At 66.4% G+C, this 46627-nt stretch carries 47 protein-coding genes and 1 pseudogene; 9 read left to right on the plus strand and 39 right to left on the minus strand.

Annotated elements, in window-relative coordinates:
• The first annotated feature begins 388 nt into the window (after positions 1 to 388).
• A complete protein-coding gene (locus ACTQ49_RS12300) occupies positions 389 to 2821 on the plus strand; it encodes an N-acetylmuramoyl-L-alanine amidase (RefSeq protein ID WP_441828174.1) in 2433 nt (810 codons plus the stop codon).
• On the opposite strand, the gene ACTQ49_RS12305 is transcribed toward ACTQ49_RS12300, so the two are convergent.
• The 8 genes from ACTQ49_RS12305 to rplS form a co-directional block, all read right to left on the minus strand.
• Positions 2822 to 3352: a hypothetical protein gene (locus ACTQ49_RS12305; RefSeq protein ID WP_441828134.1), complete on the minus strand. Its 531-nt coding sequence runs from the start codon at positions 3350 to 3352 to the stop codon at positions 2822 to 2824.
• Positions 3353 to 3536: 184 nt separating this feature from the next.
• Positions 3537 to 4694 carry a DNA-processing protein DprA gene (gene dprA, locus ACTQ49_RS12310; protein WP_441828135.1) on the minus strand — a complete coding sequence of 386 codons (1158 nt, stop codon included), beginning with the start codon at positions 4692 to 4694 and terminating at the stop codon, positions 3537 to 3539.
• Positions 4691 to 6217, minus strand: a complete 1527-nt coding sequence (locus tag ACTQ49_RS12315) for a YifB family Mg chelatase-like AAA ATPase (protein WP_441828136.1) — start codon at positions 6215 to 6217, stop codon at positions 4691 to 4693. Before ACTQ49_RS12315 ends, dprA begins: the two co-directional genes overlap by 4 nt.
• Positions 6214 to 6627, minus strand: a complete 414-nt coding sequence (locus ACTQ49_RS12320; protein WP_441828137.1) for a YraN family protein — start codon at positions 6625 to 6627, stop codon at positions 6214 to 6216. Before ACTQ49_RS12320 ends, ACTQ49_RS12315 begins: the two co-directional genes overlap by 4 nt.
• Before the next feature lie 111 nt (positions 6628 to 6738).
• Positions 6739 to 7053, minus strand: coding sequence for a DUF2469 domain-containing protein (locus ACTQ49_RS12325; protein WP_342091180.1), 315 nt, complete (start codon positions 7051 to 7053; stop codon positions 6739 to 6741).
• On the minus strand, positions 7050 to 7691 hold the full coding sequence (locus ACTQ49_RS12330; RefSeq protein WP_441828175.1) for a ribonuclease HII: 642 nt from the start codon (positions 7689 to 7691) through the stop codon (positions 7050 to 7052). Before ACTQ49_RS12330 ends, ACTQ49_RS12325 begins: the two co-directional genes overlap by 4 nt.
• 32 nt (positions 7692 to 7723) lie before the next feature.
• A complete protein-coding gene (lepB, locus tag ACTQ49_RS12335) occupies positions 7724 to 8521 on the minus strand; it encodes a signal peptidase I (RefSeq protein WP_441828138.1) in 798 nt (265 codons plus the stop codon).
• Between the two features lie 227 nt (positions 8522 to 8748).
• Positions 8749 to 9096 (minus strand): 50S ribosomal protein L19, encoded by a 348-nt coding sequence (gene rplS / locus ACTQ49_RS12340; RefSeq protein ID WP_441828139.1) that lies wholly within the window; start codon positions 9094 to 9096, stop codon positions 8749 to 8751.
• Between the two features lie 221 nt (positions 9097 to 9317).
• On the opposite strand from rplS, the gene ACTQ49_RS12345 reads away from it, so the two are divergent.
• Both ACTQ49_RS12345 and ACTQ49_RS12350 read left to right on the plus strand, forming a co-directional pair.
• Positions 9318 to 9806, plus strand: coding sequence for a SigE family RNA polymerase sigma factor (locus tag ACTQ49_RS12345; RefSeq protein WP_441828140.1), 489 nt, complete (start codon positions 9318 to 9320; stop codon positions 9804 to 9806).
• A gap of 130 nt (positions 9807 to 9936) precedes the next feature.
• Positions 9937 to 10899 (plus strand): hypothetical protein, encoded by a 963-nt coding sequence (locus ACTQ49_RS12350; protein ID WP_441828141.1) that lies wholly within the window; start codon positions 9937 to 9939, stop codon positions 10897 to 10899.
• Positions 10900 to 10987: 88 nt separating this feature from the next.
• On the opposite strand, the gene ACTQ49_RS12355 is transcribed toward ACTQ49_RS12350, so the two are convergent.
• From ACTQ49_RS12355 to ACTQ49_RS12425, 15 genes are all read right to left on the minus strand, one after another.
• Entirely contained in the window at positions 10988 to 11737 is a 750-nt protein-coding gene (locus ACTQ49_RS12355) for a succinate dehydrogenase/fumarate reductase iron-sulfur subunit (RefSeq protein WP_441828142.1), read from the minus strand.
• Complete coding sequence (locus ACTQ49_RS12360; RefSeq protein ID WP_441828143.1) at positions 11734 to 13746, minus strand: fumarate reductase/succinate dehydrogenase flavoprotein subunit; 2013 nt, start codon at positions 13744 to 13746, stop codon at positions 11734 to 11736. The genes ACTQ49_RS12355 and ACTQ49_RS12360 overlap by 4 nt, the downstream gene beginning before the upstream one ends.
• On the minus strand, positions 13746 to 14396 hold the full coding sequence (locus tag ACTQ49_RS12365) for a succinate dehydrogenase cytochrome b subunit (protein ID WP_441828176.1): 651 nt from the start codon (positions 14394 to 14396) through the stop codon (positions 13746 to 13748). The genes ACTQ49_RS12360 and ACTQ49_RS12365 overlap by 1 nt, the downstream gene beginning before the upstream one ends.
• Before the next feature lie 208 nt (positions 14397 to 14604).
• The gene (gene trmD, locus ACTQ49_RS12370; protein WP_441828144.1) at positions 14605 to 15300 is read right to left on the minus strand and encodes a tRNA (guanosine(37)-N1)-methyltransferase TrmD; all 696 of its coding nucleotides are present in this window, start codon (positions 15298 to 15300) and stop codon (positions 14605 to 14607) included.
• Positions 15297 to 15848, minus strand: a complete 552-nt coding sequence (gene rimM / locus ACTQ49_RS12375) for a ribosome maturation factor RimM (protein ID WP_441828145.1) — start codon at positions 15846 to 15848, stop codon at positions 15297 to 15299. The genes trmD and rimM overlap by 4 nt, the downstream gene beginning before the upstream one ends.
• 143 nt (positions 15849 to 15991) lie before the next feature.
• Positions 15992 to 16255, minus strand: coding sequence for an RNA-binding protein (locus ACTQ49_RS12380; RefSeq protein ID WP_441828146.1), 264 nt, complete (start codon positions 16253 to 16255; stop codon positions 15992 to 15994).
• A 2-nt stretch (positions 16256 to 16257) separates the two neighbouring features.
• Positions 16258 to 16758 (minus strand): 30S ribosomal protein S16, encoded by a 501-nt coding sequence (rpsP, locus tag ACTQ49_RS12385; RefSeq protein ID WP_441828147.1) that lies wholly within the window; start codon positions 16756 to 16758, stop codon positions 16258 to 16260.
• Between the two features lie 209 nt (positions 16759 to 16967).
• Complete coding sequence (locus tag ACTQ49_RS12390; protein WP_441828148.1) at positions 16968 to 18155, minus strand: amidohydrolase family protein; 1188 nt, start codon at positions 18153 to 18155, stop codon at positions 16968 to 16970.
• A gap of 81 nt (positions 18156 to 18236) precedes the next feature.
• Positions 18237 to 19841 carry a signal recognition particle protein gene (gene ffh, locus ACTQ49_RS12395; protein ID WP_441828149.1) on the minus strand — a complete coding sequence of 535 codons (1605 nt, stop codon included), beginning with the start codon at positions 19839 to 19841 and terminating at the stop codon, positions 18237 to 18239.
• A gap of 130 nt (positions 19842 to 19971) precedes the next feature.
• Complete coding sequence (gene ftsY, locus ACTQ49_RS12400; RefSeq protein ID WP_441828150.1) at positions 19972 to 21075, minus strand: signal recognition particle-docking protein FtsY; 1104 nt, start codon at positions 21073 to 21075, stop codon at positions 19972 to 19974.
• 86 nt (positions 21076 to 21161) lie between these two features.
• Entirely contained in the window at positions 21162 to 21575 is a 414-nt protein-coding gene (locus tag ACTQ49_RS12405; protein ID WP_441828151.1) for a hypothetical protein, read from the minus strand.
• A gap of 150 nt (positions 21576 to 21725) precedes the next feature.
• Positions 21726 to 25280: a chromosome segregation protein SMC gene (gene smc / locus ACTQ49_RS12410; RefSeq protein WP_441828152.1), complete on the minus strand. Its 3555-nt coding sequence runs from the start codon at positions 25278 to 25280 to the stop codon at positions 21726 to 21728.
• Between the two features lie 3 nt (positions 25281 to 25283).
• Positions 25284 to 25991, minus strand: a complete 708-nt coding sequence (locus ACTQ49_RS12415; RefSeq protein ID WP_441828153.1) for a GtrA family protein — start codon at positions 25989 to 25991, stop codon at positions 25284 to 25286.
• A gap of 2 nt (positions 25992 to 25993) precedes the next feature.
• Positions 25994 to 26155 (minus strand): zinc finger domain-containing protein, encoded by a 162-nt coding sequence (locus ACTQ49_RS12420; RefSeq protein ID WP_441828177.1) that lies wholly within the window; start codon positions 26153 to 26155, stop codon positions 25994 to 25996.
• Positions 26156 to 26264: 109 nt separating this feature from the next.
• Positions 26265 to 26621: an ArsR/SmtB family transcription factor gene (locus ACTQ49_RS12425; protein ID WP_441828154.1), complete on the minus strand. Its 357-nt coding sequence runs from the start codon at positions 26619 to 26621 to the stop codon at positions 26265 to 26267.
• An 18-nt stretch (positions 26622 to 26639) separates the two neighbouring features.
• Here ACTQ49_RS12425 and arsB point away from each other — a divergent pair, with 18 nt between their 5' ends.
• The gene (arsB, locus tag ACTQ49_RS12430; protein ID WP_441828155.1) at positions 26640 to 27713 is read left to right on the plus strand and encodes an ACR3 family arsenite efflux transporter; all 1074 of its coding nucleotides are present in this window, start codon (positions 26640 to 26642) and stop codon (positions 27711 to 27713) included.
• A 21-nt stretch (positions 27714 to 27734) separates the two neighbouring features.
• Here the strand turns inward: arsB and ACTQ49_RS12435 are convergent.
• The 8 genes and pseudogenes from ACTQ49_RS12435 to ACTQ49_RS12470 form a co-directional block, all read right to left on the minus strand.
• Positions 27735 to 27872, minus strand: a pseudogene (locus tag ACTQ49_RS12435) (zinc finger domain-containing protein); the annotation flags it as partial.
• A gap of 430 nt (positions 27873 to 28302) precedes the next feature.
• On the minus strand, positions 28303 to 28563 hold the full coding sequence (locus tag ACTQ49_RS12440; RefSeq protein ID WP_441828178.1) for a hypothetical protein: 261 nt from the start codon (positions 28561 to 28563) through the stop codon (positions 28303 to 28305).
• A gap of 49 nt (positions 28564 to 28612) precedes the next feature.
• Positions 28613 to 28945: a HepT-like ribonuclease domain-containing protein gene (locus tag ACTQ49_RS12445; protein ID WP_441828156.1), complete on the minus strand. Its 333-nt coding sequence runs from the start codon at positions 28943 to 28945 to the stop codon at positions 28613 to 28615.
• Positions 28942 to 29271 (minus strand): nucleotidyltransferase family protein, encoded by a 330-nt coding sequence (locus tag ACTQ49_RS12450; RefSeq protein WP_441828157.1) that lies wholly within the window; start codon positions 29269 to 29271, stop codon positions 28942 to 28944. Before ACTQ49_RS12450 ends, ACTQ49_RS12445 begins: the two co-directional genes overlap by 4 nt.
• Positions 29268 to 30143 (minus strand): bifunctional DNA-formamidopyrimidine glycosylase/DNA-(apurinic or apyrimidinic site) lyase, encoded by an 876-nt coding sequence (mutM, locus tag ACTQ49_RS12455; RefSeq protein WP_441828158.1) that lies wholly within the window; start codon positions 30141 to 30143, stop codon positions 29268 to 29270. Before mutM ends, ACTQ49_RS12450 begins: the two co-directional genes overlap by 4 nt.
• A complete protein-coding gene (rnc, locus tag ACTQ49_RS12460) occupies positions 30136 to 30909 on the minus strand; it encodes a ribonuclease III (protein WP_441828159.1) in 774 nt (257 codons plus the stop codon). Before rnc ends, mutM begins: the two co-directional genes overlap by 8 nt.
• 1 nt (position 30910) lies before the next feature.
• Complete coding sequence (gene rpmF / locus ACTQ49_RS12465; protein WP_441828160.1) at positions 30911 to 31102, minus strand: 50S ribosomal protein L32; 192 nt, start codon at positions 31100 to 31102, stop codon at positions 30911 to 30913.
• Positions 31103 to 31175: 73 nt separating this feature from the next.
• Entirely contained in the window at positions 31176 to 31736 is a 561-nt protein-coding gene (locus ACTQ49_RS12470; protein ID WP_441828161.1) for a YceD family protein, read from the minus strand.
• A gap of 196 nt (positions 31737 to 31932) precedes the next feature.
• Here ACTQ49_RS12470 and ACTQ49_RS12475 point away from each other — a divergent pair, with 196 nt between their 5' ends.
• On the plus strand, positions 31933 to 32556 hold the full coding sequence (locus ACTQ49_RS12475) for an IMPACT family protein (protein ID WP_441828162.1): 624 nt from the start codon (positions 31933 to 31935) through the stop codon (positions 32554 to 32556).
• Between the two features lie 4 nt (positions 32557 to 32560).
• Here the strand turns inward: ACTQ49_RS12475 and coaD are convergent, their stop codons facing one another.
• From coaD to ACTQ49_RS12490, 3 genes are read right to left on the minus strand one after another with little or no spacing between them, the layout of a single operon-like run.
• Positions 32561 to 33070 (minus strand): pantetheine-phosphate adenylyltransferase, encoded by a 510-nt coding sequence (coaD, locus tag ACTQ49_RS12480; RefSeq protein WP_441828163.1) that lies wholly within the window; start codon positions 33068 to 33070, stop codon positions 32561 to 32563.
• Positions 33060 to 33644: an RsmD family RNA methyltransferase gene (locus ACTQ49_RS12485; RefSeq protein WP_441828164.1), complete on the minus strand. Its 585-nt coding sequence runs from the start codon at positions 33642 to 33644 to the stop codon at positions 33060 to 33062. Before ACTQ49_RS12485 ends, coaD begins: the two co-directional genes overlap by 11 nt.
• 11 nt (positions 33645 to 33655) lie before the next feature.
• Complete coding sequence (locus ACTQ49_RS12490) at positions 33656 to 34453, minus strand: trimeric intracellular cation channel family protein (RefSeq protein WP_441828165.1); 798 nt, start codon at positions 34451 to 34453, stop codon at positions 33656 to 33658.
• Between the two features lie 209 nt (positions 34454 to 34662).
• On the opposite strand from ACTQ49_RS12490, the gene ACTQ49_RS12495 reads away from it, so the two are divergent.
• Positions 34663 to 35079, plus strand: a complete 417-nt coding sequence (locus ACTQ49_RS12495; protein ID WP_441828166.1) for a pyridoxamine 5'-phosphate oxidase family protein — start codon at positions 34663 to 34665, stop codon at positions 35077 to 35079.
• Between the two features lie 146 nt (positions 35080 to 35225).
• Here the strand turns inward: ACTQ49_RS12495 and ACTQ49_RS12500 are convergent, their stop codons facing one another.
• The 3 genes from ACTQ49_RS12500 to ACTQ49_RS12510 all read right to left on the minus strand — a co-directional run bounded on the left by ACTQ49_RS12500 (position 35226) and on the right by ACTQ49_RS12510 (position 39676).
• Entirely contained in the window at positions 35226 to 37445 is a 2220-nt protein-coding gene (locus ACTQ49_RS12500; protein ID WP_441828167.1) for an ATP-dependent DNA helicase RecG, read from the minus strand.
• A gap of 173 nt (positions 37446 to 37618) precedes the next feature.
• Entirely contained in the window at positions 37619 to 37807 is a 189-nt protein-coding gene (gene rpmB, locus ACTQ49_RS12505; protein ID WP_420175613.1) for a 50S ribosomal protein L28, read from the minus strand.
• A gap of 183 nt (positions 37808 to 37990) precedes the next feature.
• On the minus strand, positions 37991 to 39676 hold the full coding sequence (locus ACTQ49_RS12510; protein ID WP_441828168.1) for a ribonuclease J: 1686 nt from the start codon (positions 39674 to 39676) through the stop codon (positions 37991 to 37993).
• 380 nt (positions 39677 to 40056) lie between these two features.
• Between ACTQ49_RS12510 and ACTQ49_RS12515 the strand changes: the two genes are divergently transcribed.
• The gene (locus tag ACTQ49_RS12515; protein WP_441828169.1) at positions 40057 to 40692 is read left to right on the plus strand and encodes a GNAT family N-acetyltransferase; all 636 of its coding nucleotides are present in this window, start codon (positions 40057 to 40059) and stop codon (positions 40690 to 40692) included.
• Positions 40693 to 40844: 152 nt separating this feature from the next.
• Here ACTQ49_RS12515 and dapB read toward each other — a convergent pair whose 3' ends face one another.
• Positions 40845 to 41585 carry a 4-hydroxy-tetrahydrodipicolinate reductase gene (gene dapB / locus ACTQ49_RS12520; protein ID WP_441828170.1) on the minus strand — a complete coding sequence of 247 codons (741 nt, stop codon included), beginning with the start codon at positions 41583 to 41585 and terminating at the stop codon, positions 40845 to 40847.
• A gap of 174 nt (positions 41586 to 41759) precedes the next feature.
• Between dapB and pulA the strand changes: the two genes are divergently transcribed.
• Both pulA and ACTQ49_RS12530 read left to right on the plus strand, forming a co-directional pair.
• Positions 41760 to 44492 (plus strand): pullulanase-type alpha-1,6-glucosidase, encoded by a 2733-nt coding sequence (gene pulA / locus ACTQ49_RS12525; protein WP_441828171.1) that lies wholly within the window; start codon positions 41760 to 41762, stop codon positions 44490 to 44492.
• Positions 44489 to 45058 carry a 4'-phosphopantetheinyl transferase family protein gene (locus tag ACTQ49_RS12530; RefSeq protein WP_441828172.1) on the plus strand — a complete coding sequence of 190 codons (570 nt, stop codon included), beginning with the start codon at positions 44489 to 44491 and terminating at the stop codon, positions 45056 to 45058. Before pulA ends, ACTQ49_RS12530 begins: the two co-directional genes overlap by 4 nt.
• Before the next feature lie 33 nt (positions 45059 to 45091).
• On the opposite strand, the gene ACTQ49_RS12535 is transcribed toward ACTQ49_RS12530, so the two are convergent.
• Positions 45092 to 46474, minus strand: a complete 1383-nt coding sequence (locus ACTQ49_RS12535) for a M1 family metallopeptidase (RefSeq protein ID WP_441828173.1) — start codon at positions 46472 to 46474, stop codon at positions 45092 to 45094.
• Positions 46475 to 46627 lie beyond the last annotated feature (153 nt).

The raw sequence follows: 46627 nt of genomic DNA on the forward strand, positions 1-46627 counted from the left end.
CGTCCTGTTCGCCATGCTCAAGAACCGGGAGCCCTACCGAGCACCCGCCCCGACGCCAGAACCCTCACCCATACCCCTCGCCGCTTGACGAGCAACATAGGGACACCCCCCTGTTCCTGGGCGAGCACATCTCCCCACTCAAGGTCGTCGAGCTGCATGGAGATCCTCATTTCCTGTGACGCTGGGGAAGCAGAGTCCAGCCTGCCACGGAACCGAACCTGCCCGGCCCTGCGGTGACAGCCAAAGCTCAGGTGGGGGTCAAGACACAATTTGGTTCGTCGGGTCCGAGCACTGTTCACTGGATTCTGCTCGGGGATGGTCGACGATACGGGGGTACTCGTCAGCCGACACCAGTCGTCAACCTTCGGAGAGATCCCCCGTGAAGCGCATGTCCACTCGGCTGCTCGGTCTTGGTCTGGCCACCACGGCCCTGCTGTGCGGCCAGCTGCCCGCCCCAGCCACTGCCCATCTACCGGCCGCTCCCGTCCCGATGCCCGCCGCCCCGGCGCCGCAGGACCCCGATGCCGGCCTCTTCCCCCTCACCCCCGATATCGAGACGGTCACCGTCGACGGGCAGCCGCGCCGGGTACTGGCCGCGCTCTCCCCCACCACCGTTCCCCTCACCATGGTCGGCCTGACCTGGACAGGGCTGCAGGGCAACGCGCTCCTGCAGCTGCGCGTCAGGACCGATGCTGGCTGGCAGGCGTGGGAGACACACGACCTCGAGGCCCTGCCCGGGGAGACCACCGGACGCAAGGGCAGTGACCCGATCTTCACGGGAGCCGCGCTGGCCGTCGAGGCGCGCGTTCTGACCTCCCCCACCGCCCCCGCCACGATCAATGACCCGCAGCTGGCGGTGATCGACTCCCGTGAGGTGAGCGCCGACGAAAACCTGCAGGCAACGCAGCCGCGAGTCTCGAGCGCGGCTGCCAGCGCCACCGCACCCCAACCCGCGATCGTCACCCGCGCCGGATGGGGAGCAGATGAGTCCCTGCTGACGCCGAGCTGTGTCAAGCCGAATGTCGCCACCACCATCAAGGCGGCCATCGTCCACCACACGGCCGGTTCCAACAGCTACACCGCCGCCCAGTCCGCCTCCCAGGTTCGCGGCATCTACGCCTACCACGTGAAGACCCTCGGGTGGTGCGACATCGGCTACAACTTCCTGGTCGACAAGTACGGCACCATCTTCGAAGGCCGCCACGGCGGGATGGACGCTCCGATTCGAGGAGCCCACGCCACCAGCTGGAATACCGACACCGTCGGCATCAGCGTGATGATGAACTCCCAGACCGCACGCCAGAGCGATGCCTCCATGGCATCTGTCAGCAAGGTGCTCGCCTGGAAGCTGGCGGGCAACTACCGCGACCCGAACAGCAAGCTCACCCTGGCCGGGAAATACATCAACCGCATTGCCCGACATGGCGATGTGATGTCCACCGCCTGCCCAGGCACCAACATCACTGCCGCCATGCCGTCGCTGCGCAGCCAGGTGACGGCGGCCATGGGCGAATGGAAGACACCCATCTACCAGGAGTGGGTTTCGCAGGGTGGCGAGTCCGGCAAGCTCGGTTCCCCCCACCTGTTGGAGCGGCCGTGGAATGGCGGGCGCACCACCACCTTCACCAAGGGTGGGGTCTACCTGACCAGCTCGGGACAGACCCACTGGATGGATGCCGCCATCGATGCTCGGTATCGGCAGTCCGATGCCTTCCAGACGCTGGGCTGGCCGCAGGGTGACCAAACCCTGGACAGCGCCACTGGTGCCAATGTGGTGCGTTTCGACAAGGGCAGCATCCACTCCAGCCCGACCACGGGCACGCACCTGACCACCGGCGTTCTGGACACCTGGCTGCGCAAGAACCCAAGTCTCGCTGCACGGCTGGGGGCGCCCACCGGGGCAATGGTCTCGCAGGCGACGGGGTCCACCCAGTCCTTCGCCAATGGCACGGTCACCGTGATCGGCTCCACGATCTCCACCCCCTTCGGGAACTTCACGGCTGACGCCAGCATCGACGCCCTCAAGGAACTCGAGGCGTACACCCCGGGCACCCCGCCGTCGGGAAAGGTGGCCGACCTCGACGGCAATCGACGCGCAGACATCCTGACCGCACCGTCGGGCAGCACCCTGCAGTGGTACCCGACCACCAGTCAGCTCCAGCCGGGGCCGGCCCGAGCCGGGTCCAGCCTGGGCATGCAGGTCAACTGGATCTCGCACCTGCCTGATCTGGACGGCGACGGACATTCCGACTTGGTGGCGCGGCGCACCGACGGCAGCCTGTGGGCCTGGAAGGGCGCCGGGCACGGCCAGTACACGGCCCCCCGTCAGGTGGGATGGAACTGGAATGGCATGCGTGAGATCACCCTCATGCCGGACATGACGCGCGACGGCCTGCCCGAGCTGGTCGGCGTCTCCGGCGACCACCGCTTGATGCGATACACCCTGGGCCGCGATCTGCGGGTCACCTCGACGGCCACCATTGGCTGGAACTGGGGAGCGATCAAGCAACTCGCCACGGTGGGGGACATCCGCAGTGCCGGGGTCGTGGACCTATTGGCCGTCACGAACTCCGGCGCGCTGTTGACATACCACGGCTCGAGCTCGGGCACCCTGACCGGGCGCTACCAGCAGATCGGCCATGGCTGGCAGGACTTCACCGACATCGGTTCTGTGGGCGACGTCCATGACGATGGCCGCTGGGACCTGGCGGGCCACCGTGCCAGCGGACCGCTGCTCGTCTACGGCAACAAGGGCGGGGGCTCCTGGCAGCGACCGGTCGCGATGCTCCCCGAGGTCCGCGGGCTGGGGCCGATCGCCTGATCACTGGGCGGGTCGTTCGGGACGCACCGGCGCTGGCATGTCCAGCCCGGTGCGTTCCAGTTCCAGGGCTGCCAGTCGACGGATCACGTCCGCATTGCCCCGCTGCCACTCCCCCACTGGATCCGGTGTGATCCGGGCCAAGCGGTCTATCGGGAGATTGGCCATGGCGCGCAGTGCGAAGAGTTGTAGGTCAGCATCAGCGTCCACCAGATTTCGGGCAGCAGCTGCATTGCGCACGAAGCGGAGGCGGCGGGGCAACCAGAGCACGAGCGCCAACAGCGTAGGCAACAAGAAGGTCATCCACCCCGTCGCCAGGGCCAGCTGCTGGACGAGGTCCACCTGCTGCTCGGACTGTTCGGTGATCTGCCCCAGCCCCTCCGACAACCGGCCGAACGGTTCTCCCAGGCCGTTGCCGATACCCGGGATCCCGCCCACGTGCTCGCCCGCGGAGCGCATCTGCTCTGACAGGTCGCCGGCGGTTTGCGCCGTCTGCCGCGCCGGACCCGCCAAACTCCCGACCAGATCGCGCATGGCCCTCGAGGCCCACCACCACACGCCAATCCAGCACAGGACCAGCACGTCAGAACAGAGTTGCCGGGCCATCCTCCAGCTCGGTCTCGCATACACCTGCATCTGGGTCTCCTTCACCTGTCTGGGTCGAAGCCTCTGCCTGTACGGATGCCACCGTCGCAGCGATGGCATCGCCGCACGGAATTCACCGTCGTAAGGGGGCCAAGCACCATTCCCCTTGCTCATCACACCGGACCAGCCCCAGGACCTCCAGCTGGCCCAATGATGCCAGCGCCGCTGGCAAGGTCAGCCCGGCACGCTGCGCCACCTGGCCCGTCGACAGGGAACCGAGGCCCGGCAGGCACTCCCTGACCTGCATCAGGGCCGGATCCACGGAGTCCAGTCGACGGTCGGGTCCACCGACGGGCAGCATCGGGGATGATGACAGGGGTTCCACCAGGGCCAGGACGTCCGCGGCACCCGCCACCAGGGTTGCCCGCTGGTCGCGAATCAGGCGGTGTGGCGTGATGCTCAAGGACGAGTGCACGGGTCCAGGGACGGCCATCACCACACGCCCACAGGCCGCCGCCCAGGAAGCCGTGTTGTTCGCCCCCGAGCGAGCGGCAGCCTCGACCACGACGGTCCCCACGGCGAGGGCCGCGATCAGCCGATTGCGAGCCAGGAAGGCCACGCGTGTGGGATGCATCCCACAGGGAACTTCGCTGACCAGCAGGTGCTCACGGGCCATCCGCTCGAAGAGCTGACGATTGCCACGTGGATAGGGGGCGTCGAGTCCGCCCGCCAGGACCGCCACGGTCCGCCCCCCACAGGCGAAGGCACCCCGGTGAGCCGCGCCGTCGATGCCGTGGGCACCTCCAGAGACCACCGTCCAGCCAGGGCCCGACGGAGTTGCCAGGTCCATCGCGAGGTCCGTGGCCACACTGTCGCCGTAGGCAGTGCTGGCACGAGACCCCACCACAGCAACGGCTCGATCCGCCAGTTCTGCCAGCCGTAGGGGTCCCCGCAACCACAGTCCGAGCGGGGAGCCACCCTGCCCCGCGACCTGCGCCGAAGCCAGATCTCCAAGGCACTCGGGCCACTCGTCGTCACCGGGCATCACGAAGCGCACCCCGTGCTGCATCGCCTGATCGATCATCTCGTCGACATCGAGCAGCTTGGCACGCCGCGCCCACCTGCCTTCCTCCTGACTGGACCGCAGCACGTCCCACACCTGTGTCGCTCCAGCCTGTGCCACCTGCGCGGTCAAGCCCGGCGTGGCCGCCTCGCACACGTGGGTCAGCGCCGCTCGGGCGCGGCGCTCGTCCGTCCACAAGGACTCAGCGGAGATGCTCGTGGCTGTCATGCCGCAGCCTCCCGGGTTCCCCGTCGCATGGTGAGTGCGGCAGCGAGGTCCTCGCGACGGATCCGATCATGGCCGGCCAGATCTGCAAGGGTCCAGGCCACACGCACCACCTTGTCGGCGCCACGAGAGCTCAACCTGCCCGAGACCAGCGCTTCGTCCACCAGTTCCAGGCCCAGAGCCGCCGGCAAGCCTGACCGCAAGTAGGCACCCGGCACCTCGCCATTGGTGGTCCACGGGGTGCCCGCCAGCCTGCGCGCCTGGCGGGCCCTGGCCTCCAGCACACGCTGCGCGACGGTGGCAGTGGACTCTCCCGTGCCCAACTGGGCTTTCAGATAGGCCCTTCGGACGGGAACGAGCTGCTGGTGCAGATCGATCCGGTCCAGGATGGGGCCCGAGATCCGCTCGGAATAGCGACGCACTGCGGTGGCAGAACAACGACAGGCGGCCGTCACTTGACCGTGGTTCCCACAGGGACAGGGGTTGGAAGCCATGACGAGCTGGAATCGCGCCGGGAAGCGGGCCTGGATCTGCGCTCGTGAGATCGTCGCCACCCCCGACTCCAAAGGTGTGCGCAGGGCATCGAGTGTGCGCGGACTGAACTCGGGGGCCTCATCGAGGAAAAGGATCCCACGATGGGCCAGGGAGATGGCCCCCGGACGGGCCACCCGCCGTCCGGAGCCGATCAGGGCCGCCATGGAGGCGCTGCGATGGGGATCTGCATAGGGAGGGCGAGTGATCAGGCCCTCATTGAGGTCGTGCCCAGCCAGGGAATGGATGGCCGAGACCTCCAGTGACTCAGCCAGATCCAGGTCAGGCAGCAGCCCCGGCAAGCGCTCCGCCAGCATCGTCTTGCCCACCCCCGGCGGTCCCGTGAAGAAGAGATGATGTCGCCCCGCCGCGGCCACCTCGAGCGCAAAACGCGCCTCGTCCTGCCCCACGACCTCGGACAGGTCCGGCGCATGACGGTCCACGTTCCTCGGATGCGCGACGATGGGCGGCAAGAGCACCGGTCGACCATGCAGGACGTCAACGAGGTCGAGCAGCGAGTTGACCCCCCAGACGGTCACACCGTCCACCAGGGTCGCCTCGCCCACCTGCCCAGCGGGGACCACGGCCCGCGAGAAGCCCGCCTCTCGTGCGGCCAGCAGGGCAGGCAGGATCCCCCGCACGGGACGCACTCGACCATCCAGACCGAGTTCCCCCATCATGACCACCTCGCCGGCCAGCTCCGAGGGCACACTGCCAGCGGCTGCGAGCACGGCGGTGACAATGGCGAGGTCGTAGTGGGATCCGGTCTTGGGCAACGAAGCAGGCGACAGATTGATGGTGACCAACTGGTTGGGCCAGGGCAGGCCGACGCTGCTCACGGCTGCGTGCCCTCGATCGCGGGCCTCATAGAGCGAGGTGTCTGGCAGGCCGACGAGCACCGTCTTGGGCAGCCCACTGCCGATCGCTGCCTCCACCTCCACCAATGTCGCATCGACGCCCACCAGAGCCACCGACCATGTGGTCGCCGAGCTCATCGGGTGATCCCCCGAACGTGGGTGATGCGGTGGTTCCCTCCGGGAACCCGGAGGATCCCCACCGCGTCGATACGTATCGCGCTGGCGTCGATCCGCCGGCCCATGGCCCGGCGCTCGCGCACCCACAGCTGTGACAGATCCGTCAAGCGCTTCACCTTGACAGCGGTGATCGCCTCGAGTGGGTCTCCAAATCCGGTCCCTGAGCGGTATTTGACCTCCACGAAGACCAGCGTGGTCCGCTTCGGGCCTGAGGGTTCCCGCGCCACGATGTCGATCTCGCCATGGGCACATCGCCAGTTCCGATCGATGACCTGCCACCCGAGCCCTCTCAGGTGGGCGTCGGCCAGGTCCTCTCCCAGTCGTCCCATGCGCTGGTCATGGCTGCTGGTTGGTGCACGTCCGTCGTCCATTTCCACAACACCTCCGAGGACAAGGTGTGCATTGGGGGTGCAGGAAGTTCAGTCATCCACAGGGACGATCGTCCCATTCAGGATGTGGATGGCCGATGGTGATGGTTCAGCTCAGTCCTGATCGTCGGGAACCTGGAGATCGGAGTGGGCAATCTCCTCGATCGAGACGTCGCGGAAGGTCAGCACCTTGGCCGACTTCACGAAGCGGGCCGGACGGTACATGTCCCAGACCCACGCATCACCCATGCTGACCTCGTAGTACACGTCGCCACCCTCCGTGCGGACCTTGAGGTCGACGGCATTGCAGAGGTAGAAGCGCCGCTCCGTCTCCACCGCGTAGGTGAAGATCCCCACCACGTCCTTGTACTCGCGGTACAGGTCGAGTTCCAGCTTGCTCTCGTACTGTTCAAGGTCTTCGGCGCTCATGGTGCGACCACCATAGCGCGCCGGACGTTGGCATAGCTGAAGCGATGGATGGGGCAAGGACCGTGCCGCTCCAAGCGCTCCTGGTGCGCCTTCGTCGCGTAACCCTTGTGCACCTCGAAGGAGTACTCCGGGTAGGCCCGGGCATAGTCGACCATGATGCGGTCCCTCACCACCTTGGCCACCACCGAGGCGGCCGCAACACAGGCAGCAACACGGTCTCCCTTCCAGACCGCCAATCCGGGAACACCGAGCCCATCGACGGGAAACCCGTCCGTGAGCACATAACTGGGCCGTACCTCCAGCCGGAGCAGGGATCGCCGCAGACCCTGGATGTCCGCCTCGTGCATTCCGAGGGCATCGCACTCGGCTGGCTCGATGCGCACCCAGGACACGGCCAGTGCCTTGGTCATCACCTCGTCGTAGACACGCTCACGGGCACGTGCGGTGAGCAACTTCGAGTCGGCCAGGCCATCGATGCGCCGTGACGGACTGTCGGAGAGCACGACCGCGGCTGCCACCATGGGCCCTGCACACGCGCCGCGGCCAGCTTCATCGGCCCCCGCCACGGGACCCATGCCGGCGCGAGCCAGCGCCCTCTCATAGCCGTAGATCCCCCTGCCCGGACGAATCACCGCAATACCACTCCCCACTGATTGCCGGTGGGCTGCGGTCAGCGCCCGTAACCGTCGGAGACGACGACTCCCTCGGCGGGGGCAGGCTCCTCGGGGCCGGCCACGGCATCAAAGGCGTCCGGCGTGGTGAAGCGCGTGATGCGATCAAAGGGAGCAGCGATGGCCACTGTGGGCCCCACCACCTTGTCCAGCGGGATGAAGGCATTCGATCCCTTCGGCACCCCGTCCTGCAGGTGGATCCGGGAGTCGCCCGATGCGTCGCGATGATCGCCCATCACGAAGATGTGGTCCTGGGGAACGACCACCTCGAAGTCCCAGTCCGAGGGAGCCACCTGTGCGCCGTCCGGGCCGGTATAGAGGTAGCTCGTTTCGTCGAGCGCGCTGCCGTTGACAGTGATCCGGCCATCCGGATCACAGCACTTCACGCGATCGCCCGGCATGCCGATCACCCGCTTCACCAGGTGGTTCGTGCCGGTCGCCGGAAGAATGCCGATGGTCTCACCAACCTTGCCAAGACCCGTGCGCTCGGCAGGACGATCCAGGATCCAACCCGCCGGGTCCTCGAAGACCACGATGTCCCCCCGCTTGAAGTCACTGAGCTTGGAGACCACCACACGGTCATTGATCTCCAGCGTCGTCTGCATGGAACCGGAAGGAATGATGAACATCTGGCCGACGAAGGCCCGCAGGACCGCGGAGATGACAAGTGCACCGATGATGACGACCAGCAACTCACTGATCGCGCCGCGCACCCTGCGCCCAAAGCCTCCCGACCTCTCGTCGGGCGCATGGGCCCCCTGCTCCTGAGTGGCGTGGGCACGCGGCTCCTGGGTCACTGGGCACACCTTCCGGTACTCGGCAAGCGCCTGCTGCGCTCGTCCTCGCATGAGTCTAGGCGGCGCCCGCGCCCCAGAACGCACGCCACGTGCCATCGTGACCTGTCCATTGGTCACAGAGCCGCGGACCGACGGTCAGGCATCTGGCGAGCTGATGCAAGAAGGGCGTGGGGGCCGCCCCCCCCCCGCCCCGCCCCCCACCCCCCACATTCACGAGGGAAACGCGATCAGACGCGCTTCTCCTTGATCTTGGCAGCCTTGCCGTGCAGACCACGCAGGTAGTACAGCTTGGCGCGACGCACGTCACCGTGACGATCGACCTCGATCTTGTCGATGATCGGCGAATGCAGCGGGAAGGTACGCTCGACACCCGTGCCGAAGCTGACCTTGCGCACGGTGAAGGCCTCCTGGACACCACCCGCATTGCGGGCGATCACGACGCCGGCGAAGACCTGGATACGCGAGCGGGTGCCCTCGACGACCTTCACATGCACCTTGACGGTGTCTCCCGCCCGGAAGTCCGGGTGGTCAGTGCGCAGGGAGGCCTTGTCGAGCTCCTGGATGATCTGGTTCATTGTCTCTTCCTCGCTGGTGCCACAGGTCACCATGCTGAATGTCTTGGTCTAAGGTCTCCGCGTCTCCGGACGGTCCCCCTGTGGCAGGAGCCGGATGACGTAGAGCAACAGCTGGACATTCTTCCACAGGTGACCGCCACCCGCGAAATCGGCTGAACCGTGGACGGTGCATGCTGGACAGCAGGACCACGTGGTCAGTTCACACCCAGTCAGGAGAGTCGGTGACCGAGGAGGAGTTCGACGCCTTCTACACGGCTTCCTATGCCCGCGTGGTGGGCCAGATCCACGCCATGTGCGGAAACTGGGCCGAGGCGCAGGACTGCACCCAGGAGGCCTTCGTACGGGCGTGGGACAGACGAGGTCAGCTGGATCGCAATGACGCTCCCGAGGCGTGGGTTCGCACCGTTGCGTACCGGCTGGCCGTCAGCCGTTGGCGCAAGGCCCGTCGAGCCTTCCGTCAGCCGGACCGTGCGGTCGAGGACCGCCACCCACAGGAGCCAGATGCCAACCGGGTGCTGCTCGAACGAGCCCTGGCCCAGCTCCCGGAGGAGCAACGGCGCGCGATCGTGCTGCACCACCTGTGTGACATGGGTATCGACGACATCGCGGCCGAGACTGGTAGTCCCACGGGAACCGTGAAGGCGCGACTGTCCCGGGGCAGGGCTGCCCTCGCCCGGATTCTGGCCGTCGCCGAGGATCGCGGAGAATGAGGGCAGGAATTCTGCGGATCATGCAACCCCAGGGGCTCGCCATGCGTAGACCCGATGTAGAGATCCACCACACGGTCGGCCAGTCAACGCCATACCGGCCCACAGCACTCTCAGGAGAGGAGGAGCGACGGTGAACAACCAGCACGACTGGGATGACCTCGATCCCCGCAGCGCCGCCCTCTTCGCGGAACTGCGGATGCCCACTGACGAAGAGCTGAATGGCCCCGCGCCGGAGGAGATCCGCCGGCGCGGCGACCGGCGGCGCACGCGCCGCAGGGCCGCGACGGCCGGAAGTGGACTGGTGGCCTGTTTGGCCGTGGCTGCAGTGCTGCCACTGTCCGGGCTGGGCAGGACGACGCCGGTGGTCGTCCAGCCCGCCGGATCGGCTTCGCCACCGCCCGCAACGCCCCCGCCCGCAACGCCCCTGCCCGCCAGGACGACTCCTCGTCCGAGCGGCGAGCAGATCCCCGCAACCCGGGTCCAACCAGAGGGCGACGCGACCGGGGTGGCGACCGGTTCACCGATCACATGGCGCAATGTTCCAGACGCCAGCCAGATCCTGGCTGCTGGCGCTGGGGGCCTCCAGGTGCTGAACGAGGTGGAGTGGGACGGTTTCACGAGCCCGCAGGCGGCACTGAGCGCGTGCGAGCGCAATCGTTATGGCCTTGGACAGCAACGGTTGCTGGAGCGGGCGCTCGGCGGCGAGGCCAGTGTGCAGGTCTCGGTCTATGAGTTCGAGACATCGGACCAGGCCTCCGCGTCACACAAGACCATCTCCGATTGGTACGACGACTGCTCCGGGCGGCTTTCCGAGTCGAATGCGACAGCCATTGACCAGGACGCGCTCACCGATGCGCCCGTCGGACAGCTCGCGCGATCCGTCGAGCCGCACGAGGCAGAGCTGCGTCGCATCGTCGTGCGCAGACAGGATGGTGCCGTCTTCGACGAGACGGCCGCGGTCTCGGTGGTCGGGCGTCGTCTGACGTGGATCGTCCGGACCACATCGGGAACCGAGGTCCCCCAGTCCACACCCTTGGCCAGCGACCCCGCAGCGAGCACGAACCTCACTGCGTCGGACCTGCTCGCCCGATGACCAACGGCTGACCTTCCGTCCTGCCAGGGACGCCAAAGGGACCGGCCGGGATCACTCCCGACCGGCCCCTTCGAGCAGTTCGTGCGAATTACTTGCCTTCGCCGCGGAACAGCGACTTGATGAGGTCACGGTTCAGCTGGCTGATGCTCTCCAGCGGAATGCCCTTCGGGCAGACCTGGGCGCACTCGCCGATGTTGGTGCAGCCGCCGAAGCCCTCCTCGTCATGCTGCGCGACCATGCCCTTGACGCGGCTGTACCGCTCGGGCTGGCCCTGCGGCAGCATGGCCAGGTGGGTGATCTTCGCCGACGTGAACAGCATCGCCGAGCCGTTCGGACACGCCGCCACGCAGGCGCCGCAGCCGATGCAGGTGGCATTGTCGAAGGCCTTGTCAGCCTCGCGCTTGGGCGCGGGGGTGGCGTGGGCATCCGGAGCGGAACCCGTGTTGGCGGAGATGAAACCGCCAGCCTGGATGATGCGGTCGAAGGCACCACGATCAACGACGAGGTCCTTGATGACCGGGAATGCTCCGGCCTTCCAGGGCTCGATGTCAATGACGGCGCCGTCGGCGAACGAACGCATGTGCAGCTGGCACGTGGTCGTGTGCTGGCCACCGTGTGCGACGCCGTTGATCACGACGCCACACATGCCACAGATGCCCTCGCGGCAGTCGTGGTCGAAGGCCACCGGCTCCTCGCCCTTGACGGTGAGCTCCTCATTGAGGAGGTCCAGCATCTCGAGGAAGGACATGTCCTCGCTGACACCGTCGAGCGGGTAGGTGACCATCTGGCCCTTGGCGTTGGCGCTGCTCTGACGCCAGATTCGAAGCGTGACCTTCACTTGTAGCTCCTCTGCTTGAGCTCGATGGCCTTGTAGACCAGGGGTTCCTTGTGCAGGATCGGCTTGTTGCCCTCGCCGGCCCACTCCCAGGCGGCGACGTAGGCGTACTGGTCGTCGTGACGCAGCGCCTCGCCCTCCTCCGTCTGGCTCTCTGCGCGGAAGTGACCACCGCAGGACTCGCGACGGTGCAGCGCATCGATGCACATGAGCTCGCCCAGCTCCAGGAAGTCGGCCAGACGACCGGCACGCTCCAGGGTCTGGTTGAAGTCCTCGTTGACGCCCGTGACCTTCACATTGCTCCAGAACTCATCACGCAGAGAACGGATCTTGTGGATGGCGGTCTTCAAGCCTTCCTCGGTGCGCTCCATGCCGCAGTACTCCCACATGATGTTGCCGAGCTCCTTGTGGATGGAGTCGACAGTGCGGGTGCCGTTGATGCTGAGCAGCGTGTTGATGCGGTCGGTTGCCGACTTGACGGCTTCCTGCACTGCCGGGTGGTCCAGCTCGACGTGCGCATGCTGGGCAGCATCCGCCAGGTAGTCGTTGATGGTGTTCGGCAGCACGAAGTAACCGTCCGACAGGCCCTGCATCAGGGCCGAAGCGCCCAGACGGTTGGCGCCGTGGTCGGAGAAGTTGGCCTCACCGGTGCAGTACAGACCCTCAATGGAGGTCATCAGGTCGTAGTCCACCCAGACGCCACCCATGGTGTAGTGGACGGCCGGGTAGATGCGCATCGGAACCTTGTAGGGATCGTCAGCGGTGATCTGCTTGTACATGTCGAAGAGGTTGCCGTACTTAGCCTCGACGGCCTTGGCGCCCATGCGGTTGATGGCGTCGGAGAAGTCGAGGTAGACACCGCGACGCACCATGCGCTCCTTGCCCGTGACCGGGTCGACCTCCTTGACGGCCGGGCCGACACCGCGACCCTCGTCGCACATGTTCTTGGCCTGACGCGAGGCAATGTCACGCGGGACCAGGTTGCCGAAGGCCGGGTAGATGCGCTCCAGGTAGTAGTCGCGATCCTCCTCGGGAATCTGGCGCGGATCCTTGTCGCAGTCCTCGGCTCGCTTGGGAACCCAGATGCGGCCGTCATTTCGCAGCGACTCCGACATCAGGGTCAGCTTGGACTGGGTCTCGCCGTGCACCGGGATGCAGGTGGGGTGGATCTGCGTGTAGCAGGGGTTGCCGAAGTAGGCACCCTTGCGGTGCGCACGCCATCCGGCGGTCACATTGCAGCCCATGGCATTGGTCGACAGGAAGAAGACGTTGCCGTAGCCGCCGGTGGCCAGGACCACCGCGTCGCCGGTCCACGCCTCGATCTTTCCGGTGACCATGTCACGGGTGACGATGCCCTTGGCCACGCCGTCCACGGTGATCAGTTCGATCATCTCGTGGCGGGTGTGCATCTTCACCGTGCCGGCGGCCACCTGGCGCTCCAACGCCTGGTAGGCGCCGATCAGCAGCTGCTGACCCGTCTGGCCTCGGGCGTAGAAGGTGCGCTGCACCTGCACGCCGCCGAAGGAGCGGGTGTCCAGCAGGCCACCGTACTCACGAGCGAACGGAACGCCCTGGGCGACGCACTGGTCGATGATGTTCGCGCTGACCTCGGCCAGTCGGTACACATTGGTCTCACGGGCGCGGTAGTCGCCGCCCTTGACCGTGTCATAAAACAGACGGTAGGTCGAGTCGTTGTCATTGCGGTAGTTCTTGGCCGCGTTGATACCACCCTGTGCAGCAATCGAGTGCGCACGACGGGGGCTGTCCTGGTAGCAGAAGTTCTCCACCTGGTAGCCAGCCTCGCCCAGCGTGGCGGCAGCGGCGCCGCCGGCCAGACCGGTACCGACGATGATGACCTTCAGCTTGCGGCGGTTGGCCGGGTTGACCAGCTTGGCCGTGAACTTGCGCTCGCTCCAGATCTTGTCGATCGGGAGATCCTTGGGAGCCTTGGTGTCCTCAATCTCCTCGCCGACGGTCCAGTAGTCAGCGGCATTCAGCAGGGTCTCGGTCATTATCCAATCACTCCACTCAGAATCATCACCGGGGGCACGAGGAAGCCGATGAAGAGCAGGGCGGCGATGATGCCGGACAGGCTCTTGAGCAGCTTGCGCGAGCCGGCGCTCACATTGGCGCCCAGCGTGATGAAGGCGCTGGCGCAGCCGTGGTAGATGTGCAGGCAGACGGCGATCATGAAGATCGCGTAGGCCAGCACGACCCACCAGACGCTGAAGCCCGCGACCACACGGTCATAGGGGGCCAGATCGGTCACACCCGGCGCGTAGCCGGGACGCAGCACCTGGGCGGTGTAGTGCAGCAGGTGCATGACCAGGCCGAGCACCAGGATGATGCCGCTCCAGATCATGGTGCGGGCCGCGAAGGAGCTCTCCATGTTCTTCTTGTTGGCATAGCGCGCGCCGCCGACATTGCGGTTCTTGCGCCCGGTCAGCTGGGCAGCCGACCACATGTGCAAGCAGATGCACACCAGCAGGAAGACTCGGAAGGCCCACAGGAACCACATCGGGGGCACGATCGGGTACAGGAAGCGACGCAGGTAGTGAGAGTACTCATTGAACTCCGCGCCGTTGTCGGGAAGCAGCAACTTGGTGTTGCCGAACATGTGCATGAGCAGGAAGCCGATCAGACACAGGCCAGTGACGGCCATGATGGCCTTCATTGCCACTGTGGACCGGGCTGCTCTCTGATGGTTGGTAAGAGTTGTCGCCACAGGCTCACCCTAGACAATTCGAGTCCCGAGTGTGAACACGAACCCGAAGAGCGAGCCAAAATCTTCGAATTGTTACCAACTGCACCCTGACTTGGGAAGATTCAACCTCCACCCGGTCATTTAGAGCACAACTTCCGCACGTAAATCAGGGCATCAGGTCCGGCCGGCGACGTCGTGTGAGCTCGACGGCCTGCTCCCGTCGCCAGCCCGCGATCTGGGCATGGTGACCACTGAACAAGACCTCCGGAACCTCCAGCCCGCGCCAGACGGGCGGCTTGGTGTAGACGGGGTACTCGAGCAGGTGGTCCTGCCCGTCGGAGTGCGACTCCTCCGTCAGGGACTCGGGATTTCCGATCACGCCTGGGATCAGGCGCACGATGGCTTCGATCATGGCCAGCGTGGCCACCTCTCCCCCATTGAGGACATAGTCCCCCAGGCTCAGTTCGCGCACCTCCATCCGGGTGGCCGCGTATTCCATGACACGACGATCGATGCCCTCGTAGCGCCCGCACGCGAAGAGCAGGTGCGACTCCTCGCTGAGCTCATAGGCGATGGGCTGGCTGAAAGGGATACCCGACGGCGTTGGGACCACCAGCACGGGGGGCTCGTCGAGGTCCTCCAGCAGTGCATCGAAGCACTCGCCCCAGGGTTCTGGCTTCATCACCATGCCGGCGCCGCCACCATAGGGGGTGTCGTCAACGGTGTTGTGTCGGTCGTGGGTCCACTGGCGCAGGTCATGCACCTCGGCCTGCAGGAGGCCCTTGGCAATGGCCTTGCCCACCAGCGAGAGCTGGAGCGGGGCGAAGTAGTCCGGAAAGATCGAGACGATGTCGAGCTTCATCGCTGGACCCCGCCATCGGCGATCTCCGCATCCTCGTCCTCGAGCAGTCCGGGGACATCGGCCAGCAACACCGTGCCGGCCGCCAGGTCCACCTCGGGTACGAGTTCACTGACGAAGGGAACCAACCGGTCCCCCCGCTGCGTCCGGATGGTCAGCAGGTCCTGCGCCGGCAGGTGCACCACCTCCACGACTTGCCCGGCCACGGAGCCATCGGCCCGCCGGGCCTCCAGCCCGACCAATTGCCGGTCGTAGTACTCGTCCTCCTCCTCCGGGAGTTCATCGGGATCGACGTCCACGACGAGGACAAGGCCGCGGGCCTCCTCGACGGCCGTACGATCGGCCAGTTCTCGGAAGTGGACCAGCAGCCGCCCGGAGTGCCAGCGCGCCTGCTCGATGGTGAGTTGCCTGCGGCTGCCCTCCACCCGCAGGACCGATCCGGGCTCGAATCGGCGCTCGGGTTCATCGGTACGAAGGTCGATCGCCACGTCGCCACGAATTCCATGGGCGCGGCCGATCACGCCGACCACCACTTCGACCGATGCACTCATCTCGCCGTGTCTCCTCACTTCCGGCCGCTCGTGGCCGGTTCCATCCTGTCGTGTTGCCCCGTGGGGCGCGACCAACGCGCCGGGGATGCGTGACGCCCCGCACCCTCATCGGGTGCGGGGCGTCACGTCTGCTGGTCTGTCGTTCAGCGACGGAATCCGCGCGAGCCAGAGCGGCGGTCCACGTCAACGAAGTCGACCCGAACCTGCTCTCGGCCGGCCAGTGCCGCCACGACGGTGCGCAGCGCAGAGGCGGTGCGGCCCTGACGACCGATCACCTTGCCGATGTCCTCCGGATTGACCCTGACCTCCAGCATTCGGCCTCGGCGCAGGTCCTTGTCCTTGACGACCACGTCGTCAGGATTCGTGACGATGCCGCGCACCAGGTGCTCCAGGGCGTCCGCGAGCACGATCAGGCCTCTTCGGCGGGAGCCTCGGCAGGAGCCTCGTCAGCCTTGGGCTCCTCGGCGGGAGCCTCCTCGGGGGCCTCGGTGGTCTCCTCAGCGGACTCCTCGGCCTTCGCCTCGTCGTCCTTCGACTTCTTCTTGCTGATGGCGTCGTTCTTCGGCGCATCGTCGGCCTCGGCCAGGGCGGCCTGGAAACGGGCCAGCTTGTCGGCCTTCTCCGGCTGCGGGTCGACACCGGACGGGCTGGTGTCGCCGGTGAACTTCTGCCAGTCACCGGTGCGCTTCAGGATCGCGACAACGGCCTCGGTGGGCTGGGCGCCCACGCTCAGCCAGTACTGGGCGCGCTCCGAATCGACCTGAATGACCGAAGGATCATTCTTCGGGTGGTACAGGCCGATCTCCTCGATGGCGCGACCGTTGCGCTTGGTGCGCGAGTCCATCACGACGATGCGGTAGTGAGGCGAGCGAATCTTGCCGAGACGCTTCAGACGAATCTTGGTTGCCACGTGTGTGGTTCTCCTGTTGGGAATGGCATCGGGACTGCCCCGAGGCCAGGCGGGTGACCCGTGGGATCGCGTGTGGGGCACGCGTCGCGGGGTCGGATGAATCCACGTCGCCAGAGTTAGAGGGCGCCGACGACACAGATGCTCTCCCCATTCTGCCAGATCTTGACGCCTGAGGCCATCCGGCCGTACGTGCGACGCGAGACAGCCCCTCAGGTGATCTGCTTCACGATCCGGCCCCTCAGGATGACCAGCCGCGGGTGCCGAGCAACCCCCAGATTGACCCGCGGGTCCTCGTCGAAGACGACGATGTCCGCGCGAGCTCCTTCCTGCAGACCAGGCCGCCCCAGCCAGTCCCGGGCCCGCCACGAGGCGGCCCCCAGTGCGAACTCCGCGCCGCCGATCTCACCCAGCAGCTCGATCTCCTGGCCCAGGATGCCGTGCGGCATGACGCCGCCCGCATCTGTACCTGCATAGATCGGAACCCCCGCTTCGTGCGCCTTGCGAAAACGTTCGAGGCGGGTGGCATACAGCTCTCGCATGTGGGCGGCATAGACGGGGAACTTCTTCTCGCCGCTGGCTGCGATGTCGGGGAAGTTCTCCAGGTTCACCAGCGTGGGCACCAGCGAGACCTGACGTTCGGCCATCTGGGCGATCACCTCGTCGCTGATGCCCGTTCCGTGCTCGATGCCGTCAATGCCCGCCTCCACCAGTTCCGCCACCGAATCCTCGCCGAAGCAGTGCGCCGTGACCCGGGCTCCGACCTCGTGGGCCCTCTCGATGGCCTCGCGCGCAACATCCACGGGCCAGAGCGGCTTGAGGTCGCCCTCATCGCGATCGATCCAGTCGCCCACCAGCTTGACCCAACCATCACCGGCCGCGGCCTGCTTCTGGACGGTGGCGACCAGATCCTCAGGCTCCACTTCATCGGCATAGTTGCGCAGATAGCGCTTGGGGCGGGCAATGTGTCGGCCCGCGCGGATCACCTCGGGAAGGTCCTCGCGCTCGTCGATCCACCGGGTGTCCGACGGGCTGCCCGCGTCACGGATGAGCAGTGTGCCGGCATCACGATCGGCCACGGCCTGCTCCTCGGCCTCATCAGCCCCGATCGCCCCCTGGGTGTCCAGCCCAATGTGACAGTGGGCGTCAACGAGACCCGGCATGAACCAGCAATCGCTGGCCACCGTGATGGCGTCCTCGATCCGCTCGAAGGTGACCACCCCGTCATGCACCCACAGCTCGGTGTGCTCTCCCGACGGGAGCATGGTGCCGCTCAGGTGCAGACGCACCTCTGGGCCATCCGGGACCACCTGCTCCCCAATGTGGGTGTGCGTGTGCCCGTCATGGGTGTGGGTGTGGACCGGGCTGGGCATCGAGGCGTGCTCGTGGTGTCCGCTCATGCGCCAATCCTGCACGAGTTCAGGCACTTCCAGAAGGGGTCGCGTGTTTCCGTTCGCCGTGGGCATGCCCCCGTACGTGGATCAGCGAGGGCCTTGGTTCTTCTGGTTGAACATCTTCTGCATCTCAGGCGGGAGCTGGAAGTTCTCCATCGCGGCCGCGAGATCAGCCTCGGAGGGTTCCGCTCCGGCACCGACGCCGAAGGCGGCACCCGCGTCCACGATCTGGGAGGCCGTCGGCTTGGCCTGGGCCGCGGCAGCACGCTTGGCCGGATTGCCCGAGACCTTGCTGCCCTTCTTGCTCTTCTTTGCCTGGGCCTTGGCCTGCTTTCGTGGACCACCCATCCCGGGCATCCCGGGCACGCCGCCCTTGCCGCCCATCATCCCGGCCATCGACTGCATCATCTTGCGGGCCTCGACGAAACGGTTCACCAGGTTGTTGACGTCGCTGACCTCAACACCGGCACCCTTCGCAATGCGGGCACGTCGAGAGCCGTTGAGAATGCCCACGTCGTCACGCTCGGCCGGGGTCATCGAGTAGATGATCGCCTCGATGCGGTCGATCTCCTTCTCGTCGATGTTGGCGATCTGGTCCTTCATCTGCCCCATGCCCGGGAGCATCCCGAAGATCTTGCTCATCGGGCCCATCTTGCGCAGCTGCTGCATCTGGGACAGGAAGTCGCCAAGGCCGAACTCATTGCCCTTGCCGGACATGAGCTTCTCGGCAGCGCGACGGCTCTGTTCCTGGTCGAAGTGCTTCTCCGCCTGCTCGATCAGGGTGAGCATGTCACCCATGTCGAGGATGCGGGAGGCCATCCGGTCGGGGTGGAAGACGTCGAAGTCCTTCAACCCCTCGCCATTGGAGGCGAACATGATCGGCTTGCCGATGACTCGGGCGATCGACAGGGCGGCACCGCCTCGGGCATCGCCGTCCAGCTTGGTCAGCACGACGCCGTCGAAGCCCACGCCTTCCTCGAAGGCGAGCGCCGTGTTCACGGCGTCCTGGCCGATCATGGCGTCGACGACGAAGAGGGTTTCATCCGGGGTGACGGCCGCCTTGATGTCAGCGGCCTGCTGCATCAGCGTCTCGTCGATGCCGAGGCGTCCGGCGGTGTCGACGATGACAACGTCGTACAACTTGCGCTGGGCCTCGAGGATGGAGGCGCGGGCCACGGCGACCGGATCGCCGATGCCATTGCCGGGCTCGGGGGCGAAGACGTGGGCCCCGGCCCGCTGGCCCACGATCTGCAGCTGGTTCACGGCATTGGGACGCTGCAGGTCGGCGGCCACCAGCAGGGGCGAGTGCCCCTCACTCTTGAGCCACAGCGCCAGCTTTCCGGCCAGAGTCGTCTTTCCCGCGCCCTGCAGACCGGCGAGCATGATGACCGTCGGCGGGTTCTTGGCGAAGCGGATGGTGCGATCCTCGCCGCCGAGGATGTTGACCAGTTCCTCGTTGACGATCTTGATGATCTGCTGCGTCGGATTGAGGGCTTCGGAAACCTCCTCCTCACGGCAGCGTTCCTTGAGGTTGGCGACGAACTCCTTGACCACGCTCAGGTTGACGTCGGCCTCGAGCAGCGCGATGCGAATCTCGCGTGCCGTCGCGTCGATGTCGGCCTCGGTCAGACGACCCTTGCCACGCAGACCCTTGAAGGTCGCTGCAAGACGATCGGAGAGTGTGTCGAACACGTGTTGGTCCTTCGCGTCATCGTTGTCGTCGCGCCCGGGGGCGACCGTCAAGGGTCAAGGATACGGGCAAGCGCCGCCTGCGGGAGCATCCCCGCGTTCGCCGTGCGGCTGGAAGGGTGCGAAACCCGGCTCAGTCACCCATCAGGCCGGTGACGAAGCCGTCCGCTTCGAATGGCGCCAGGTCATCGACGCCCTCCCCCAGACCGATCAGCTTCACCGGCACACCGAGCTCGCGCTGCACCTGGACCACGATGCCGCCCTTGGCGGAGCCGTCGAGCTTGGTCAGGACCAGACCGCTGACGTCCACGACGTCGCGGAAGATCCTGGCCTGGACCAGACCGTTCTGGCCAGTGGTGGCATCCAGCACGAGCAGCACCTCGGTCACGGGGGCGATCTTCTCGATGACCCGCTTGACCTTGCCGAGCTGGTCCATCAGCCCCGTCTTGGTGTGCAGGCGGCCAGCGGTGTCGATCAAGACCACATCCACGCCGTCGGCGATTCCCTGCTCCACGGCCTTGTAGGCCACCGAGGCGGGATCGGCGCCCTCCTCGCCGCGCACCGTCGCGATGCCGACTCGCTCGCCCCAGGTGGACAACTGCTCGGCCGCAGCTGCCCGGAAGGTGTCCGCGGCGCCCAGCAGCACGGTCTTGTTCTCCGCCACCAGGACGCGCGCCAGCTTGCCGCACGTGGTGGTCTTGCCGGTGCCGTTGACGCCGACCACCATCACGACGGCGGGCTTGCCATCGGTCTTCTGCAGGTTCAGCGAACGGTCCATCGTGGGATCCACGAGCTTGACCAGTTCACGACGCAGCACGGTGGCGGCATGGCCGGAGTCGTTGACGCCATCGATCGCGAGCTCGCGACGCAGGGTTGAGACCAGCTCCGTGGTGGGCCCGACGCCCAGGTCCGAGCTGATCAGCGTGGCCTCGAACTCGTCCCAGGTGTCCTCGTCCAGGCGGTCACGGGACAACAGGTCGGCCAGACCACGGGCCAGGGCATTGTTGCTGCCGGCGAGCCGTCGCCGCAGACGCGCCAGCCGTGAACCGGCTGCCTCGGGAACCTCGACTCCCTCCTCGGGCTCCACGACTGCGACATCGGAGCCGCGCTCCGGCGCAACCTCGGGAGTCGGCTCCGCCTTCGGGACCGCACGGCGATTGCTCGTCCAGATGATGCCGGAGGCGATGAGGAGGCAGAGGATGACTCCACCGATGATCAGCCAGAAGAAGTTGTCCACGCGGGCATCCTACCCAGACAGCAGTTGGCCCCGGCGCCTCTCGGCACCGGGGCCAACCCGAGGTTCTGTGGAGTGCAGTGCGTGACTCAATTGGCGACGGCCATCTGGGGCGCGCCGGCATCGCTGTCCGTGGCGTCGATGACCGGCTGCTGCGGACGGGGCTTCTGCTCCGCTGGGCGGACGTCATCGGCCACCGTCTGCGCCGCGTCGTCACGGCGGGCATCGGCGGAGCGAATGGGCAGCTTGACGGACTTGATCCGCTCTCCCAGACCGCCCTCACGCTGGGCACTGCGCACGGCCTCCGCCTGGCTGTTCACCAGGTCAACCAGCGCCTGCGGCGGCTCGGCATCACCATTCATGTGACGAGCAGCGACGGCAAGGTGGTTCGCAGCGCGCGGCGCCTTCTCCCGGAAGGCTCCCTTCATGCCCACCGCCACGACGGCAAGACAGACAAGACCGATCACGACGATCAGGATCAGGGTGATGACGAAAGCGGGCACTGCGGTGGCTCCCTGCTGAGGGTGGAGTGGGACTACCCCAAGTCTAGGCGCTATGCCGGGCATAATAGCGGCTTTCCGGGGGCGTGGCGCCGTGAACACACAGCAAAGACTCAGCGGACGAACGGTGCAGCCGCCGCTGGGCGGGCATGGTCATTCGTCGCGGTGCAGACGCTGGCTGATCACGGTCGAGACGCCGTCCCCGCGCATGGTCACGCCGTACAGCGCGTCAGCGATCTCCATCGTCCTCTTCTGGTGCGTGATCACCAGCAACTGCGAGGACTCCCGCAGCTGTTCGTAGATGCCCAGAAGTCGGCCCAGGTTCGCATCATCGAGCGCCGCCTCCACCTCGTCGAGGATGTAGAAGGGGCTAGGCCTGGCCATGAAGAGGCTGACCAGGAAGGCAACGGCCACCAATGACCGCTCACCTCCCGAGAGCAGTGAGAGGCGTTTGACCTTCTTCCCTGCTGGACGGGCCTCCACGTCCACCCCCGTGGTGAGCCACTGACCGGGCTCGGTGAGGACCAGTCGGCCCTCACCTCCGGGGAAGAGGCGCGGAAAGACCTCGTTGAAGGTGCGCTCCACATCCAGGTAGGCGGCGGCAAAGACCTCCTCCACGCGACGGTCCACCTGCTCGACGATGTCCATCAGGTCCTTGCGGGTCTGTTTGAGGTCCTCCAGCTGTTCGGCGAGGAAGGCGTGCCGTTCCTGCATCGCGTCGAACTCCTCCAGCGCGAGCGGGTTGATCCGGCCAAGCTGCTGCAGATTGCGCTCGGCCGCGCGCAGGCGCTTGGCCTGCTGCTCTCGTACATAGGGAACGGGATCGGGAACCTCGTCCTCGTCGGTGAGGGCCGTCCCGTCCGGCCGAGTCAGGACGGGCACGAACTGGTCTGGACCATACTCGGACATCAGGATCGAAGCCTCCAGGCCGAGCTCGGTCATGGCGCGTTCGGTGAGCTGCTCGATGCGCATCCGCACCTCGATGCGGGCCATCTCGTCGCGGTGGGCGCCCTCGACCAGCTTCTCCAGTTCTCTGGCCAGCTCCCGGGTCTCGCGACGGGCGACTGCCAGCTGTGCATCAGCAGCCTGTCTGGCTTCCTCGGCGGCCGCACGCTCCACCGTGGCCAGCCGACGACTCTCGTCGACACGGGTCAACAGCCAGCCGGCCGCTTCATGCACGGCGCGGGCAGCCTCCGCCTCCCGACGCAACTGGGCGGCACGAGCAGCAGCCTTCTCACGTTCCTGACGCTCTGCGACGGCCGCCCGCCGTAGTGAATCGGCGCGCCCTGCGAGTGCACGGACACGTTCCTCCGCCGTGCGCAGGGCCAGCCGCGCATCCATCTCCTCGGTGCGGGCCGTGCGTGCCAGTTCGGACTGTCGGTCGCGTTCGGACGAGTCGGGTTCCGCCAGATCTCCCTGCGCAGATGCATTCGCCAACCGGGCCTCCAGGTCAGCCAAGCCCGCCTCGTCGCGCACTCGGGTGGTCTGGGCATCCAGGATCGACTTCTCCAGCCGATCGGCCTCGGCCCTGGCGGACTTCTGTGCCTGGGCCAGCACACTGACTTGCCGGGCGAGGTCCGAGGCCTCCTTCTCGGCCAGCTTCACTGCCTGGCGGGCGGCCAGACGTCGGGCATTGACCTCTTCCAACCGGACAGTGCACTGCTTGATCTCGGTCTCCAGCCCGGCCAGAACGGACTGCGCGTCCTCGAGGTCGCTGCGTGTCTGGTCGATGGCTGCCTGGATCTCCAGCCGCGACGATGACGCAGCCGAACCGCCCTCCACGTACCAGGATGAATAGAGGTCTCCGGAGCGAGTCACTGCGGCCAGGTCATGGTGCTCCTGCACCAGCCGGATGGCCTCGTCAGGTCCTTCGACGAGCACGACATGCCCGATCAGCTGGTCGAGCGCCGGCTGCAGCGGCTCCGCGACGTCGATGGCCTGGGTGGCGCTGCGGAATCCGTCGGGCACCTCCACGGCCCCCACGCGACTGGCACCGCGCAGCAGGAGTCCCACACGGCCCAGCCCCCCATCCTCCAGGTATTCGAGGGCACGTCGGGCATCGGCCAGCGAGTCGAGTGCCAGCGAATCCGTGGCGCTACCCAGGGCCGCCGCGATGGCAACCTCCCATCCGCTCTCGATGCCGATGAGTTCGGCCAGTTGCCCGAGAATCCCCGGGATCTCGTCACGGGCGCCAAGCAGGGCCGCCGGGGCGTCGGTACGGTCCAGGCCCATTTCCAGGGCCTCGATCCGGGCAACCAGCCCGGCCCTGAGCTGCTGAGCCTCCTGCTGGCGACGACGAAGGTCCTGCAGTTCCCGTCCCACCTCGTCGACCGCCGAGCTTGCGGTCTCCAACTCTCGTGCCAGCTCGTCACCGGCGCCCCGGTGTTCGTCCGCGCGGCCGGAAGCCTGACTCAACTCCTGAGCAGCGGACTCGGCCCGCAGCGCGGCCTCGTCGCGCTGCACGGTCAACCGCTCGACCTGTTCGGAGGACGTCTCCAGGCGCGTCTTGAGGGAGTTGACCTGCCCGGTGAGGCGGGCGAGACCCTCGCGACGGTCCGCGATGGCCCGCAGCTGGGTGGCATGGGCGCGATCGGCCTCGGCATGTGCAGTCTCGGCATCGCTCCTGCGCCTCTGGGCATCCTGCAGAGCCTGCTCCAGCTGCTCCACCTCAGTGCGCAGCTCATGCTCCTGGGCCCTGGCCTGGGCTGCCTCCTGTTCCAGCAGTTCCGGGTCACGCCCGCGTTGACCGGTCTCCGGCTGGGCTTCGGCATGCCTCATGCGCTCCGCGGCGATCTGCTGGGTGGTGCTGACACGTTCTCTCAGGGCCGCCAGCGCATACCAGGTCTCCTGTGCCTCGTTGAGCCGCGGTTGTGCCTGGGCGAGGGCCAGTTCCGCCGCATGTTCGGCCTCACGGGCGGCTTCCAGCCGGGCCTCGGCCGCGGCCCTGGCGCGCTTGAGGTTGGCCTCGTCTGCCAGATCCGTCTCGAGTGCGATGGTCGCCTGGGTGAGGTCATCGCCCAGGAGGCGTGCCTTGGCATCGCGCAGTTCCGACTGGACGACGGCAGCCTTGCGCGCCACCTCGGCCTGGCGTCCCAGCGGCTTGAGCTGTCGCCGGATCTCCGCGACGAGGTCCTGCAGCCGGTCCAGATTCTGCTGGGTCGCGTCCAGCTTGCGCAGGGCCTTCTCCTTGCGCTTGCGGTGCTTGAGGACCCCGGCAGCCTCCTCGATGAAGCCGCGCCGGATCTCCGGAGTGGCCTGCAGGATGGTGTCCAGCTGTCCTTGACCAACGATGACGTGCATCTCGCGCCCGATGCCGGAGTCACTGAGCAGTTCCTGCACGTCCAGCAGGCGTGCCTGGTGTCCATTGATGGAGTATTCGCTGCCTCCATTGCGGAACATCGTGCGGGTGATCGTGACCTCGGTGTACTCGATCGGCAGTGCACCGTCGGTGTTGTCGATCGTCAAGGAGACCTCGGCACGGCCGAGCGGAGCACGTCCGGAGGTGCCGGCGAAGATGACGTCTTCCATCTTCCCGCCACGAAGGCTCTTGGCGCCCTGCTCGCCCATCACCCAGCTGAGGGCATCGACCACATTGGACTTGCCCGATCCATTGGGCCCGACCACACAGGTGATGCCGGGCTCGAAGTTCAACGTCGTCGCCGACGCGAACGACTTGAAGCCGCGAAGCGTCAGGCTCTTGAGGTACACGGACTAGACCGCCTCGGTCCGTCCGGACTCACCATCCGCAGCGAGGAGCGCGGACTCACCATCCGCAGCGAGGAGCGCGGACTCACCATCCGCAGCGAGGAGCGCGGACTCACCATCCGCATCAACCACTTCGGGTGCCACGACGGGTGCGATCAGAGGCAGGTCCTCCGGATGACCTGCACGGACGGCCCGGAAGGTCCACAGCTTGTTGACGATGAAGTTGATCGGCATCGTCAGGACGATCTGGATCAGGGAGGCGTAGTAGAGCTTCTTGCGCAGCCCCGTGGTGTCATCCATCCAGCCAAAGAAGTTCTGCAGGTAGAGAGCGGATTCCGGCTTCAGGAGCGCGGTCTGGATCACCAGGCCCACCATGAGGGCGACGGCACCGATGCCCATGAAATTCGCCAGACCACGCCACCACGCGGCCGCTCCGTGACCCCGTGCCTTGAAGGTGAGGCGACGGTTGAGTTCGTAGTTCCACGTATTGGCCACCATGAAGGCCACGACTGTGAAGACGTGGTACCAGCGAACATTGAACTGCGTCAGCGGCAGGTCCACGGCAATGCCCTGGTAGTGCGGGATCAGCTTCTCGAAGAGCCAGACCACGGCCAGGTTCACCACGACGCCTGAACCGCCGACCATGCCGAAGGTCAGGAACTGGCGCAGGTTGCGCTTGCCACGCTGTCGGCGGGATTCGGTTGACTGGTTCACAGTCATCGGATACTACCCACGCTCGGCCCGCGCCCCCGGGATGCACCCCTTGGGGGCCGTTGGCATGTCGGACAGAAGTGGCTCGACCTGTTCATGAAGTGGACCCGTTGCACCTCGTCACCGCACCGGGGACAGGGCCTGCCCTGCTGGCCATAGACATTCAGCGAGCGGTCGAAGTAACCCGACTACATGACTCTGTGACGCTGAAGTCTCCGGGCATTGCCGGACCTTGCCGGACTGTATCGCCCCGAAGACAAACTCGCGGGACATCAGTCAGCCCCCGGTCCCGCCCAGACTCCAGGCGGCCGCTAGGTCGGTCGCGCGCACCGTCGCTCGATAGTGCACCCAGGTCCCCCGGCGCTCGGACTCCAGGAGGCCAGCCTCACGAAGCTTCCGCAGATGGTGGGAAACAGTCGGTTGGGAAAGACCAAGATCGGGAAGGTTGCACACACAGACGCCAGCCTCGCCGGCGTCCAGGACGGCGAGCAGCAACTGCAGCCGCGTCTCATCCCCGAGTGCCTTGAAGACCCCAGCCAGCTCGGCAAGGGGTGTCGCCAACGGAGGTCTCTCACGATTCACCACACTAGTTTGACAAGTTTCGATACAGAAGTCACGCTTGGATCGATGCATATCGAATCAAGGAGCCTTATGAATGCCCCTGTCACCAAGGACACGGCGCTGACCCAACTCCCCGTGCTCGACCGCATCCTCCCGCTGTGGATCTTGCTGGCGATGGGAGGCGGCCTCCTGCTCGGCCGGCTCGTGCCCGGCCTGTCGGGCGCCCTGTCAGCGGTCGAGGTGCAGGGAGTCTCCCTTCCCATCGCGCTGGGGCTGCTCGTGATGATGTATCCGGTGCTGGCCAAGGTCCGCTACGACCGCCTCGACAGCGTCACCCGGGACGGCCGCATGCTCGTGTCTTCGTTGCTACTGAACTGGGTCGTGGGTCCGGCCTTGATGTTCGGCCTTGCCTGGCTCATGCTCCCGGATCTGCCCGCCTACCGCACAGGTCTGATCATCGTCGGGCTAGCTCGGTGCATCGCCATGGTCATCATCTGGAACGACCTTGCCTGCGGCGACCGCGAGGCAGCCGCTGTGCTGGTCGCCCTCAACTCGATCTTCCAGGTGATTGCCTTCGCGGGGCTGGGATGGTTCTACCTGTCGGTCCTGCCAGGCTGGCTGGGGCTGGAGCAGGCAGCGCTGAACATCTCGCCGTGGCAGATCGCCGGCTCAGTGCTGGTGTTCCTGGGTGTTCCGCTGCTCGCGGGATACCTGTCGCGGCGGCTGGGAGAGTCTCGCTGGGGCCGAGCGCGCTACGAGAACGGCTTCCTCCCACGCGTTGGGCCATGGGCTCTCTACGGCCTGCTGTTCACCATCGTCATTCTCTTCGCCCTCCAGGGAAGCCAGATCACCTCCCGGCCATGGGACGTCGCGCGGATCGCTCTGCCGCTGCTCGCCTACTTCGTCCTCATGTGGGGCGGAGCCTTCCTCCTCGGCCGGGTCATCGGCCTGCCCTACGCGAAGACGGCCACGCTCGCCTTCACCGCAGCTGGCAACAACTTCGAGCTGGCCATCGCGGTCGCCATCGCCACATTCGGTGTGACCTCGGGCCAGGCCCTCGCTGGCGTCGTCGGCCCCCTCATCGAGGTGCCCGTGCTCGTCGGGCTCGTCTACGTGTCCTTGTGGCTGCGCCGCGCACTCCGCTTCTCGGAGACGACGCGATGACCGGGGGCTCCGTCTCCTCCCTCACCTCAGCCGTTGGCACCTCGGGCACCGCGTCGAACTCCGATTGGTGAATTGCTCACGCACCATCGCCGTCCCACACCGCTTGCACGGCAGGCCCTCACGTCCGTAGGCGTCGAGCAAGCGATCGAAGTATCCCGACTACATGACTTTCTTACATTCACCTGATCCGATCAGTGCCGGAGTGTGCCGATCTGCCTCAGCCTCTATCCGAGAAATTCGCTTGCCCGGAGATTCCTGCATAGATCAGGCTGGGCACGTGAATCACCCCATCATCATCCGCCCGGCCCACCCGTCCGATCAGCATGCCTGCGAGTCCCTTGTCCGCGATGCGTTCTGGGACATCTACCGCCCGGGCTGTCACGAACACTACCTGTGGCACCTCGCCATGCAAGGCCATCCCGACGTCATCCCCCAGCTCACATACGTGGCAGTTGACCAGGACACGATCGTCGGATGTGTCATGAGCACCACGGCCCATATCCACACCCCCGCTGGCGACACGCTCCCCGTCCTGGCACCTGGACCGGTCGCCGTCGCTCCGGCATAGCAGAGGCACGGAACCGGATCGCTACTCATGGCCCACACGCTCAATGCTGCACGCGACCTGGAATTCGCCGCCGCGTTCCTGTACGGAGACCCCGCGTACTACCCACGCTTTGGTTTCACCGACGCCGCCAACTTCGGGGTGACGACAGCCGAAGGCGACAATTTCCCCGACTTCATGGGCATGGAACTGCAGCCCGGCAGCCTGGAAGCCGTCAACGGACAACTGATCGAGAGCCCCCCTGTTCGAGTTCTCCCCCACCGACGTGGAAGCCTTCGACGCCATGTTCCCTCATCGGCCGAAGGCAGAACGACCGCCAAATCAAGAGCGGGAGTCAGGCGCCTCGTAGCGACTCTGCCAAGAGAGGTAGATGGTTGTCGACGACATCGCGAACAACCTCGATGTCGACACCGAAGTACTGGTGCACGAGGATGTTGCGGAAACCGCGGATCTGCGGCCACGGAATCTCGGGGTGCGCAGCCGTCACGCTCTCAGGAAGGCGAGTTGCTGCCTCGCCGATGATCTGGAGATTGCGCTCGATCGCATCCTCGGCCATGGCAATCAAGTCGGGATCATCACAGTCGGCGCCGACAAGGGCGATGAACCGTTGACACCGGTCGATGGCGACCAGGATGTCATCGATCCGCTCCTTGGAAGTCCTGCTCACAAGGCCACCGCTTCCGCCAGCGCAGATTCCGACACGGGGCGCCGCAGGAGCTGGACAGGGAAGATGTCGACGTCATCCGTGCCGAAGAGTTCGCGGGTCTCCTCCAACAGTCCTGAGGCGCGCATCAAGATATTGCCGTCGGCAGGATCCATCTCGACCAGGATGTCGATGTCGCTCCCGTCCCGCGCGTCGCCGCGAGCGACGGAACCGAAGAGCATCGGATTCGTCGCCCCATACTTGACGAGCAACGCATCGAAGTCGTCGCGGCGCGCGTCGAGAAGCGCTCGCAGGGCGAGCGTCTCGGGAGTTGCCGCCTGATCACTCATGCCCTCAGAGTACCGTCCGAACATGGTCCGCCTCGGCGGAGCCGCTGACAACTCGGGCAGAACGTCGAGCTCCGGTTGGTGAACTGGATGCGTCTCATCGGCGTCCCGCAGCGCTTGCAGGGAAGGCCTTCGCGGCCGTAGGCGTCGAGCGAGCGGTCGAAGTAACCCGACTCGCCATTGACCTTCACGTAGAGGGCATCGAAGCTGGTGCCGCCCTGCCCGAGCGCCTCGGCCATGACGGTGCGGGCCGCCTCCAGCACGCCGACGGCCTGGGCGCGGGTGAGCTTCTCGGTGGGGTGCTCGGGATGGATCTGGGCCAGCCACAGCGCCTCGTCGGCGTAGATGTTGCCGATGCCGCTGACCAGGGCCTGGTCGAGCAGGGCCCGCTTGACGGTGGTGCGCTTTCGACGCAGGCGCTGTGCGACATCGGCAAGGTCGAAGTGATCGTCGAAGGGGTCGAGTGCGATGTGCGCGATCTCGGCGGGGAGCTCTGCACCGCCGGGGCTGAGCTGGAGCCCGCCGAACATCCGCTGGTCGACGAAGCGCAGCTGTTCCTGGCCGCCGTCCAGGTCGAACAGGACGCGGGTGTTGCGCAGCAGCGGCGCGTCGGGGCGGTCGACGCGGAACTGGCCGCTCATCCCCAGATGGGCGAGCATCGCATCACCGTCGGCGAAGGGGAACCAGAGGTACTTTCCACGGCGTCGCGGCGCCTCGAAGGTGCGCCCCTGGAGCACCAGCTCGAAGTCCCGCGGCCCCAATTCGTGTTTGCGCACCGGCCGGGGGTGCAGCACCTGGACATGCGAAACCGCGCGGCCCCGGAGCAGTGGCTCCAGACCCGCGCGGACCGTTTCGACCTCGGGAAGCTCAGGCACCCGGGGTTGCCTCCTCGTTGGGGATCTGGACCGGCTCGTCACCCAGGGCCTCGCGTGCAGCTGCCTGAGCTGCCTGGGCCTCCTGGATGGCGGTGAACGCCTTGCCAGCGGCCTCCTGCTCGGCCTGCTTCTTGTTGCGGCCCTCACCGGTTCCGTACTCGACGCCGTTGACGACCGCCCGCGCGACGAAGTGCTTGTCGTGGTCTGGGCCCGACTCCTCGATGCGGTAGGTCGGCATCGGGTGGCCGTTGTTGGCACACACCTCCTGCAGGGAGGTCTTCCAGTCCAGCCCCGCGCCCATCTGGTCGGCCTGCGTGACCAGGGGGTCGAAGACGTGGTGCACGAAGCTCTCCGCCTGCCCCATGCCACCCGTGAGGAAGATGCCGCCGATCAGGGCCTCCATCGTGTCAGCCAGGATCGAGGTCTTGTCATGACCGCCGGTGGTGGTCTCGCCGCGTCCCAGCTTCACCATCGGGCCGATGTCCAGCCCGCGCGCCACATCGGCCAACGCAACGGCGTTCACGACGGCTGCACGCAGCTTCGCCAAGCGCCCTTCCGGGTAGTCCGGGAAGGTCAGGTAGAGGTGTTCGGTCACGACGATGCCCAGCACTGCGTCGCCCAGGAATTCCAGGCGCTCATTGGTGGGGATGCCGCCGTTCTCGTAGGCGTACGAACGGTGCGTCAGGGCAAGCTCGAAGAGCTGGGTGTCCAGTGGGACACCCAGCTCGTCAAGAAGCTGCTGGAAACGGCTCAGCTGAGCCGCCATGTCAGGCGTCGAGAACCTGGCGACGTGCGGCGCGGGGGCCGTACTGGCCGCACGCGGGGCACGCGGTGTGCTGCAGGTGGGCCTCACGGCACGCCGGGTTCACGCAGGTCACGACGTTGACAGCGGTCGTCTTCCACTGGCTACGACGGCTGCGAGTGTTGCTCCGGGACATCTTCCGCTTCGGGACTGCCACGATCTTCTCCTTGAGCTACCCGCCCCCAGGGTGCGGGTGCGGTGGTGTCTGTAGGGATCCGACTGGTGTCGGATCAGTTCTCCTGCTGTTCTTCGGCTTCGCTCACGTCCAGCTCGGAGAGCTTGCCCCAACGGGGGTCGATCTCCTCACCATGGCTGTGCTCCGGATCATCATTCAGGACCTGTCCACACTCGATGCACAGTCCCAAACAGTCATCCCGACACAGGGGCGTGAACGGAAGTTCGAGCACCACGGCGTCACGCAGCGCCGGGTCGAGATCGATCATCTCGTCCTCGATCCAGCTGGCATCCTCCTCCGCTTCCTTCTCGGGGTAGAAGTACAGCTCCTGCAGGTCATAGGACTCACGGTCCTCGAAATCCCTCAGGCAGCGCGCACATTCACCCTTGAGGGAGACATCGGCGGTACCGGTGACCAGAACGCCCTCGATCACGCTCTCGAGCCGAAGATCGAGGGTGATGTCGGAGCCCTGGGGCACTCCGATCATGTCGATGCCAAGATCCGTAGGCGCCTCGACGACCTGATGAACCTGCTTCATCGTTCCGGCTCGGCGAGCCAGCTCGTGGATCTCGAGGACGAGAGGCGAGCGGGCATCGAGGCGGCGATGCTGGTTCATCACGGTTCCCTTCAGCGCACAACGGACATGACAGCGTCACGACCGAGGACCAACTCTATCCGAGCGCGGCATCTGGACCAAACCGGCCGCCCACACGCCCGGCCCTACAGCACTCTGGGCACGTCTTGCACGTCGCTGGGGCGCGATCCCCTCCCGGCTCGATGCCTCTCGGGGACGAATGTGATTGGCTCGTGCAGTGCCGCTCTATCGTACCGTCGCCCGCAGCGCCACCGTCGACCTCGAGGTGAAGCGTTCGATCTTCCGCTGTGACATCCGTCGGGTCACCGATGAGGCCGCGGCACGCGCACTGGTGGAGCGACTGCGCAGTGAACACTGGGATGCTCGCCACCACTGTTCCGCCTTCATCTGGCTGCCCGACGGTTCCCTGTCCCGCTCCAGTGACGACGGTGAACCGTCTGGAACTGCCGGCGCACCGATGCTGGAAGTGCTTCGCGGGGCGGGCCTGACCGAGGTCGCGGCGGTGGTCACCCGCTGGTTCGGCGGAACCCTGCTGGGAGCGGGAGGCCTGGTCCGTGCCTACTCAGACTCCGTTCGAGCGGGTCTGGAGGCCGCCGGCGTCCTTGAGCGGGAGCTCGTCACCGAGCAGCAGGTGGCCCTTGACCACGCGCTGGCCGCGAAGGCCGAGTCCGAGCTCCGCAGCCGTGGTGTCAGCGTGCTCGACGTCGCCTATGGCCAGCAGGCCGTCCTGCAGCTGGGGATCCGCCCGCAGGACGTGGAGCAGGTTAGGACCCTCTTGGCCGAGCTCAGCCATGGTGGGGCGGAACTGGAAGCGATCGGGGAACGGTGGGTGGACCGCTGAACAGCTACGTGGCCTGCGCAACCTTGCGGGCGATGGCCTGGGCCACATTCGGCGTGACGAACTCGCTGACGTCGCCGCCATAGGCAGCGATCTCCCGCATCATCGTCGAGGAGATGGTGGCGTAGGGACCACCGGCCGGCAGGAAGATGGTCTCGATCCCGCTGACGTGTGTGTTGATGTGGGCCATCTGGAGCTCGTAGTCGAAATCGGAGGCGAATCGTAGGCCCTTGACGATCACCTCGCAGCCCTGCGCACGGGCGTAGTCCACGAGCAGACCGTCGATGATGCCAACTCCCACCCCGGGCAGGTGGGCGACCGCCCCCTCCACCAGCTCGACGCGCTCCTGGGCGTCGAACATCTGACTCTTCTTCTGCGAATTGCGCCCGACTGCCACCAGCACCTCGTCGAAGACCTTGGTGGCCCGTTCGATGACGTCCAGGTGGCCCTTGGTGATCGGGTCGAAGGAGCCGGGGACGATCGCCTTGATGTGGCGACCGGTGCGGTCAGTGGTCATCATTGGCCTCTCGCTGGCAGAAGTGCAGTGTGGTCTCACCGTAGCTGCGGGCCCAGTGTTCTGTCCCCTCGGGAAAATCCGGCACACCGCTGCGGGCGCTGCGTTCCAGGACCAGCAGTCCGTTGTGCACCAGCCTCGTCAGAGCAAGCTCCAGGGTGTGGCTGATCTGCTCATTCGTGAAGGGATACGGGGGGTCGAGCCAGATCACGTCGAAAGATCTGCCTTCACGCTGCAGGAAACTGTCCACCTGGGCCGCGACAACCTCCACGTGCAACCGCGTCCGCGCGGCATTGGCCTTGACCAGCCGGACGGTCGGCTGGTCGTGCTCGACGAGCACCACCGGCGCCGCTCCCCGACTCGCGGCTTCCAGGCCCACTCCCCCAGAGCCTGCGAACAGGTCGCAGAAGGCGATGCCGGCAAGGTGTTCGTCCGCCCCCGCGTCGGAGTTGCCATTCCACGTCGCGAGAGTGCTGAACAGGGCTTCCCGAACCCGGTCCGTGGTGGGCCGGGTCCTCTCGCCGGTTGGCGCCTGCAGACGCATGCCCCCGGCACTTCCCGCGATGATCCTGCTCATGGCGCCCAACCCTACTGTGCTGGCCCCGGCGCCTCGGAGGCGCCAGACGGCTCGTCATCCCCAGACGGCTCGTCATCCACGTCATCGAGATCCACGGCATCCCCAACCCCGGAGCCAGCAGCGTGCCGCGAGGAGCCCGGTTCGGTGCGGTTGCGCAGGCGCCGCAGCGCCCGACGCAGGGCCCGCCGGTTGTCCACATAGGACTCCTCGTAGTGGAAGACGGGCAGCTCCCACCGGAATCTCAGGGCCAGGACCCGCAGGACAAATCCGCCCACCAGTGCGATCACGACGGCAACCCCGTCGGCCACCCCGGCCGTGAGCATCCCGACATATCCCAGTGCGACGAGGACAGATACTGATGCATAGAGTTCCTGACGGAAGACCAGCGGAATCCGGTCACACAGCAGGTCTCGCATGATTCCCCCGGAGACGCCGGTCACGACCGCACCCACGACCGCGATGATGACGCCGAGGTCCATGGCGAGGGCGGTCTGCGCACCGAGGATCGAAAAGACGACCAGACCCAGCGCGTCGAGCATGAGAAAGAGCGGCCTGAAGTACTTCATGAGCTGGGCGATGGAGACCGTGAGGATCGCGGCTCCGACCACCATCAGGACGTACTGCGGATTCTCCACCCAGGTCAGGGGGTAGTTGCCCAACAGGACATCACGCAGCGATCCGCCACCCATTGCCGTCACGAGCGCCACCATGACGACGCCGAACAGATCCATCCGCTCGCGGCCCGCCGCGAGAGCTCCGGTCATCCCTTCGGCGGTGACCCCGATGATCCACAGCCAGGTCAGCAACATGCACTCGATCCCTTCTCCTGACGCCGCACCCACCTCTGGCAGGCGCGACGGCAGACCACCCTAACCGGGCCCGCCAAGTAGCTGACCGTCCCAGCCGGGCTCTGCCGGGCAGCAGACCATTCGCCCGTCGGGAACAGCTCGCCCTGCACACCGTCCCACAAACGAGGGGCGGGGCGTCCGCCCAAACACGGGTGGGCCACAATGGCCACATGGCTGACAAGGACACCCCGATGACCGACATTTCCGAGGACACCTGCTGGGGTTACCTCGCGAGCCAGGAGGTCGGCCGTCTGGCGACCGCTCGCGATGGCCAGCCGGAGATCTTCCCGATCAACTTCTGCGTGGATGGACAGTCGATCGTCTTCCGCACGGCTTCCGGCTCCAAGCTGCAGGAACTCACGGACAATGCCCACGTGGCCTTCGAGGTGGACGGCTGGACCGAAGACGGAGGCTGGAGCATCCTGATCAAGGGCACCGCGGAGGAGATCACCTCCGTCGACGAGTTGGCCCTGGCAGAGAAGATGCCGCTCATGCCCTGGGTGCCGACCCGCAAGAGCCACTTCGTGCGCGTGACGCCCGACACCCTGAGCGGCCGCAGCTTCTGGTTCGGCCCCGAAGAGGACTGAACACTCCCACTTCCCACCCCGCGGGGGGGGGCGCCGCCCCGCTGGGCCCCCCCCGCCGCCCCCCCCCCCCCCCCCCCCCCCCCCCCCCCCCCCCCCCCCCCCCCCCCGCGCGCTGTTGGAGGAGATCCGAGGAGCTCCCCCTCCTGTCAGGCCTTCTCCAACCACTCCCCGGCCGCCAAGAGCTCCGTTTGGGTCACCATGTCAGCCAGGTAGGGATTCACCCGGTCCGGGTCCTCCGCCACCAGGCGTTCCGCGACATCGCGGCAGTGGGCGATCAGATCCGCGTGCTCGATGACACGCAACAGGCGCAGGGCGCTGCGTCCACCAGACTGGCTCGCACCGAGCACATTGCCTTCCCTTCGCTGGGCCAGGTCAAGCTCGGCCAGCTGGAAGCCGTCCCTGGTTGCTTCCACGGCGCGCAGACGCTGCATCGCCGTGGACTCCGGCGCCGCCGAGGTGACCAGGAGGCACAAACCGGCATTGCCCCCTCGTCCAATCCGACCCCGCAGCTGGTGCAATTGACTCACGCCGAAACGGTCGGCATCCATCACGACCATCACGGTGGCATTGGGCACATCGACGCCCACCTCGATCACAGTGGTGGCGACCAACACGTCCACTTCGCCAGCGGCAAAGCGCCTCATCACGTCGTCCTTCTCATCGCTGGGCATCCGCCCGTGCAGGGACTCCACCCTCACCCCGGCGAGCGCGCCGTGACGCAGGTCCTCGGTCAGATCCGTCACCGTGGCGCTGGGCGGTAGGGAGTCCTCGGAGACGAAGGCGTCGGCGTCCTTGGCGTCGATCCGGGGACACACGACGAAGGCCTGCCTGCCTTCGGCGACCTCCTCCCGGATGCGCTCCCAGGCACGATCCACCCAGGTGGGATGGACCGTCGCGCTCACCAGGTTGGTCTGGACCTCCTGCCTCCCGGCAGGCAGTTCCGACAGCGTCGACACCTCCAGATCACCGAAGACGGTCATGGCCACCGAGCGTGGGATGGGCGTGGCGGTCATCACCAGGACGTGGGGGCGCATCTCTGCCTTCTGGTTCAACACGGCCCGCTGCTCGACACCGAAACGATGCTGCTCATCCACGATGACCAGCCCCAAGTCTGCGAAACTCACCTTGTCGCCCAGCAGGGCATGGGTGCCGACCACCAGGCCCGCCTCACCGCTGGCGATCTTGAGCATCGCATTGCGCCGCGCCACCGCGGACATCGATCCGGTGAGAAGAACGATCTCGGTGGCCCCCTCGGGTGCCCCCAGCGTGCGCCCGGCGACCAGGTCTCCCAGTTGCGCCTTGATCGATTCCAGGTGCTGGGTGGCCAGAACCTCGGTGGGCGCCAGGAGCACTGCCTGCTTGCCCGAGTCAACGGCCCGCAGCATGGCGCGCAGGGCGACCAGTGTCTTGCCCGAGCCGACCTCGCCCTGCAACAGACGCTGCATGGGACTCGATGTGGACATGGCTGCGAAGACTTCGTCCCCCACCTGTCGCTGCCCCTCGGTCAGGGTGAATGGGAGCCGCTGGTCGAAGGCGTCCAGCAGGCCGCCCTCGACCCCTGCCAACGGTGCAGCTCGGAAATGGGCATTGTCATGACGCCGATAGGCCATCGTCAGCTGCATCTGGAGCGCCTCGTCGAAGAGCAGCCGATCAGCAGCGGCCTGCGCATGCTCGCGGGAGACCGGTTGGTGGGCCTGGACGAGGGCTTCGTCGAAGCCCATCAACCCCTCCTCCTGGAGGACCCAGGAGGGAAGGGGCTCGCCCTGGATCCCCATCTGCGCGTGCACCAGCTGGACCGTCTCGCCAATTTCCCACGTGGGCATCTTGGCCGTGGCTGGGTAGATCCCGACCAGGCCGGATCGGGAGACCTGCTGCACCATGGCCTTCTGGTTGGCCTTGCCGATCACCTTGCCGGACTCGTCGATGATCACGAAGTCTGGATGGGTCAGTTGCGGCCGGTCCATGAAGGTTCCAACCTTGCCGACGAAGATCCCCCGACTGCCCTTGGCGAGCTGCTTGTGCCAGTAGTCCACCATGTGCTGCTTGCCGAAGAAGGTCACGCCCAGGGTGCCCGAACCGTCCGTCAGGGTCACCTCCAGCCGTCGGCGGGGAGGGCTTCCCGCCTGACGCACCTGATCCACCATGGCCATCACCGCCACGTCCTCGCCGACGGGAAGATCCGCCAGCGAGGAGTTCTCAGTGCCCGACAGGTAGCGACGCGGCAGGTGACGCATCAGGTCACCCACGGTGTTCAGCCGCAACCGGGTGGACAGGATCTTCGCCGTCGGGGCGCCCACCACCTGTGACAGCGGCCGATTCAGTTCGGCAAAGGTGTCGGTACGCCATTGGGGATTCCAGGGAGCCACGTCGTCGAGCCTACAAGTGGGCCCTGACACTTGTCTGGGGACGGGGGCCGTACGGCCCAGCGTGGGCAGACGAGCTGACATGGACAACGACAAGGCCGCCGAGCACTGCTCGGCGGCCTTGTCAGAAGTCCAGCTGGACCAATGGCCCGATTTCCGGCCGGAGCCGGGAAGGGTCAGCGCGAGACGACCTTGCCGGCCTTGAGGCAGGAGGTGCAGACGTTGACACGCTTCGGCGCCCCGTTCACCAGAGCGCGAACGCGCTGGATGTTCGGGTTCCAACGACGGTTGGTCTTCTTCTTCGACCACGGCACGTTGTGGCCGAAGCCCGGGCCCTTGGCGCAGACATCGCACACGGCAGCCATTGGAGTACTCCTCGATAGATGGATCAGATGTGGGGCCTGGCCCCGGCGAGCCCAAAAGGGCAACCCGAAAATGATAGCCCCCCAGGTGCCAGCATCACAAACGAGGGACCCGCACCGCTTCCTCCAGCCGTCAGGGTCACCACCCATCCCGGCACCTGCGCCCCCGATGGTCGCCACGATGCGTCAGATGGCCACCACGACGGGAACGATCATGGGACGCCGCCGATGATTCGTCGAGACCCAACGTCCAATGGCTCGTCGGATGACCTGCTGTAGCCGGTGGGTGTCATCCACACCATCCCGCAGTGCCTGGGTGAGTTCCGTTTCGATCTGCTGCCGGATCGCGTCGAACACAGCATCGTCGTCGCTGAAACCACGCGCATGGATGTCGGGGCCGGAGACCACGGCGGCACCTCGGAGGTCCACCGCGGCGACCACGGAGATGAAGCCCTCCTCACCCAGGATCTTGCGGTCGGTCAGTTCATCCTGGCCGATCTCCCCCACCGTCGAACCGTCGACGAAGATGTAGGAGGCGTCCACCGAGCCGACGACGGATACCCGACCGTCGCGCAGCTCCACGACATCGCCGTCCTCCACCACGACCACGTTCTCCTGCGGAATGCCAGTGGCTCGGGCCAGCTTGGCATTGGCCACCAGGTGGCGCACCTCACCATGGACCGGCATCACATTGCGCGGCCGGATCACGTTGTAGCAGTAGAGCAACTCCCCGGCACTTGCATGCCCGGAGACATGGACCAGGGCATTGCCCTTGTGCACCACCGTGGCGCCCAGCCTGGTGAGCCCGTTGATCACCCGGTAGACCGCATTCTCATTGCCAGGAATGAGGCTGGAGGCCAGCACCACGGTGTCGTGCTCCCCCAGCTCGATGACCGGATGCTCTCGATTGGCGATCCTGCTCAGGGCGCTGAGAGGCTCCCCCTGGGAACCCGTGGAAATCACCACCACTTGGTCGTCGCGGTGGTTGTCGATGTCCTTGAGCTCGATCAGGGTGTCCCCTGGCACCCGGAGGTAACCCAGATCACGGGCCACGGACATGTTGCGGACCATGGATCTCCCCACGTAGACCACCTTGCGACCGTGCTGGACGGCCAGGTCCATCACCTGTTGGACCCGATGCACGTGGGATGCGAAGCAGGCCACGACGAGCTTCTTCTCTGCACTGGCGAAGACCCGCTCCAGAGCCGGCACGATGTCCTTCTCCGGCGTCGTGAAGCCGGGCACTTCGGCATTGGTGGAGTCAACCATGAACAGGTCAACACCCTCCTCACCCAGACGGCCAAAACCGCGCAGGTCCGTGATCCGCCCATCGAGGGGAAGCTGGTCCATCTTGAAGTCACCAGTGTGCAGGACCGTGCCGGCTTGCGTCCTGATGCACACCGCCAGGGCATCCGGAATGGAATGGTTGACCGCAAGGAATTCCAGGTCGAAGTACTGACTCACCTTCGCCCGATCCCCCTCGGCCACCTCCTGAAGGTCCGTGCCGCGGATCCGGTGCTCGCGGATCTTGGCCTCCACCAGGGCCAACGTCAGCCGAGAACCCCAGATCGGGATGTCACTACGACGTCGCAACAGGTAGGGCACTGCTCCGATGTGGTCCTCGTGCCCGTGAGTGAGGACGAGGCCAACGATGTCGTCGAGTCTGTCGTTGAGGTGATCCAGGGCCGGAAGGATGAGATCGACGCCTGGATGGTCGTCCTCCGGGAAGAGGACACCGCAATCCACCAACAGGATCTCGCCGTTGATCTCGAGGCACGCCATGTTTCGACCCACGTCACCCAGGCCACCCAGTGGCGTGACTCGCAGAACTCCGGGGGCGATGGGGGGCGGGGGCGTCACCTGTGTCGTCACGATGGCCAGCCTAGTGCCGCCGCGTCCACCGGGGGATGGACGCGACTGCTGGTCATCCCTGCACGGAGCCGCTACCCAGTACCATCCGCACAGGACAGATCCATGGAACCCGCCAGGGCAACTCGACAACGCCCCCACCCATCGAAGAGGGCGCATGGACATGCACCCCGAAAAGCAAGGGCGTTGGAGATGTCCGCTCGGGGGTTCGGGCATCTCCAACGCATTAACAGTGTTTCACAGGACTCGAAAGTTTAGAACTTGATTTTGTGTGATGTTTGTCACACGTTAACTGTCAAATTTCGCTTGCTTTTCTTGCCTTGCCATGGCCGCAGATGGGTCTTGGTGGTAGCCCTGTGCCATCCCGGCCCTAGGATGGCCCCATGTCAGGACCCGAGCAGGACGCACTGTCCGACCCACAACCACCCCGCGACCAGACGGTCCCCAGCGTGCGCCTCGCCATGCCGGCCGAGGCCCTCCAGATCACGGAGATCCAGCGTCGCGTCTGGGCCCGGGATGACCTTGAGCGGCGCATGCTGGACGAGGTGGACGCCGACCAGATGGCCCAGCTGTGGCACCAGGCCATCACCCGTGCTCCCCACGCGCACTTCCGGGTTCTGGTGGCCACCCAGACCTACGGACAGGCAGAGCCAGCGGACGAACCCGGATCCACGCGCCAACGCACCAAGGTCTGTGGTTTCGCGGCGATCGGCCCCAGCGATGACCCCGACGCCGATCCGACGGACTCCTTGGTGGCCGAATTCTGCATCGATCCGCTGCTCACTGGACAGGGCCACGAGGACCGCCTGATGCACGCGGCCGTGGCCACCATGCAGGCCGACGGCTACCAGCGCGCCACCTGGTGGGTCCGCAGCACCGACGATGACTTGCGCCAGTGGCTGACCGAGAGCGGCTGGGGTCCCGACGGCGCGCACCGCGAGATCGGCACCCCCGATGGAGTCCTCCGGGTCAAGCAGATCCGCCTGCACACGGACATCAGCACAGTGGACGGCAACTGACCCCGCCCACACACCGGCATTCAGAATCGGGCCCGGCACCCCTTGTGGGTGCCGGGCCCGCTGTCCTGCCTGCCACGGGCTCGATGACAGACGTCACTCGAACCCAGGATGCTCACGCAGCCTCACTCGAGCCCCAGGATGCTCACGCAACATCACTCGAGCCCCAGAATGCTCTCGATTCCCAACGTCAGGCCCGGGTGGTCTGCAACAGCTGCCACCGCCGTGACGACGCCCGGCATGTAGGAGGCGCGGTTCATCGAGTCGTGCCGGATGGTGAGCGTCTCGCCGTCCTGACCGAAGAGCACCTCCTGGTGTGCGATGAGGCCCTGCAGGCGCACAGAATGCACGTGCACCCCGTCCACCACGGCGCCACGGGCACCGTCTGGGTCGATCGTGGTGTCATCGGGAACCTCGTCCAGCCCTGCAGCGGCACGCGCCTCGGCGATCATGCCGGCCGTCGTCCCGGCGGTGCCGGAGGGGGCGTCCGCCTTCTGGGGGTGGTGCAGCTCGATGATCTCCACGCTCGGGTAGTACTTCGCCGCCTGCTTGGCGAAGTGCATCATCAGCACCGCCCCGATCGAGAAGTTCGAGGCAATGATGACGCCAACCTCGGGCTTCTCGCCCAGCCAACCACGCAGGGTCTCCAGCCGCTCATCGGTGAAGCCGGTGGTGCCCACCACCGCATGCTTGCCATGGTCGATGCACCACTTCAGGTTCTCCATCACGGAATCAGGGTGGGTGAAGTCCACCACCACGTCGGCGCGCTCCGCCTCCACATGGGGGTCACCGACGTCCACCGCCGCGACGAGCTCCAGTCCGGGCGCCATCTGCACCGCGCGGCACACCTCGCCACCCATCCGGCCATTCGCCCCGAACACAGCAACTCGCGTCACGTCATCTCCTCGATGGTTGGATGCCGCAAGGGCATCAGAGGAGCCCGACCACCTTGCGGGCCGGACTTGTGGCCATTGTGGCAAAAGACGAGGAATCCGGGGTTAACGTCCAGCGACAACATGGAGCTGGACGGCCCAGAGCTCCGCGCAGAGCACACCGGATAGGGTGTGGCCGTGGCCGCCCATGACGCTCATGCAGATGTCCGCCAGACGTGCTCCCCCGATCTCGAGGTCGACGGGGCACGCGCGATCTGGATCGACCGGGGGACCATCACCGTCCCCCTCGACCTCGACGACCGCACGCCGGGCCCGCACGGCTGGCAGCTGCCGGCCTCCACCCAGTGGCTGTTGCTCTGGTCTCCCACGGCAGCGATCCGCGTCGAGGACTCCCACCTGTGGGCACCCGACCTCTGCGTGATCGAGCTGCGGGTGCAGGAATCCGGCCTTGGAGCCGACCAGGCTGCACGCAATCCCGCTGCAGCACAGCACCTGGCCCTGGAGCTCGCCGAACGATGGCAGCGCAGCGTGCCCGAGATGCTCACGGGTCAGGTTCTGCTGGCACGACGCAGCCAAGGCGTCCTGACCGTCCTGACCGGCGTGCAACTCGGCCCGGTGCTGGATGACCTCTACGCCCAGGAGGCCCGGCAGGAGGACTTCGGTGCCCGCCTGGACGGTCGGCGCATTCGATTCGCCGTGTGGGCCCCTACTGCCCAGCGCGTCAGCCTCTTGACCTGGCCAGAACAGGCCGGCAACAACCCTCCGTTGGACCGTGCGGACCGTCGCCAGATGATGCGCACCGCCTCTGGCACCTGGAAGGGCGGGATCGACGCCGACCTGGTGGGGGCCCGCTATCTCTACGAGGTGGTGGTCTACTCCCCCGTCACCCGCCGGATGGAGACCAATCTGGTCACCGACCCCTATGCCGCCGGACTCACGGTTGATTCCAGACACTCGGTCATCGTCGACCTGGCCGATCCCGCGTGGACGCCCGAGAACTGGGCCGAATCCGCGGGTCCGCGCCTGCACGGACTGGTGGACGCCGCCGTCTACGAGTTGCACGTGCGCGACTTCTCCGCCAGCGACGAGTCCGTCCCCGAACATCTTCGCGGCAGCTACCTGGCCTTCACCACCGACGGCAACGGCACCCGCCACCTGCGACGACTGGCCCGCAGCGGCCTCAACTCCGTTCACTTGCTCCCCTGCTTCGACCTGACCAGCGTCCCGGAGCACGGCGCCGCGGCCCAGCCGGACCAGTCTCTACTGGCCTCCTTCCCACCCGACAGCCACGAGCAGCAACGGCTGATCGCCCGCACCGCCTCACACGATGCCTTCAACTGGGGCTATGACCCGTGGCACTGGGGTGTCCCGGAGGGCTCCTATGCCTCGACGCCGGAGATGGCCGACGGGGCCCACCGGGTGAAGGAGTTCCGGTGCATGGTGCAGGCGCTGCACGGGCTGGGGCTGCGCGTGGTGCTGGACCAGGTCTTCACCCACACCTCCGCCTCCGGCCAGGACCCGCACAGCGTGCTGGACCGCATCGTTCCCGGATACCACCACCGGCTCGACGCCACCGGGAGCACCGAGGGATCGGCCGCCGGCAACAATGTGGCCACCGAACGCCTGATGACCGAGAAGCTGATGGTGGACATGGTGGTCCGCTGGGCGCGCGACTACCACATCGACGGCTTCCGCTTCGACCTGATGGGCCACTCCAGCACGCGCAACATGGCGCGTGTCCGGCACGCCCTCGACGAGCTCACCCTGGACCGCGACGGCGTCGACGGCCAGGACGTCTACCTCTACGGGGAGGGCTGGAACTTCGGCGAGGTGGCCGACAATGCCCTGTTCACCCAGGCGGTCCAGGGGCAGCTCGAGGGGACCGGCATCGGCACCTTCAATGATCGCCTTCGCGATGCCGTGCGTGGTGGCCGTCCCTTCGACGAGGATCCGCGCCGGCAGGGTTTCGGCAGTGGGCTGGCCGGCGACCACAACGGCGCCCCGTGCAATCGCGAGCCGGAACGGCAGCTCGCACATGACACGGACCTCGTGATGCTGGGGCTGGCTGGCAACCTGCGCGACTTCGAGCTGCAGTGCACCGACGGGGTGATCCGTCGTGGCGACGAGATCGACTACAACGGCAGGCCTGCCGGCTATGCGGCGGAACCAAGCGATGTCATCAACTACGTCGACGCCCATGACAACGAGACCCTGTGGGATGCGTTGACCATGAAGCTCCCCCCGGAGCTCGACATGGCCGCCCGGATCCGGATGAACACATTGTGTCTGGCCACCGTTGCCCTTGGCCAGGCTCCCTTCCTGTGGCACGCGGGAACCGACCTGCTGCGCAGCAAGTCACTGGACCGAAATTCCTACAACTCCGGTGACTGGTTCAACCGGCTCGACTGGACGGGTCGGGACAACGGATTCGGACACGGTCTGCCGCCCGCGGACGACAACATGACCCGCTGGCCCTGGCTGCGCCCGCTTCTGGCCGACCCTTCCCTCAAGCCTTCAGCCAAGGACGTCGAGCTGGCCTCCGAGCAGGCCAGGACCCTGCTGAAGCTGCGCCGCTCAACGCCCCTCTTCCGCCTGGGCAGTGCCGAACTCATCCGGCAGAAGGTGACTTTCCCCCTGTCCGGCACCCCAGGCGCCGTACCCGGGGTCATCCTGATGCACATCGACGACCGCACGGACCCGATCGATCCCGATCTGGCGGGCCTGGTCGTGGTCTTCAATGCCACCCCGCACCCGGTGCGCCAGGTGTTGCCCGAGGTCTCTGGGCAAAAGGTGGTCCTCTCGCCACTGCATTGCAAGGGCACCGACCGGTCCACCTGCGAGTCGCGCTTCGACCACATGGGTTTCGAGGTGCCGGCCCGCACGGTCGCAGTCTTCAACCACCTGCGGTGACAGCACGGGTCTGGATCGCCACCGGCCCAGCGGACGACGCGCCCGAGCGGCTGCTGGGTCTGGTGCGATGGGTCACGGGCAGCGCCCCAGAGCGGCTCCAGCACGCGTGCCCCCGCTGCGGCAGCAGCGAGCACGGCCGGCCTGTGGTGGTGGGGCCGTCTGGACCGGTGCACGTCTCCCTGGCTCGTGACCGTGACAACCGTCGGTGCGTGGTAGCCGTGTGTCTGGAGGCTGCTGTCGGCATCGATCTGGAGGCGGCCGGCGCGGCCGACTTCGACGGATTCGACGGCGTCGCGCTGCACCCGGAGGAGATGGGGGCGGGCGACCGGACGCGTCTGTGGGTGCGCACCGAGGCGGTTCTCAAGTCACATGGCGTCGGGCTCGACGTGGACCCCACGTCGGTGCGCGTGGACCGCTCCCCCCTCACCCTGGCCAGCCGCGTCACGCAGGTGGTGGACCTCCCACCGCATGTCCTGGGGGACGACTGGGTGTGCAGCGTAGCCGTCGTCGACGAGAGCGAACCCCGTGTGCAGGTCTGGGACGACGACGGTGCGAGTAGGCGGTGACCACCCCAACCCCTGGGGCGCGCATCCCCAGGATCAGCCCAGACCCAGCTTGCTGGTGATCGAGTCCGCGACCTTCTGCAGGACGCTGCGGGTGGCCTGTGGGTCCACGACCGGCAGGGCCGGCACCTCCGGCCGCCGCAACCACGCGTCCAGCACCGTGGCCAGCTCGAAGCCGTCCTCCGGGACGAAGCGCAGGCAGTGCTGGATGAACTGCTCGGTGGTCACGATCCCGCCGGCATTCTCGGTGGTCCAGGCCCGCAGCATCTGGAAGAAGCGTTCATCGCCCAGACAGGCCCGCACCGCGTGCAGGGTGAGGGCGCCGCGCTTGTAGACCCGGTCGTCGAACATGTCGGGCATCCCGGGATCGCACAGCACCAGATCCTGGGGCTTGCGGGTCAGTTCGCGATGGTGGCGGGCGGCCTGCTCCTGGACGTCCACCCCGTCGCCACTCGACGCACGGTGATCAGACCAGAGCCATTCGCTGTAGCAGGCGAAGCCCTCGTGCAGCCAGATGTCGGCGAGTTGCTGGGCGGTGACGCTGTTGCCGAACCACTGGTGGGCGAGCTCATGCGCCACGAGACGCTCATTCTGCCAGGTGGGCGGGATGAAGTTCCGGCCGAAGGAGCTCAGCCCCTGGGCCTCCAGCGGGATCTCCATGTCGTCGTCGACGATGACGGCTCGGTACTCCGCAAAGGGGTAGGGCCCGAAGAGCTCGCTGAAGACCTCGACCATCTCCGCCTGACGTTCAAAGGCCGTGCCCTTGCCCGCCTTGAGGCGTCCGGGGTGAACCACCTCCACCGGCACGACGCCTCGACGTCGATCCACCGCGTACTGGCCCATCTGCACGGTGGCCAGGTATGGCGACATCGGCCGGTCCATCACATAGGTCCAGCGACCCGTCCCGCCACGGACCTCGTGTTCGGTCAGGGTTCCGTTGGCCACGACGTGGTAGCTGGGCGCAACCACCAGGTGGATGCGGTAGGTCGCCTTGTCCGCCGCGTCGTCATTGCACGGGAACCAACCGGGAGCGCCATAGGGCTGCGAACCGACTGCGACGCCGTCGGTCAGCTCTTCCCAGCCGGCGGCACCGTGGATTCCCGGCACCGGAGCGGGCTTGCCAGCACACGTGACGCTGATGGTCAGCTCCTCACCGGCATCCCGCTTGCCCACCTCTACCACCAGCTTGCGATCTCGCTGCCGGTAGCGGGTCTTCCTGCCGTCGACCAGAACCTTGGATGCCTTCAGACCCACCAGGTCCAGCTCCACCTTGTCGAGTTCCCTGCTGGGCACGACGGTGAGCACCGCCACCTCGTCGAGGCGGTTGGTGGTCACCTTGTAGTCGAGCTGCAGGTCGTAGTGGCGCACCCGGTAGCGGGTGTCGCCGTGCCCGGGCAGATAGGGGTCGGGCAGGGACATCGAGGAACTCCTCCAGTGGGCCGGGGAATGGTCCCCGACAGCCTAGTGCCCCGTGTGTGAAGTTGTTGGACGGTTGGCTTTGGCGAGGATTTCGTCGGCGGTCTTGGTCCAGATGAAGGGGTGGCAGCGGTCGTTCCAGCCGTTGACGAAGGC

Origin of the sequence: Luteococcus sp. Sow4_B9 (genome assembly GCF_052116585.1) — a bacterium.
Lineage (GTDB): Bacteria > Actinomycetota > Actinomycetes > Propionibacteriales > Propionibacteriaceae > Luteococcus.

Coding starts and splice junctions, on each gene's coding strand:
- coaD (WP_441828163.1), bottom strand. CDS start 33,070: ATGACCACTGACCGCACCGGTCGCCACATCAAGGCGATCGTCCCCGGC.
- rnc (WP_441828159.1), bottom strand. CDS start 30,909: ATGGCGGCTCAGCTGAGCCGTTTCCAGCAGCTTCTTGACGAGCTGGGT.
- trmD (WP_441828144.1), bottom strand. CDS start 15,300: ATGAAGCTCGACATCGTCTCGATCTTTCCGGACTACTTCGCCCCGCTC.
- ACTQ49_RS12300 (WP_441828174.1), top strand. CDS start 389: ATGTCCACTCGGCTGCTCGGTCTTGGTCTGGCCACCACGGCCCTGCTG.
- ACTQ49_RS12515 (WP_441828169.1), top strand. CDS start 40,057: ATGTCAGGACCCGAGCAGGACGCACTGTCCGACCCACAACCACCCCGC.
- ACTQ49_RS12440 (WP_441828178.1), bottom strand. CDS start 28,563: ATGGCGTCGAAGGCTTCCACGTCGGTGGGGGAGAACTCGAACAGGGGG.
- arsB (WP_441828155.1), top strand. CDS start 26,640: ATGAATGCCCCTGTCACCAAGGACACGGCGCTGACCCAACTCCCCGTG.
- ACTQ49_RS12425 (WP_441828154.1), bottom strand. CDS start 26,621: ATGCATCGATCCAAGCGTGACTTCTGTATCGAAACTTGTCAAACTAGT.
- rplS (WP_441828139.1), bottom strand. CDS start 9,096: ATGAACCAGATCATCCAGGAGCTCGACAAGGCCTCCCTGCGCACTGAC.
- ACTQ49_RS12325 (WP_342091180.1), bottom strand. CDS start 7,053: ATGAGCGCCGAAGACCTTGAACAGTACGAGAGCAAGCTGGAACTCGAC.
- dprA (WP_441828135.1), bottom strand. CDS start 4,694: ATGACAGCCACGAGCATCTCCGCTGAGTCCTTGTGGACGGACGAGCGC.
- ACTQ49_RS12485 (WP_441828164.1), bottom strand. CDS start 33,644: ATGAGCAGGATCATCGCGGGAAGTGCCGGGGGCATGCGTCTGCAGGCG.
- ACTQ49_RS12365 (WP_441828176.1), bottom strand. CDS start 14,396: ATGGCCGTCACTGGCCTGTGTCTGATCGGCTTCCTGCTCATGCACATG.
- ACTQ49_RS12495 (WP_441828166.1), top strand. CDS start 34,663: ATGGCTGACAAGGACACCCCGATGACCGACATTTCCGAGGACACCTGC.
- ACTQ49_RS12315 (WP_441828136.1), bottom strand. CDS start 6,217: ATGAGCTCGGCGACCACATGGTCGGTGGCTCTGGTGGGCGTCGATGCG.
- ACTQ49_RS12535 (WP_441828173.1), bottom strand. CDS start 46,474: ATGTCCCTGCCCGACCCCTATCTGCCCGGGCACGGCGACACCCGCTAC.
- ACTQ49_RS12450 (WP_441828157.1), bottom strand. CDS start 29,271: ATGAGTGATCAGGCGGCAACTCCCGAGACGCTCGCCCTGCGAGCGCTT.
- ACTQ49_RS12360 (WP_441828143.1), bottom strand. CDS start 13,746: ATGACCGAGACCCTGCTGAATGCCGCTGACTACTGGACCGTCGGCGAG.
- ACTQ49_RS12320 (WP_441828137.1), bottom strand. CDS start 6,627: ATGGACGACGGACGTGCACCAACCAGCAGCCATGACCAGCGCATGGGA.
- ACTQ49_RS12305 (WP_441828134.1), bottom strand. CDS start 3,352: ATGCGCGATCTGGTCGGGAGTTTGGCGGGTCCGGCGCGGCAGACGGCG.
- ACTQ49_RS12490 (WP_441828165.1), bottom strand. CDS start 34,453: ATGTTGCTGACCTGGCTGTGGATCATCGGGGTCACCGCCGAAGGGATG.
- rpmB (WP_420175613.1), bottom strand. CDS start 37,807: ATGGCTGCCGTGTGCGATGTCTGCGCCAAGGGCCCGGGCTTCGGCCAC.
- rimM (WP_441828145.1), bottom strand. CDS start 15,848: ATGAGTGCATCGGTCGAAGTGGTGGTCGGCGTGATCGGCCGCGCCCAT.
- ACTQ49_RS12470 (WP_441828161.1), bottom strand. CDS start 31,736: ATGAACCAGCATCGCCGCCTCGATGCCCGCTCGCCTCTCGTCCTCGAG.
- ACTQ49_RS12390 (WP_441828148.1), bottom strand. CDS start 18,155: ATGAGCGGACACCACGAGCACGCCTCGATGCCCAGCCCGGTCCACACC.